Source organism: Halobacillus salinarum, assembly GCF_022919095.1.
Taxonomy (GTDB): Bacteria; Bacillota; Bacilli; order Bacillales; family Halobacillaceae; genus Halobacillus_B; species Halobacillus_B salinarum.
In genome coordinates this window covers 3219622-3275911 of record NZ_CP095073.1, presented here as the reverse complement: position 1 = coordinate 3275911, position 56290 = coordinate 3219622, and the positions used below count along the sequence as shown (strand labels likewise).

Here is a 56290-nt window from a genome sequence, read left to right as displayed (position 1 = left end):
TATTTGATCCTGTGTTGACCTTTCAAATTATGAACGGATTTACAGTCATGAGAATTAACCCTAATTATCTTCCGGATGATAAGATGTCATTGAAATTTGCCACATTAATGGAATGGAATAATATTGATTACAGAGCCAGGACAAAACGGCATTTTAAAACGAGCTACCCTGTCCGAATTATGGTCATTCAATATATGATGAAAAGAATCGACTCGTTTGAGGAATTTTATACTCAGTGTGAATATTATGTCGACGTTGCTGCAGATTATGGGTCGGATTTTGCCGTCTTTCCTGAAATTTTTACTACTCAACTGATGTCGTTCCTGGAAGAAAAAGTTCCTTCAAAGGCAGTTCGGCGTTTATCTGAATATACAGAGGATTATATTGAAATGTTTACTCATTTAGCAGTGAAGTACAATGTGAACATCGTAGGCGGTTCTCACTTCGTAGAAGAAGATGAGCATATTTATAATATCTCATATTTGTTCCGTCGAGATGGAACGATTGAAAAACAATACAAAATCCACGTTACCCCAAATGAACGAACTTGGTGGGGCATCCAGCCAGGAGATGCAGTGAAAGTGTTCGATACGGATTGCGGAAAAATTGCCATCCAAATCTGTTACGATATTCAGTTTCCTGAGCTGGCTCGTTATGCGGTGGATCAAGGGGCAAATATCATCTTTGTTCCTTTCTGTACCGATGATCGTCAAGGGTACCTGCGTGTCCGCTACTGCGCCCAGGCCCGTGCTGTAGAAAACCAGGTTTATACGGTGATTGCCGGAACAGTGGGGAACTTAACTCACGTAGAAAATATGGACATCCAATATGCCCAGTCCGGCATATTTACTCCATCGGACTTTGAGTTTGCGCGTGATGGTATTATCGGTGAATGTAATCCGAACGTAGAGACAGTTGTCGTTGGGGATGTAGATTTGGAAATTCTGCGCCGGCAGAGAAAGTCAGGGACTGTCCGACAGCTCCGCGACCGACGAAGAGACTTATTTCAGCTTGATTACAAAGTAACGACAGAAGTAAAACCTGAACGAACCTAAGGAGGCAGATGCATGCTGCAAGATAAAACTGTAATCATTACGGGGGCATCCAGAGGTATTGGCAAACAAATCGCCATTCAAATGGCTGAACAGGGAGCTAATCTTGCCTTAATGGGAAGTACAGAAGAAGTGCACGATACGAAAGAAGAAATCATAGCGAAGGGCTGCTCTCATGTGCTGGCTTTCACAGCGGATGTAGCTAAAGAAAATGAAGTTGATCATGTCGTGCAAGCTGCAACAAATGCCTATGGTACGATTGATGTTCTCATTAACAACGCTGGAATAGGAAAATTCAAGAAGGTGGAAGATGTAACGGTTGAGGAATGGAAGAAAACCTATGATGTTAATGTACAAGGGGTTTTTCTAGCAACTAAATCCGTGCTTCCCCAAATGAAAAAACAGCAGTCAGGAACGATTATAACGGTAGCGTCCGACTTATCCAGATATGCTGTTCCTGAAGGGGATCCCTCTATACATCAACTAAATATGCTGTTCAAGGCTTTATGGGCTCGGTGGCTCAGGAAGTCAGAGCTTTTGGAATTAGAGTCGGAACGATTAATCCAGGAAAAGTGGATACTTCCTTTGGAGGAAGAACGCAAGGAGACGGGAAGCAATCGAAGTGGCTGAAAGTAGAAGATATTGCTGAAGCCATCGTTTATATGGCGAATGCTCCCAAGCATGTAGTCATTGATGAACTTCAACTCCATTCTTTAAGCCAGGAATACCCGAGATTTTAAAGGTCACAAGCGAGCCAAGCGTCAGGCTCGCTTGTGACGTGTTATACTATTTTTACTTTATACATAAAAGAAAGGAGGGGGAGGATGGCTCCTTCTTCTTCACAATTAGAGACGTTAAAAAATATTGCCGAGCTTCTTAATCAATCGACAGATAAGAAAGTAATGAAAGATGTATTAGCTGCTTTTATTTCCATGACTCACTTTGAAACGGGATGGGTCTTTCTTGAACGTGAAGACGGAGTTCACCTGGAAGCAGATGTAGGCCTTCCTCCCGCCTTAAGCAAAAACGATAAAGAATTAATGTGCGGGGAAGATTGCTACTGTGTGTCAAGGTATAAAAAGGGAAAGCTGACCCAAGCTACGAGCATTATTGCCTGCAAACGAATTGAAAAAGCATTGCGTAAAGGTAGTAAGGAAACATGCGGAATCACTCACCATGCCACTGTACCACTGCAGACACCAAATAAGCTTTATGGACTTTTTAACGTAGCTGCAAGAAATCGGCAAAATTATTCAGAAGAATTAGAACTGCTGGAATCCATTGCCTTGCAATTAGGAACGGCGCTGGAAAGAATGGAGCGATTTGAAAAAGAGGAAATACGCAGTAATTTATTGACGAAAGCCCACTTATTTACTAAGGAAATTCAACAGTCCCGCGACTCCGTTTCGCTGAGAGAGAACGTAGCCAAGTATATGAAAGTGGTATTTGGCGAAGTGAGTGTTCAATACACTCCACACGAAGAGCAGGAACAATACAGCTTAGGAAGGTGGCTGAATGACAAATACTATTTGAAAATGGTAAGGAATTTCTCTTTTTCATCCCAGGAAAAAGAAATATTCAATTTGCTCATGGATTACAGTAACATTGCCTGGAAGCAGCTTCTCCTTAGTAAAAAGGAAAAAGACCTTGCCCGCCGCGAAGAACGCTCACAGCTTGCACAGGATTTGCATGACTCGGTCAACCAGCTGTTGTTTTCGATCGTCTTAACTTCAAAGGGCGCAGGTGGACTGATTTCAGCTGAATCCCCTGCCTACGAGCAAATTCAATACATTCATCAGATGTCTTCGCGTGCTCTTAAAGAAATGAGGTCTTTGATAGCTAATGAAAAAGAAGACAGCATGGAAGGTGGTGTCTTTGTTGAACTTTATCGGTATGCACAAACCATCGGAGTTACTTTAAAAGGTCACTCAGAGGGGACACAGACCATTCCTTATTTTATAGAAGAAGCTTTACTGAGAATTGGACAGGAAGCTCTAAATAATGTTTATAAGCATTCAGGCTCGCAGGAAGCCCGCCTTGAAATTAAAAAGTTTTCTGATAAAGTCCAGTTAATCATTTCCGATCAGGGACGTGGTTTCAATCAAAAGGAGGCTTCCCAAAAGCCTTCTTATGGTCTGTCTGGAATGGAAGACCGTGCGTACAGCTACAATGGAACGATTAAGATAACCAGTGACCTTGGAAAAGGTACAGTAATAGTAGTAGAGCTGCCAATTGAGGTGAAAAAAAATGACCATTAAGATTATGATTGCTGATGACCACCAAGTCGTTAGAAAAGGATTGGTTTTTTTCTTCCAATCACAAGCTGATATTGAAGTGGTAGAAGAAGCAGGAGACGGGTTAGAGATTTTAGAAAAATTAGGTAAATATAAGGCGGACGTTGTGTTGCTCGATATTCAAATGCCTAATATGGATGGAGTGGAAACAGCAAAGAAAATGCGTACGCATTATCCGGAAGTGAAGATTATTATGCTTACAAGCTTTTCGGATTATGATACGGTCATCCCGGCGGTTCAAGCAGGCGCGAACGGTTACCAGCTGAAGGATATTGAGCCTGACCGCTTAGCAGATGTGATTCGCCGGGTACATAAAGGAGAAACTATGATTGACTCAAAAGCAGCTTCTCAGTTGATGACCCATGTCACTGGTGCCAACCAGAAGGAAGAACAAAAAAGACTGGAGGAGCTGACACTAAGAGAAAAAGACGTGCTGAAACAAATTATGAAAGGGCATAGCAATAAAGAAATTGCCCGGAATTTGTTCATTACAGAAAAAACAGTTAAAACGCATTTATCGAATATCTTCTCTAAGCTTGAAGTACATGACCGCACTCAGGCTGCATTATTTGGTGTCAAGTATGTAAAGGAAGAAAAATAAAGCCTCAGGAATTTCCTGAGGCTTTTTATATGAACACATCTTGCTCTGTCGCAGCTTGAGCGTGGTCAATATATTGCAGTAATTCATCATGAGATTCCAAAACACTGCTTTCATAACCCGGGTAATAGCTGGCATGCAGGAACGCTTCGATTTTTTTCGATAAAAAGTTATCGCGTGTGCGCACCATGAGAACAAGTAAGTCATCCCATTGTCCCCAGATCATGAAATGCAGGGCCTTATCGTAATCCAGTTGATTCATTCGGCCACATCCTTCTGGTAAAGGATAGTGTTATTATGCCCGTACTTAAAAAAGTTGAACCTGAAAGTTCGTCACAAGAATGGATAGTTCGTCAAAAATTGCAAATCTTTACCTCTCCACCCATAATTTTTGTTATGATAATATGGGAATCATTTACTTTGATTGTTCTGGAACATGGAAGGAGAATGGGGATTGCTGACTGAAAGAAAGCTGCTTTTGGGGAATTTAGGAATGATTATTACCTTTGGCGTATGTTTATTATTAAGTCTTCTCCTCAGAGGTTCGGGTCAAAACGCTATGGTAATCATAAGTGAAGTTATTGGAGCATTAACCTTTATAACAGCCATTATTGCCGTCATTTACATAAAGAGCATCCAAAAGTGGGTGCCGATATCTGTGATCGCCTTTTTAAGTGTCTGGCTTGTATTTATGATTGGCTATGAAGCCGGAATTCATGCTTCAACGCCATATCAATGGATATGGTTTTTAGTTTTTTATTTAGTTACAGTCACAAGCATTGTTTATTTAAGATTAGGGTATGAAAAAGTGGAAGGCAATTATAAACTGCTCCCTGCTTTTTTTCTGTTTTTTAACAGCATGCTTACCGTCTCAATGATTTTTATACATATTTGGTGGAACCTTCCTTTTTGGGGAAAGGGATGAGAAGTCTTCTGATACAGAAGGCTTTTTTTACTTCTGTAATCCCTTCCTGCTTCATCGCATATTTGCTATTTTATAACGCATACTATGCATAAGCTGCGAAGGAGGTATGAAATCATGAAATTAAAAGCTTTTGCCGTCGGTCTAGTTGCGGTTTCCTCGCTTGTAGCTTGTCAAGCCGAGCAAGGACAAGGTACACGGGATAATGATAATAATAACGGAGTTCAAAACACACGTTTTGAACGAACGGCCGACGATATGTATGGGCAAAGAAATAATGCGAATCGTTATGACAATGACATGAACATGGTGCATAATACCAATTACCAAGTTGCAAAAGAAGCTGCCAATAACATCGAGCAAAATGTTAAAGGTGTCGACAGAGCGTATGTGTTAAAAACCCGGGACAATGCTTATGTGGCAGCAGTAATGGATAACCCAAATGGAGAAGCATCTGAATTAACCGATAAAGTGGAAAGTCAAATTACTAAAGCAGTGAAAAAAGCCGATAACGACATCGATAACGTATATGTGTCAACGAATCCTGATTTCGTGGACTTAGTCAATAATTACGTAGGCGATGTTAAAAACGGAAAACCTGTTCAAGGTTTTTTCCAGGAATTTGGCCAAATGGTTGAACGTATCTTCCCTAATGCAAAATAAGGAAAAGCCAGAAGCCTTCTCAGGTTTCTGGCTTTTTTGTTTAACAAGAATAAGGTATACTGGCTTGCAAAATCAATGAAATGATGTATAATCAATTTTAGACGAAATGACTAAAATGTCCAAATGGTCAGGTGATGGAAATGAGCGTTCAACGTAAGGAAGAAATATTGCAGGCAGCCAGGCATTCTTTTGAAGCTTTTGGCTACAAGGCAACCACGATGGATCATGTAGCAAAAGCTGCGAATGTAGGAAAAGGAACCATATATAATTTTTTTAAAAATAAAGAAGAATTATTTCATGAGATCATTACTGACTTATTAAAAGAAATGAAATGGAAAGCTGAGTCAGTGATGGATGACCAACGCTCTTTTAAGGAAAACGTCCACTTAGCTTTATATGAACTATTGGAATACAGGCGAACGAATCAGTTGATGGTCAAACTGATTCAGGAAGGGAAAGAAATTGGGACAGGTACTGTCAAGAAGGCCCTCATCCATGAAGAAGGTTTAATTATTAATTATTTACAGGATCAGGTATCTAAAGCCGTGAAAAAAGGCGATATCCGTTCTTGTGATCCTGAAATGACGGCATTTATCATGTATAAATTATACACGGCCTTTACGATCGAATGGGAAGCGCTTCATGAGCCGCTGCCGAAAGAAAAAGTGGCAAAATATTTTGATGAATATTTGTTTAAAGGATTGTCACCTTCATGATAATCCTTTTCTCTTGCAATAAATTGACTAAATGAACATTATAGTCATATGTTATTAGGAGGTAATAAAATGAATGGAATTAAATTATGGTTTGAAGAATTCAAACATATGTTTACAAATAGAAAACGCCTTATTCCTTTTTTAGCTGTGCTGCTCATTCCTTTAATTTACAGCGGTGTGTTTTTATGGGCGTTTTGGAATCCATACGGGAATTTGGATGAACTTCCAGTTGCTGTTGTAAATTCAGATAAAGGAGCCGATTATAACGAAGAACATCTGGAAGTAGGAAAAGAATTTGTTGACCAGTTAGAAGAAGATGGTGAATTTGATTATCATTTTGTATCTAAGGAAAAAGGGTATGAGGGAATAGAAAAGAATGATTATTATATGCTCGTGGAAATTCCGGAGAATTTTTCCTCGAGAGCAGCAACCATCTTAGATGAAAAGCCTAAGAAATTACAATTGAAATATGTTGTAAATGAGGGCGAAAATTATATATCCTCAAGAATCAGTGACTCTGCATTGGATCAAATGAAAGCGAAGTTATCTGATGAAATGACGGAGACTTACGCAGATGCGATGTTTGCTCAATTTAATGATTTGAAATCAGGCCTTGCTGATGCAAGTTCGAAAGCAGAAGATTTAAATCAGGGAGCCGAAGAAGTGGATAACGGCGCTGCGACGCTGAGGGATAAATTGAAAACCTTCTCCAGCAAACAGTTGCAGCTCGCCAATGGAACGGAAACCATAAAAAAAGGAACAGCTGATATAGCGGATAGCTCCCAGCAATTAAGCCAGGGATTAACAGCTATGAATGATAAGTATGGCGAAATAGTAAATGGTGCGGAAGCCCTTCATAATAAAACGGAGGAAGTACAAACACACATAAAAGCATCAAAACAAGGTGCAGATCAATTAAGTCAAGGGTTGTCAGAATTGTCGAAGCAATCTCAAGGTCTCCCTGACGCTGCAAAAGGATTGAATGATTCACTAGCTAGTTTAAGTCAGCAGGCTGGACAGATCAGTAGTGCTTCCTCCGCTCTGTCTAATGAAACTCATAAGGTGAAGCAGCAGCTTGCTCCGATCATCAGTCAACTGCCAGAAGAGGAGCAGCAGAAGGTTCTTGAAGAACTTACTAAATTAGAGCAGGGAACCGGTCAATTGTCCCAAAATACGGGAAAGCTCGCAGAAGGCTCCCATGCTATTTTTGAAAAATCACAGCAGCTGCCAGAGAAGATGAAGGTGTTGGTATCCTCCGAGCAAAAGCTTAAGCAGGGGGCTTTAAATTTATCATCGGGGCAAACGCAATTGTATGACGGTTTTACACAGTTTTCCGATAAACAAGGTGAGCTTGTCACAGGGATGGACACCTTTGGAGGAAAATTACAGCAAGCAGCCCAAGGAGCAGAAAAATTAGCTGGGGGAGCGAGCCAGCTAAATGACGGGGCAAATGAATTATTTGCAAGCACGAATAAGCTTGCCGATGGTTCACAGCAATTACAAAAAGGAGCTAGTGATTTATCGGAAGGCACAAACCGGCTTTCTTCCGGAGCAAACGATTTTAAAACAAACTTGTCAGAGGCCAGCTCTGAAGCAAATGATGTGAAGACTTCTGACAAAACAGAAGATATGATGGCTAAACCAGTAGAAGTAAATAAGAACAGTTTAAGTGAAGTGCCTAATTACGGAACAGGATTTACTCCATATTTTCTATCGCTCGGATTGTTTGTAGGGGCGCTCCTAATTACAATCGTATTTCCAGTCAGAGAACCTGTGGCAGCACCTAAAAACGCGTTCAGCTGGTTTATTTCGAAATTCGGTATGCTCATGCTTGCAGGCATTGTACAGGCTCTTATTGTAGCGAGTGTTATTCTATTCGGACTTGATTTGGAAGTGGGTAATGTTCTGGATTTTTATCTGCTAAGTATGATTACGAGCCTTACGTTTATGGCATTGATTCAAATGCTTGTCACTCCGCTTGGTGATCCGGGGCGTTTTATCGGAATTATGATCTTAATCTTACAGTTAACGACGAGTGCGGGTACATTCCCACTTGAATTGATACCTCAGCCACTTCAGCTGTTTCATTCGTTTTTGCCGATGACTTATTCAATCGATGCTTTCAGATCAGTAATCTCTGAAGGGAACGTTGATGTCATGTGGCAGGATGCAGGTACTTTAGGACTGTTCTTTGCAGGATTTGTTGCTGTTACAATTCTTTACCTTGTATGGAACTTTCGAAAGAAATACTATTATCTAAAAGAACAAACTATTTAAGAGAGAGTGCATCCACTCTCTCCCAGCCTGTAGAGAGACCCCGTGTTTTTTACAAGCTTTTTTCTTACCAAAAGGAGCGATTGCCCCTTCCTTTTCCGAGGACGAGCGTCTGAGCTTCCTCTAGAAACCCACACTCGGCTCACTCGTTTTTCCGCAGGAGTGGAAGGGACCTCGCTCCTTGGTATGCTTTAAAGACAGAAAAAGACTCTCCTTCACCTAGCTAGATGGAGGAGAGTCTTCTTCATGTTCTGACAGGCAGCTGTCATCAGCGCCTGTTCCTTTACATTTTCTTTTCCACGCAAACGCCAATAACGCAGCCCATGCCGTTCTTTTGAATCGGTGAAGCTGCGCTCCACTTTCTCTTTTCTCATTCTATAAATCCATTTTCCCGGTATAAATAATCACTCTCCGGATCGGTCTCACTCCTTTTTACTTCTTTGGTTTTCTGGCACAAGTTCTTCCATCGTTACCATTTCATCTTGTCGTGCTTTTCTTGATTGAAACCAAAAATCAGGATACCGAGACTTTCTCGACAGCCTAAAGTGCATCCGCACTTCCTTTTTGTGAATTTTCACAAAAAAGGATAGATTAATTTGTGAAATCACACATGATATCCTCCTTACGACATGAAGTACAATGAATTTACAGTATTTTTTTAATAAACTGAAAACTTCAAAGGAGGAAATCAGTTGAAGAAAAGTTTGCTATTTTTCTTACTATGCTCATTTATTCTTTTACTGGCTGCTTGTACAGACCCGACTGCTTCTGAAGGAGGTTCAGAAGGTTCAGGAAATGAAGACCAAGGATCAGGGGAGGAAGCTTCGTCTGGGGGAGAATTGACTATTTCAGACCTCACAGATGCGCAAAGCTTAGATCCACATGTAGTTACTGGAGCTGCATCGATGAGGTATATTGAAAACATGTATAACACGTTGTTTCGTTACAAAAAAGGTACATATGGAGAAATTGAAGGGGATTTAGTAAAGGATTACGACATTTCAGATGACGGCAAGGTTTATACATTTACCCTTCATGATGGAGTGAAGTTTCATAACGGGGATCCATTAACTTCTGAGGATGTAAAATATTCGATCGAGAGGATTCAGAAAAAAGAGGTGCGTGCTGCACAATTTGAGGCCATTAAGTCAATTGAAACCCCGTCCAAGACAAAAGTTGTTATTAATCTTAAACAACCAGTGGCTCCGTTTTTAACCTTTCTGGCAAATCCTATGAATGTTGTAGTCAACAAAAAAGTGGTGGAAGAAAATGATAATGATCTATCGAATGCTGATGCTGGAAGCGGACCGTTTAAGCTTGTGAAATGGCAGAAAGACCAGCAGATGGTACTTGAAAAATTCGACGATTACTTTAAGGAAGGAAAGCCCTATTTAGATAAAGTCATTTGGCGTGCAATTCCGGATGAAACAGCTCGTACAACGGCTATTCGCAATGGTGAAATTGACATTATCCTTCAAGTTCAGCCAAAAAATGTCCAAGCCTTAAAGCAGGCGGAGAACGTCAATGTTAAATCCGTCACAGGCTCCTACTGGGAATATTTAGGGCTGAATACGGAAAAAGGTCCGCTGGCTAAAAAGAAAGTTAGACAAGCGGTCGCCTGGGCGGTTGATCGCGAGGCAATCAACAAGGTCGTGAAGTTCGGCAAAGCTGACGTCCTTAAGAGTGGTCCGATTCCAGAAGGACACTGGGCTCATTTGGATGAAGAAATTTATCCTGATCGTGACTTAGACAAGGCGGAGAGTTTATTGAAAGAGGCCGGCTATGGAGATGGATTTGATATTACGCTGAAGGTAAGCACCAATAAACACCAAATTGATGCCGCACAGATTATTAAACAACAGCTGAAAGAAGTAGGGATCAATGTAAAAGTTGTATCTCAGGAAAGCAGTGTGTTCTTTGAGGCACTGGGTAAACATGAATTCGATATGACTGTCGTCGGGTGGGTTGGATTTGTAGACCCTGATGAATTCCTGTATAACATCTTCCATACAGGCGGCATGTACAACCAGCAGGGCTATTCAAATAAAGAAGTAGATAAACTGCTTGAGCAAGGCCGTAAAGAATTAGATAAGGAAAAACGCAAGGAAATCTATGACAAAGCTCAAAAAATCATTGCTGAAGATGCACCGATGGTATTTCTTTACGCAAATTCCCAAACTTCTGCGATTAGAGATCGAGTGGAAGGCTTTGATGTGAACCCTACGGTCACGACCATTTCTTTAGAGGACACGAAAGTAAAGAAATAAAGTAAATCATATAAAACCGACCGTAACTGGTCGGTTTTGTATTAAGTATCTAATTATATTTCGAGAGGTGATCTCGGTGGTTAAGTATGTAGTAAAAAGATTGGCCGTTTCTATTCCCGTCTTGTTTGGCATCTCGGTCGTTGCGTTTTTTATGGTCAGGCTTGTTCCGGGGATACCGTTACGGCGATGCTTGGATCTAATTACAATGAAGCACAGGCAGAAGTTATTAGAGCAAACCTTGGGTTGGATAAGCCTTTAGTGAGTCAATATTTTATTTGGCTCGGGAATCTTTTTCAAGGTGACTTCGGCTATTCTCATTTTACGAGCATGCCCGTACTTAAAACGATTATGGGACGTCTGCCTATAACGATTGAATTAACGATTTTAAGCGTATTGATTGCTATTCTGCTGGCTATTCCTTTAGGCACGATTTCTGCTTTGAAACGAAACAGCCGTTTTGACTATAGTGCAAGCATTTTTGGCATGCTGGGTATTTCCATTCCTAACTTTTGGCTGGGAACCTTAATGATTCTCTTTTTATCTTTGTATGCAGGAATTTTTCCTTCTGGAGGTTTTGTAGGCTTGAGTACCAGTTTTACAGGCAATTTACAAAGCATGCTGCTTCCAGCGATCGCTCTAGGGACCGCTGTTGGGGCTGTTGCCATGCGGATGACAAGGTCTTCTATGCTTGAAGTAACTGGTCAGGAATATATTAAGATGGCACGGGCCAAAGGGGTTTCCAACAGGAGGCTTATTTGGCGCCATGCAATTAAGAATGCTTTGATTCCTGTTGTTACGGTCCTGGGGATTCAAACGGGATATCTATTAGGGGGCTCGGTCGTTGTGGAGCAGATTTTCGGACTTCCGGGAGTAGGGCAGCTGGCCCTTGAAGCTATTACCAACCGTGATTATGCACTCTTACAAGGAACCATCCTCTTTATTGCGAGCGGTTTTGTCATTGTAAACTTAATTGTTGATGTCATTTACGGATTCTTAAATCCTCAAATCAGGTATTAGGAAAGGGAGTGAAGACATGGGAGATGTTTGGTATCAATTTCGAAAAAATAAGATTGCCCTCGTTGGTTTTTTAATAACACTTTCCTATATCATCATGGCGATAGGAGCTCCTATTATCGCTCCTTATGACCCATTTCAAATGAGTCCGGATATCATGCTGTCCGGACCTAGTATTCATCATTGGCTGGGTACGGACCAATTTGGACGTGATATTCTCAGCAGAATTATTTTTGGTACACGTATTTCTCTGCAAGTCGGGATTATTTCTGTCGGGATCTCTCTCGTTATTGGGACAATCATTGGAGTGGTGGCAGGCTATTACGGCAGGTGGGTAGATGGTTTGCTTTCACGTTTCACTGATGTCTTGTTTGCTTTCCCTGATATTCTGCTGGCACTTGTGATCATGGCTATTCTTGGACCAAGCCTGACAAATTTAATGATTGCCATTGGAATTGTATATACGCCAATCTTTGCACGAATCGCAAGAAGTGCTGTCTTGTCTATTAAAAACTCCCTTTATATTGAAGCTGCCCAGTCCATGGGTGTCAATAACGTAAAAATTATGTGGAGACATATTATTCCTAACAGTATGGCTCCTATTATTGTGCAAATCACTCTATCCTTTGCATTCGCTATATTAGCCGAGGCTGCCCTCAGTTTCTTAGGACTTGGTGTTTCACCCGATACGCCATCGTGGGGCATAATGCTAAGTGAAGGAAAAGACTGGATGGAGTCAGCCTGGTGGATCGCAGTCTTTCCGGGGGTAGCCATTACATTAGCCGTATTCAGCTTCAATGTGATGGGGGACGGGCTTCGCGATGCTCTTGATCCCCGGTTGAAAAACGAGTCTGCTTAAAACCAGTAACTAAGGAGAGATTGTATGGCAGAATACGTCATGGAAGTGAATGATTTACGAACTCATTTCCAAACTCAAAAAGGTGTAGTAAAAGCTGTGGACGGCGTAGATTTTAAAGTGAAACAAGGAGAAATACTTGCTATTGTAGGGGAGTCGGGATGTGGAAAGAGTGTGACTTCCCAGTCGATTATGCGGCTGATTGGAAATAAGAAAAATGAACATATTTCTGGAGAGGTTCTCTATCACGGGGAAAACCTGCTGGATAAGTCCGAGTTTGCGATGAGAAATATCAGAGGCAGGGATATTTCTATGGTATTTCAAGATCCAATGACCTCGTTAAATCCTGCTTATAACGTAGGAACCCAAATCGCAGAAATGCCGGTTATTCACGAAAAGGCCAATAAAAAAACAGCATGGAATAGAGCTGTTGATATGTTGACAAGAGTAGGAATCCCTTCTCCTAAAGAGCGTGCGACCCAATACCCCCACCAATTCAGCGGGGGAATGAGACAGCGCGGCGTCATTGCTATGTCTCTCGCTTGTGATCCAGACCTGATTATTGCAGATGAACCTACTACAGCCCTTGATGTCACGATTCAAGCCCAAGTGTTAAATCTCTTTAGAAAACTCCGTGATGAAACTGGAGCAGCCATTATTTTAATTACTCACGATTTAGGAGTTGTGGCTGAGCTTTGTGACAAAGTAGCCGTTATGTATGCAGGCAGAATCGTCGAGCAGGGGACGGTAGAGGATATCTTTGACCGCCCCAGGCACCCTTATACGGTAGGTCTATTGAACTCAGTGCCTGTTCCTGGAAGCCGAGATCGACTGCAGCCGATCGATGGACAACCACCAAATCTTCATGATCTGCCTGAAGGATGCCGGTTCGCTGACCGTTGTCCATTTGTGATGGAGAAATGCTTAAATCACCAGCCGGAGCTTGAGCCTGCTGGTTCACCATCCCATACTGCTGCATGCTGGATTGAGGATAAGGAGGATTTGTATGAACAGTACAGAAGAGCTCGTGAGAGTCGAAGGCCTGAAAAAGTACTTTAATTTATCTAACGGGATATTTTCTAAAAGCTCGCTCGTAAAAGCAGTCGATGATCTCAGTTTTACCGTTCATAAAGGGGAAACGCTTGGGATTGTAGGGGAGTCCGGCTGTGGAAAATCTACTACCGGGAGACTATTGCTCCGGCTGTTAGAGGCGACTGAAGGAAAGGTTTATTTCGAGGGGCAGGACCTGATGGAAATGAGCAAAAAGCAATTGAAGCAGAATAGACGGCATTTTCAAATGATTTTTCAAGATCCATTTGCTTCCTTAAACCCGAGAATGAAAGTAGAAGATATTATTGAAGAACCGATGCAAACCATTGGTATGGATAAAGATAAGAGGAAACAGCGGGTGCTTAAGCTGTTAAAAGACGTAGGGATTCCTGAGAGTTACCGGGACCGTTATCCTCATGAATTTTCAGGTGGACAGCGGCAGCGCATAGGAATCGCACGAGCGCTTGCTTTAGAACCGAAGTTTATCGTTGCTGATGAACCTGTAGCAGCATTGGATGTTTCCATCCAGGCTCAAATCATTAATCTGCTCGTTGACCTGCAGGAAAAGTATCATTTTACGTACCTGTTTATTGCTCATGACTTAAGTGTGGTTCAATACATTAGTGATCGTGTTGGGGTGATGTACTTAGGGCAGATGATGGAACTGGCGGAGAGTGACGAGCTTTATGAGAATCCGCTTCATCCTTATACACAAGCTTTATTATCAGCAATTCCTATTCCAGATTTACACACGAAGCGGGAACAAATCCCATTAGAAGGGAGATACCAAGCCCTGTAAATCCCCTTCAGGATGCAGGTTCCATACAAGATGTCCAATTGCGACAGAACGGTGCAAAGTGGAGGTGCCAAAATTCAGAGAAATAAAAACAGGTCATTATGCGGCCTGCCATGAGGTGTGAAGCAGATGAAGTTAAATACATTTTCAATCATTGCAAGGTGCAAGCAAACGGGCTACTTTGGAGCAGCTGTAGCCACTTGCTTTCCTGGGGTGGGAGCACATTCCCCACATATTGAACCGAATGTCGGTGCAGTAGTGACTCAGGGCTGGGTGAACCCTGAACTTGGTCAGGACGGTCTTGACAGCTTAAAAGAAGGAAGAACGGCCAATGATACGCTGAATTATGTGCTGTTAAATGATCCCGGCAAGGAACTACGCCAGGTGGCTATCGTTGACCAGTATGGAAATTGCAGCGCGTATACCGGAGTAGAAAATGATGATTATAAATCCCATATTATCGGAGATCAATGGTCGGTGCAGGGAAACTTGCTTACCGGTCCAGAAGTATTGGAAGTCATGGCTGAAACCTTTGAAAAATCCAAAGGCGCACTGGCTGATCGTCTGCTTCTTGCTATGGAGGCAGCTGATCATGTTGGAGGAGATGTCAGGGGCAAACAATCAGCGGTCATCAAAGTGGCTGCCGTTGATCATTTCCCTTTTGTTGACTTTCGAGTCGATGACCATCCTGAGCCAGTAAAAGAATTACGCAGAGTTTATCAAAAGAATAAACCCGTGTTAATTGATAGATATTATGAATGGATTAATGCAGTAAAAGAGGGCTCGATGCTGTGAGAAAGTTGCATTTTTTTAACCTGGGGTTATAGTGAATCTGAGGTGTACTAATGAAAGAGACGATATTAAATAAAATTAGAGACCAGTTTAAACAGAGAAATATTATTATAGTGAATAGAGATGATTCAGCCGTTGCTGGATCTCTCGAGCCTTTTAATTCTTTAGAGATTCAGGCTTGGATAAAAGAATGTGACCGCTCTCAGCAGGAGATCTGGGAGCTGAATAAAGAATGCCAGGCGTTTATACAGGAGGAATTTATCGTTTTTCTTATCGGTGATGAAAATTACTCCAAAAATCAAGCGCTGGATTACTTTAAATTCCATAAAGAATGGCTGCAGCTGTTTGTCCAATATGGAAAGTATGAATCAACTAATAAATCTCTGGATTTATTAATGAAGGTGGCGCATACGATTGCTTCTCATATGCATGAAGAACATATTCTGGACATCATTATTGAAGCAGTCGTAGAGGCAATTAATGAAGCAGATACCGGATTTTTATTTCTATATGACGAAAAAATTGAAAAACTGTTAATTGAGTCGGCTGTTGGGTTTCGTGAACAAAGCTATCGAAAAACACGTTTGGAAATTGGGGAAGGAGTCAGCGGACGAGTCTTTCAAGAGGAAAGGTCTGTCATGATTCACGGCGCAAAGAGAATTGAAGCAGCCATGGCTGACATGACAAAAGAAAATTATAAGCATTACATAAATTCAACCTTCCACAGGAACTTCCCGGATAGCATGATTTCTGTTCCTCTAAGAGTCCATTACAAGACAATAGGAGTGCTGACTATTGACAGCTTTAAACAGGGAGCACGTTTTAAGCATGAAGATTTGGCTCTGTTGGAAGCTTTGGCAGACCACGTAGCTGTTGTTATTACGCACGCTCAGCTCTATAAGCAGGAAAAAGAACAGCGGGAAGAACTTCAAAAAACACACCTTGCTTTACGTAAAGAGCATGAAACGATGCAAAGAACGACGGATTTTCACCACCGGCTCACGAATATCGCAGCTGGCGGCGGCGGGACAATGGCCATTGTTGATACACTGCGAAAAATGGTCCGCGCCCCTTTTGCTATTTATGATTCATTATTAAAGCCTTATTTTATTGAGTCAGGAGCTGAAGATAAAAAGCTGCCGGAAAAATTCTTAACTCATACCCGTGTCAAGAAAGTGATGCGTACTAAAAAGTGGCAGCAAATTCAGCTTGACAACAAAGAGCGCTTAGTGGTGATTCCTATAGTTGGAGCTGAATCTCTCTTAGGCTTTCTTTGCTACTGGTCGGATTCCATAAAGTATTTAGAAGCGGATATCGTACTTTTTGAATACGGAGCGACAGTTTTGGCTTTGGAATGGACGAAGGAGGAAGCGATTAAAGAAGCGAGAGACCGGATCAAAGGAGAGTTTGTGGAAGATGTACTTGCCGGGAAATCCAATCCAACTATCGAAAATCAAGCTCATAATTTAGGTCTGAATCCGAATGATTACTATGCTGTACTCCTCTGTAAAATTGACCAATCTGCTCCAGCGATTAATCAAATGCCTGAAAATGTCCGCAGGTATAAAGAGGAATGGCGGAAGCGAATTGAATACTTGCTGGGGCAGCAAAAGATATCGGGAATTGTCATCGTAACAAATACGTATGTGTTTGCTTTAATGAGTTTCCCTGAAAAAGATCAAAACCACAAGGCAAGATCACGAGTCAAGCAGCTCGTAAGCCGGATGGAAGAAGAAAATACACATGTATTAATGGGAATCGGCCGTGTTCATAAAAATCTGCATCACCTTAACAAATCATTTGCAGATGCAGAAAAATGCATTCAGCTGCTGGAAAGCCATCCTGAGAAAAAAGTCATGAGCTTTGTAGAAGTGGGGGTTTACCGTTTTTTTCTTCAGCATAGCACAGAAGAGCTTGAGCTGTATCTAACTGACATTCTAGGTCCTTTATTAAGATATGACCTTGAGAAGAACAGGGACTTTATGAAAACATTGCTCTATTACGTTAAGTTTGATAAAGAACTGAACCTTCTAACGAAAAAATTGAATATTCATTCCAATACACTTTATTACCGTATCAGCAGAATTCAGGAAATACTGGATATCCATTTTGACCAGCCAGAAGAATGGTTTAATATTCAGCTTGCCTGCCAGGTTTATGAATATTTAAATAAACTGAAGGAGGGAAAGTGAATGGAAACAGCTTTTAAAAATGTATTGATTAAACCGATTTCGTCAGATGATATACAACAAGGCGCACTTTTAATAAGGGATGGAAAGATCGTTGCATTCGGCCAGGAGGAGGAGATTGATTTAACTTCCTGCACGAATGTAATAGATGGACAAGGCTGCCTTTTAACACCTGGATTAATCGATGCTCATACGCACCTTGGGGTGGATGAAGAAGGGATCGGCTGGGAAGGGGCCGATTTCAATGAAACGTCAGACCCCGTGACCCCTCACGTAAGGGCACTTGATGGAATTAACCCTTTTGAACAAGGATTCTTTGACGCTGCAAAAGCCGGCGTAACGACCGTCCAAGTCCTGCCGGGAAGTGCAAACGTAATTGGAGGATTAACTGCAGTGGTAAAAGTTAAACCTGGGGGTATAGTGCAGGAGATTACGTTGAGAGAAACGGCGGGATTAAAGATGGCATTGGGAGAAAACCCCAAAAAATTCCATGGCAAAGAAGGGCGTCCTCCAAAAACTCGAATGGGAACGGCAGCCATTATTCGCCGAGAATTTGCCAATGCCTTGAGAAGCAAAAGAGAACCACATGACTTAAAATTATCTGCCTATCACTTAGTTCTGGATAAACAAATTCCTGTCAGAGTACATGCTCATCGTGCGGATGATATTATGACGGCATTAAGAATTGCAGATGAATTTGACTTAGATATAACTATTGAACACGTTACAGAAGGTCACCTTATCGCTTCACACCTTGCAGAGAGCAGGGCTCGATTTTCAGTAGGACCGACTTTATCGAATCGAAGCAAAGTGGAATTAAACCATCTTTCCTGGGATGTATATTCTGAGCTTGATGCAAACGGAATCCGTTTCGCGATGATCACCGACCATCCAGTTCTGCCAATCAGCCAGATTGCTACATCTGCCCAGCAGGCGGTAAAAGCAGGATTAAAGGAAGAAAAAGCCTGGAGAAGCTTAACGATTCATCCAGCAGAGAACCTCTGTATTCAACACCGCACAGGGAGTATAGAAACGGGGAAGGATGCCGATTTGACACTTTGGGATAAAAACCCGATTACAGATCACGGTCAGCCATTAGTCACAATGGTCGAAGGCAACATCACATACCAAAAGTAGTGTTCGTTATAATAAAAGCAGAAAGTGCGTTCGCATTTTCTGCTTTTTTGGTATAATTAAAGAAAAATATGGAAGAGGTGGAAGGATGAAAGCGACCTGTATGACTTGCCGTAAAACATACGAGATTGATCGTACTGACAGCCAGTACACCAAATTGAAGCAGGGGAAAACAAAGCTTTACGTATGTACAAATTGCAATACTTCCATCCAGCAAAGTGCGAATACGACTACTGGAACCTCTGCATCAGATCTCGATCCATACACGGAGATTCTTGAGAAGCGAAAGTCCTGAACAGCTTTTTGAATGGAGGTGAGGGTATGCGAAAGCATCCCAAAGTATTTATAAGCTACAGTCAGGATTCAAAAGCACATGCGGATAAAGTGCTGCAATTTTCTAATCGACTAAGGATGGAAGGTATTGATACGATCCTCGATCAATATGAAGCCTTTCCAAAAGAGGGATGGACACGTTGGATGGACCGAAATATAACAGATTCGGACTTCTGTCTTCTCATTTGTACAGAACTCTACTATAAAAGAGTTATGGGAATAGAAGAAGAGGGGAGGGGACTCGGAGTCCGCTGGGAGGGTCATTTAATCTATCAGCACCTCTATCAGTCAGGGACGAAATCTGCTAAATTCATCCCCGTCGTATTTGAAGAAAAAGATCTTGAATATATCCCTGCTCCCATACGTTCGTATTCTCATTATGTACTTACATCTGAAGAAGAGTATGATCAGTTGTACTGGCTGTTAAGAAGTCAGCCTCAAACGGTTAAACCGGAACTGGGTCGTTTGCGGCCACTGCCTGAAAAACAAAGAAAATCACTATTTATTGCAGGATTCATTGATATAGAACTTTGGAACAAAGCCATCTGGAAAGGAACCGCCTTTACACACAATACGGTGATGAAAGAGCCGCCCGGGCTTGCACTGTTGTTTGAAAATGAAGCGGCAGCCATCGATATATTCAGTGGATGGCAGGATCGTCTAGGGGATTTTGACCGCCACAATGAGCTGAGAATCTCCATTATTGAAGGCAATATTCCAAGAGAAGGGGAGGGATACACGGTCCATATTTCGGCCAATGTTCATCACATCCTCCAGCATGCCTCTAAGAATGAATATGAAGCCAGCCGCGATTTGCTGATGGTTATGACACGCTTTAACAGGATGAAGCCTGAGAAAGGCTCCAATCATCTTAACTGTTTTAAAGAAAGCTATCGAAAATTCGGTTCGTATTTACTACTGCCCGGTATCATTAACGAACAAGAAGTCACGATGCTCCACCATTTAGCTATTTTAAAGAAAGAACTTGAATTAAGGACAGTCTCCGACATTCAATCAAGAAATGATTTAGATGCAGTCGTTCTTCCGCAATATCGTGATCTGCAAAGTTGAATTAACGTCAAGCAAAGGAGTGAGGGTATGGACCATAAAGTGAATCACTTGCAAATGATTCAAGGGATTATTTCCAGAATGGGACAGAATTCTTTCTTGTTAAAAGGCTGGGCAATCACTCTCGTTGCCGCTTTGTTTGCTTTGTCCGGACAAGGAGCACGGGAGGAATTTCTCCTCTTTGCTTACGTGCCAATCTTGATCTTCTGGGTGCTCGATGCCTATTATCTTCGTCAGGAAAGAATGTATATCCACTTATATGATTATGTAAGAAAAAAAGATGACAAGGATATTGATTACAATATGAATCTCGATCAGCTTCCGGTGGAGTCGTCAAAACTTTTCGTAGTTTTTTTATCGAAAACGATACTTGTCTTTTATCTGCCTATTACGATACTTATCGTTCTCGCCATGTTATTTCTTCCATAGTTAAGCTTTCATGTTCCTATCGGTCTCTTCATATAGTAAGATAAGTGAACTTGAAGGAGGGGCCACCTTGAAACCAGATGACCATAAAAAACTTGAGACAGCAATCCGTGAGATTACGGAAATTGCAAAGGGCTTCGGGCTTGATTTTTATCCGATGAGATATGAAGTATGTCCTGACGATATTATCTATACATTTGGTGCTTATGGTATGCCAACGCGGTTTTCTCACTGGAGCTTTGGGAAGCAGTATTACAAGATGAAGCTGCAGTATGATCTTGGATTGAGCAAAATCTATGAATTAGTAATTAACTCAAATCCCTGCTACGCCTTTTTGTTGAATTCCAATAGTCTCATTCAGAATAAGTTGATTGTCGCTCACGTCCTTGCCCACTGTGACTTTTTTAAGAACAATGCCAGATTCCAAAATACTAAACGGGATATGGTTGAAAGCATGGCTGCAACCGCGGAACGAATCGCGAGCTATGAAAAAATACACGGAAAAGAAGAAGTAGAATCATTTCTTGACGCGGTCCTGTCGGTTCAGGAACACATTGATCCATCACTGGTCCGTCCGAAGCTTTCCTGGACGATCGCCGATGCTTATGAAGAAAGTGGAGATAAACCATTGTCCACTCCATATGATGATATTTGGAAAATTGGAGAAGAAGACACAGGAAAGCCGAAGAAGAAGAAAAAAAGAAAATTTCCTCCAAGACCGGAAAAAGATCTTTTATTATTTATCGAACAGCACAGCAGGGAGCTTGAAGACTGGCAAAGGGATATTTTAACAATGATGCGCGAAGAGATGCTTTATTTCTGGCCGCAGCTGGAAACCAAAATAATGAACGAAGGATGGGCATCCTACTGGCATGCAAGAATATTAAGGGAAATGGACCTGACTAGTGATGAGGTTGTAGATTTTGCCAAACTCAATGCAAGCGTAGTGCAGCCTTCTAAAACTCAGTTGAATCCTTATTACTTAGGCTTGAAAATTTTTGAAGACATTGAAGAACGTTATGATAATCCAACCGATGAAATGAAAAAGCACGGCGTGGAACCTAATTCAGGACGGGAAAAAATATTTGAAGTCAGGGAGATTGAATCGGATCAAAGCTTTATCCGCAATTATTTAACGAAGGAATTAGTGCGGAGAGAAGACTTATACCTTTTCCAAAAGCAAGGACAAAAATACAAGATTACCGATAAAGATCACGAAGCGGTAAGAGACCAGCTTGTAACGATGCGCGTAAACGGAGGCTTTCCTTACATTACCGTCCAGGATGGAGATTATATGAAGAGTGGGGAGTTATATTTAAAGCACCACTTTGAAGAAGTGGAGCTTGATCTCGGTTATTTGGAAAAAACTCTTCCTTATCTTTATCAGTTATGGGGACGTCCTGTTCATATTGAAACCGTAGTGGAAGAACGAAATGTGGTTTTCAATTACGGCGGCCAAAAGGTTCAGAAAAAGTATATCTAATAAAAAAAGCTGTCGAGCACCTGATCTCGACAGCTTCAACTTGCCAGGAAACACGAGGGTTTTCCTGTGATGTCACTGAAAAACTAAAGCTCTTTAATAGATAGAATTAAAAAAAGCGGTCTGCGTGGAATTTAATTTCCATACAGACCGCTTTTCTTCACAATTTCAGACGGGCTTCCAAAATATTGAAACTTTTTTGATTCCTTATTCGTCCATGTAAATGAAAGGAGGAGAAGACTATGAAAAAATGGGGAAGCTTAATTGGTGCTTCTATGATCACAATTTGTGCTTTTGTATTTTACCAAGCAGGTATTGAACTCCATCTATTTCCTAATGTCCTTCCCCTCGAACAAGTAGAGGGTTCCTTTCGCCCGTATTTAACAGTTATGATTATATGGCTTGCTTCTGGTCTATCTCTCGTGATTTTCTGTCTGCTTCGGATATTTGAAGAACCTCGGGATTAACTTGATCCGTATTAAACTTCTGAATAGTCAACTGAAGATCTTCTGCCATAGAAGATAGAGTTTCTGAGGCAGAGGCTATTTCTTGAACTACCGCCGTTTGTTCTTCACTGGTCTCAGAAATTCCTTTAATTCTCTCGAACATTTCGTTCGTTGTAGCGGTAACCTCTTTAATAGTAGATGCATTCGTTTGAATTTTTTTATTCATTTCCTCAAGCGGTTCCTGTATAGAAGCCAGTTTTTCACGTGACTGCTCTGTGGTGCTTAAAATGTTTGTAAACGCATCATTGGCTTCATTTATCGCTGTTAAACCGCTTTTTGTAGCTGTATAACCAACGGTCATCACTTCTACAGAATTCTCAGCCTGGCTTTGAATCTGAAGCGTTTTGGATTGAATTTCACTGGCGGCTTTAGATGATTCTTCAGCAAGCTTTCTGACTTCTTCAGCTACTACTGCAAAACCTTGTCCTTCCGCGCCGGCTCGTGCTGCTTCAATGGATGCATTCAAAGCCAATAAGTTCGTCTGCTCTGCAATAGCTGAAATCGTCATAACGATATCCGCAATTTCTTTCGACTCAGTATGAAGCTTTGCTACTACATCTGCAGATTTACTTACATTTTCATCGATAATCGTCATCTGGTCGATTGCCGTACGAATAGAGTCCGTTCCTTGATTTGCCACATCAGCTGCGTCTTCTGACAATTGGGAAGTTGCTGCTGTCTCTTTCGTAAGTTCCTGCATGTGTGTTGAAAGAAGTTCAGAACTATCCTCTAATTCAACTAAGCGCTGCTGCTGGTCACTGGAAGCCATAGAGATCTGCTGGACCATATGGCTCGCTTCACTTATTGACTGGCTCGTTTCTTCTGCGCTTGCAGAAAGTTCCTCAGAAGTAGAAGCGACGTGATCTGACTGGCTGCCTACCTCTAGAATCATGGTCCTTAAATCAGCAACCATTTGGTTGAAGTGAGCAGCCAAGTCCCCTAATTCGTCATTTCTGTTCTGATTAAGCTCTGCAACTGAGAGGTTGCCGGCAGCGACTACTTCCGCATGGGCTGATATAGTTTTGATAGGCTTTGAAATCATTTTTGAAATAATCCACGCCATGGCTATCCCGGCAAGAAGCATTAATCCTCCCAAGATAAGCGTCAGGATGAGGTTGTAATTTTTCAGCTGATTGATAAAACCAGCATCTTTATCAAGCCCAAAAATCGCATTTACGCCATCAATGGGTGCAAAGTAAGATTTGTACGTCCCGTATTCATCACTGTAAATATCACTCAACGCACTCTCTCCGCCGATAGCGGCTGTCATTTCCGGTACAAAATCGTAATCCACCATTGTGTCTTCCATGTCACTAATGGCTACAATAAAGGTTTGATCCTGTTTCTTTCCTAAAATGTAAGCATTGGCGACGTCATTTTCTTTTTTATATTGATTTAAGTACTGCTGTAAACTGCTCAGTGCTTGAGAATCTCCGTTATAGGCTTTAGTGATCATCTCTTTATCTATCCCGTGCGTGAAATCCTGCATTTGAATTTTCAAGGAATCTTCAAAACTTGGCTGAAGGTATTCTTTCACGATATAACCTGAAAACAGGTAAATTGCACTGCTGAATAACGCAGCGAATACAAGCATAGGGAGTACTATTCTTAAAGCTATTTTTTTAAATAAGGACGACTTCTTTTTCATAAGTATAATTCGCTCTCCTTTATTACTTCCTGGATGGTCGATTCAATGAAAGCAACGACATTGTCTAAATGGGCCACTTCTGTATAAGGGGAAATGCAAAATAGTTTAGAAACATAGATGGGTACTTCTACCGGATGATCTTTAGCGGCAACCATATCGAACTTTTTCGTATCTCCAAGAAAGATCTCATCTTTTCTTTTTCCGAGAGCCTCAAATAAAGACTCGTTCAACTTATTGACCTCTTGAATTTCCCTGAGAGTAGACTGCCCTTGCTGTTCTTCCTCCCATTTAGGTTTACCGGTATATAGGCGGAAGGCCGTCAGCGGTCCTGGGTTGTTCGGATTAGTCACCGCAATGGAAGGCAGCTGCTTTTGTAATTTCGTTCTGAAAGCCAAATTCACCCGTACGTAGTTGGCAAGCAGCTGTTGATATCCTTCGACACCAAACATATTAAGGGCAGTAAGAATTGAAATGGAGCTTGCCATTCTAGAACATTCCAACGTATAGCTTGTGTGATAGCTTCCGTAAGCACGGTCTCCTACATAAGGAGATTCTTTGGCATCGAGGTCGATTTTATCTAAATCCTGTTTCTGCTTCACTAAGAAAAGGCTGGTTACATAGGGGGTCTGACCTAATTTTTGGAAATCGAAACAGAGGCTGTCTGCTAAATGCAGGTACTGCATCCTTTCAGTGATTTGTTTTAGGCCTTGTAGAACAGCTGGTTCAAAATCGAGCGGGTTAGACTCAAAGTCATAGGAATTAAATAAACAATAAAAGCCTCCCAAAGCAGAATCAGCATGAATATGTATTGGTGGGAGCTGATGCTCGATGCGAACTTGCTCGACGGTTTCTTTAATGGCTTTAAGATTGTCAATGCCAAAGTTATCCGTAGTTCCGGTTGTTCCTACTACATATACAGGAATACCACCGCGTTCAATCACTGTTTTCATTTTTAAATACAGGTCATTTTCATCCAATGAATGATCTTGCTTGGTCCGGACTTTAATCACTTTATTTCTGCCAAGCCCTGTAGCTTCTGCTGATTTAATAAGACTGTAGTGGGCCTGTTCAGAAGAAAAGCAGTACAGGTTATTAGGCACACCTTCATAAAGTGCATCCTCCACTTGCTTAGTGATGGCAATGCGCAGACCAGTAAAAACCGCCCCCTGGCCACCCCAAGTTGTATATCCCCAGCTTTGTTCCGGTTCATAGCCGGCAAGCCTGGACATAATAGAAATGACCTTCGTTTCTGCTTCAGCTCCTGCAGGGCCGTAAACATCCCAAAGGTTATTGCCGTTCAAAAGTGAGGCGGTGAATTGACCGATCAGTCCCGGAATACTTGCCATTGGAAGGACGTTAGTAAGAAAGTTTTTCGTATGATAAGGGTGGCCTTCCATAAGATTAGATAATTCCGATAAGACCTCTTCAAAACTTTTTCCTCTTTGAGGTATATCGGCAGTTTTTACAATTTGTTGATAATAATCTCCAGAGCGGTCCTTCGATTTTCCTAAAATCGACTGTTCAGCATTTTTTTTACTATCTAATTCCTCGAGAAGTTGAGAGATCATACCAACGAAAACGTCCCGATCATGCTTATTACCGTCTTCGCTAGGAAATAAGGCTTGGATTTTCTTTAATTCCATAGTTTCATTTCTCCCTTATCGTTTGTATACATAAAAAAGTATCCTTGCAAAGAAAGGATACGTTGTACGAATAGTGCCTGGTGCAGCTCAGCCATCGTGACGGGATTCCGTTTTAGACCTGGAGCTTTGCGTCCTTATCTTTCAATAAGTTTGCCAACTATTCTTTTTTTACCATGAAAAAAGTATCACTTATTCGGCGAGTTGTCAATTTGATTTATTTACTTTCATAAAACCCTTAACAAAGAATTAAGAAAAACGTTGACTATATTTAGCGGAAAAAGCAAGGTTACAACTTAATAGGCCTATGGTAAAATAAACGTAGTTTGATGGGATAATAAAGGAGGCGGGAAATAATGAGTCGTTCAGTAATTAGGAGTTTAATCGCTGTTGTCAGCCAATCCATTTCCCGTTTTAATTAGGCAAGCATGGACCGGGATGTCTATGCTTGTTTTTTATCTCTTCAGAGGAGGGCAGCATGAGGTATAAAAGAATATTGTTAAAAATCAGTGGAGGGGCATTAAGCGGCCAAGGAATGGAGAACTTTGACCACACCTGTCTAGATCATATTTCCAATGAAGTCATTTCACTTGTCGAATCAGGTGTTGAGGTTGCCATAGTCGTAGGAGGAGGCAACATTTTTCGCGGGAGGACGGCAGAAACCTGGGGGATTGATCGAGTAGAAGCAGATAACATAGGGACTGTCGGTACGGTTATTAACAGTTTAATGATGAGAGGAGTTTTGAGGAATAAGACTGCTCAGGAAGTGAGAGTGATGACTTCCATTCCGATGCCCTCTGTTGCCGAGCCGTACATTCGTTTGAAAGCAATGCATCATTTGAGGAAAGGTTACGTAATCATTCTTGCTGGAGGCAATGGCCAGCCGCTTGTGACAACAGATTATCCGGCAGTTCAGCGTGCCGTTGAATTGGAATGTGATGCCATTTTGGCAGCTAAACAAGGAATCAATGGTGTTTATTCTGCTGACCCTTTAAAAGAAAAAAATGCACGCTTGTACAGAACGCTGAATTATGATGATATTCTTTTGAAAAACATTCAAGTCATGGACCAATCTGCATTGCTGCTTGCACGTGACCATAATAAACCCGTCCATATCTTTAATTTCGACCAACCCGGAGTAATGAAGGAATTGTGTAATGGACATAATTTAGGGACGTTAGTCAGCCGAAAGGCATCAACATTTTTTGAAGATGAATAGGCCTTTTGTTTTATATTCAGAACATTTAGCAAATTGCACACAAACCTAGGTTATTTTTGGTAAACTAATCGTTGACTATGGTAGATGATTAAAGGAGGCTTTACCATGAGTGTTTATGATTATGTTTTGACTGAACAAGAATTTGTTAATAAAAATGAGCTTAAGTATCCCTTTGAAGAAAGAGGACTGCAATTTGGAGACGGCATTTATGAAGTCATCCGTGTTTATGACGGAGAGTATTACTTGATCGACGAACATGTGGAGCGCTTATACCGATCTGCAGAGGCTGTGAAATTGCAGATTCCATTAGAAAAACAGGAAATGTATCAACGGCTAAGTGATCTATTAACAAAAAATAAAGTAGAAACCAATGCCAAAGTATACATGCAGATCACTAGAGGCTCTGCACCACGGGAGCATGCTTTTCCAATTGATACCACGGCTAACTTATATGCGTATGTGCAGGATCTACCAAGAAAAACAAAATTGATGAAAGAAGGCATATCGGCCATTTCCTATCCAGATGTACGCTGGGAATGGTGTTACATTAAGAGTTTAAATTTGCTGCCCAACGTAATAGCCAAACAGGAAGCAGAAGAAAAGGGAAGTTTTGAAGCCATCCTGCATAAGGACGGCGAAGTTACTGAGTGCAGCTCTTCAAATATTTACTTAGTTCGTGAAGGGAAAGTGTACACCCATCCTGCAAAGAAGAATATTCTTCATGGGTGCGTGCGTTCACGTGTTCATAAGTTTTGTGAAGATGAGGAAATCCCCTTTATTGAAGAAGCCTTTCGATTAGAAGATCTGCAGTATGCTGAGGAACTCTTTCTGACCAGCAGTACAGCAGAAGTGATGCCCGTCACTAAGGTGGATGACCTGGTGATTGGGGAAGGAAAACCCGGCCCGCTTACTCGTAATTTACAACGGACTTATGAGAAAGACGCCGGTCTTGCAGGGTCACGTTCTATTTTTAAAGAGACAACAGCATAATGAAACGAGTAAGGGGGGAGCAGCATGATTCACTTTATGGGGTTAAACGAAAACCCGTTTCAGTTAATTAGACAGGGAGACAAACTCTACGAAATTCGCTTAAATGATACGAAGCGGAAGCGGTTAAGAAAAGGCGATCAAATTGAATTTACCTGTCTCCCGGACAAAAGGGAAACGCTGTTGGTCGATATTTTGGACCTCAGAACGTTTGTCAGTTTTGATCAATTATTTAAAACGATCCCTAAAGAAGATCTTGCGAAAGAAAATTGCAGTCACGAAGAGCTGTTAAACAGTACGTATCAAATCTATACGAAAGAACAGGAGAATAAATGGGGAGCTCTTGCTATTCAGATCAGCTTGAGCAGCCGTTTTTTCCCTTTACGAACGATTTTTTCATCATAATAAAGACAACAGTTCCTCCCTATTACAGGGAGGAACATTCAGAAAGGAGACTATTTATGGATAAAATAAAAATAGAATTCAGCCGGGATCAATATGAAAAGTTAGTGGAAACCATTTTTCTAGGAAGCTGGGTAGTTAATTCTATCCGTCTCGATGATTTAGACGAAGATGTAGAGGAGATCCGGGAGATTATTCTATCTAAATATAAGGAAGCAGGACTTGAAGATAAAATTATCCATCAGGAAGAACTCGGCGTATACGACTTAGATATCGATTTCGAATCGTCACTTCTTGATCAATATGTCGAAGAATATGATGAATTCAGCTTTTGGGATAAACTTGTTGAAAAACTGACAGAGAAAGAAATGATTGATAAATACGGTGCTTCTGTAACCTCAGGTGAATTAAGTGAAGAAATGATGAAAACCCAGCTGGAGCTGGAAGAACGAATTGGAAGAGAGCTTGAGGAAAAAGGGGTTACGAATTTAACTTTAAACAGAGAATAAAAAAGTGTGCTGAGGATCTTTCCTGCAGCACACTTTTATAGTTTGTTAAGAACTTTCTCTAACATGCTCCGGAGAGGCCCAGAGTTTAGCAATAGGCCGCGACCATTGGTAGGAAAACTGGATAATGGGGCCGAGAAGAAGGGCCACAATGAGCGTTCCTAAGCCGACAGGAGCACCTAATAAATAACCGATAAGGGCCATTCCTGATTCAGCAAAAATACGGACTGAGCTTTTTGACTGGTTCGTTTTTTCGTTTACGATCATCATAAAATGATCGAGGGGGATCCGGGGAAAGGGCGTCCTTAAATAAACGGCAACTCCGACGGCTGTAGCCACCAGACCAAGCGAAAAAATTCCCCACTGGGACCACCAAACTTCATAACTGGCATTTTCCAGTAAACCATATAAGAAAAAATCCACGGTTCTGCCGCGAATAATTATTGGAATGAGCGACTCAAACTGCGGCCGTTTACGTTCAAGCCACGTATTGATGCCAAGCAGGATGACGAAGGCTATGATCATTACATTTCCCACAGTAATTGGAAAGTGCATGGATACACCAACAGCTACGCTGTCGCCAGGACCTACGCCCAGACCAGAACGTATAATCAGCGCAAGACCTAAGCTTGAAACAGTCAGGCCGGCGAGATAGATTAGAAATAAGTATACATATTTCATGGTAGTCTCCTTCGGTCGCTCAGAATTCTGCTTTACTTATCATATATGTTGGGCAAAAAGATGTAAAGATATTTAAAGTATCCAAGTTTTTTGAAGCGTGGACAGGGAACATGTAGTATAGAAAAATTAAGGAGGTCAATTAAATGCACTATGCCATTGTTACAGGAGATTCAAGAGGAATAGGCGAAGCTTTTGCCAAGAAGTTTATTGAGAAAAATGTCAATATAGTCGGGATTTCGCGAACAAAAAATCAAGAACTTGAACAATTAGCTGCAGCCCAAAACGTAGAATACAAGCACTTCAGTTGTGATTTAAGTGAGCAGAACCTGGTAGAAAACTGCTTAGAGCAAGTAGTAAAACACGTATTTCATGAGCAAACCCATTATGTTTATTTGATCAATAACGCAGGAGTCATTGAACCAGTTGAGAAAGTGGGGCGTCTTCAGCCGGATAAACTCTTGAAGCATTTACAAATTAATGTGGCAGTTCCTATGCTTTTATTTAATCGCTGCCTTTATGAGGCAAATCAACACGGAATTTCCTCTATGCTGATTAACATTACTTCGGGGGCAGCGGAAAAATCTGTCCATGGCTGGAGTGTATATAGCAGCGGGAAGGCAGCGATTAACAAATTTACTGAGACAGCGGCAATGGAGCAGCGAGACGATGACCATATTATTTTTGCGTTCAGCCCCGGAGTGGTGGATACAGATATGCAAAGCGAAATTCGTGCCAGTTCTAAAGAAGCCTTTCAGGATGTGGAAGATTTTAGACAGTTGAAGGAAGAAGGGAAGCTGCGCTCTCCAGATACGGTAGCGGCTGTATTCATTGATCTCGTCAATGATCCTAAGTCGATAAAAAATGGAAAAGTATACAGGCTGTATGATCTAATCTAAGCATAAATAAGAGTTTAAAAGGTGAGGATTGAGCGTGCCCGAACTGTTGAGAACACGTTCGGGCACGTTGCACTTAATGTTCAATGATCTTAATAAAAGCTCCTTCACGATCTGCCTCTAATGTCACTCTTCCTCCAATTGGAAAGGTAAACTGAGGTGTCGTATGCCCAAAGCTTGCATTTACGATGACTGGAAGGTGATCAAGCTCTTTTTTGGTACGAATAATTTCTTCCAGCAGTTCCATAGTCATGCCGGACTTTTCTTGAAATCTCCCTACTACTAATCCTTTGGCTTCCTGAAAGGATGGTTGATGGATAAGGGATTGAAGATCTCGATCAAACGTTTCCGGGATGGACATGTAATCATCTTCTACGAATACCACTGCCTCCTTTAAGGAGGGCATGTATTCAGTTCCCTGCAGGAGATTAAGGGAGCAGAGGTTTCCGCCTATTGTCCTGCCTGTGGTTTTTCCTTCATTGATTACTTTATACCCGTGATTTTTATGAAAGGTACGCTTTTCCTGGTCGATAAACCATGAATCATCGCTCCATGTTTCCGCCTGTGGAATGGTATATGAGTCGTCAGTAAAAAAAGCTTTTTCAAAGTACTCTAACGTGTACTCAAGGCCTTTCTCCATCCCAAATGTAGAAAAATGCGGGCCGGAGTATGTGACAAGTCCAGCTTTTTGGTAGAAGGCGTTGGAAAGTACAGTGATATCTGAATAGCCGCAAAAAATCTTTGGATTCTTTCTTATGATATCGTAGTTTATGTAACGGAGAAGCTGGTTACTTTCAAATCCACCAATCGTGGTAAGGACGGCTTTCACTGCTGGGTCAAGAAAGGCATCGTGAATGTCCTGCACCCTATGGTCGATACTCGTTGCGAGCAGTGGTGCTTTATCACTGACATGCTTACTAAACGATACCTCAAGGCCTGACTTTCTCAGTCGTGTTACGGCCAGTTTTTGTTGGTCAGGAGCAATAATTTCCATGCTTTCTGCCGGGGAAATGATCCTCACTTCATCGCCGGGCTGTAGTTTTGCAGGGATCATATTTTTTCTCCTTTCTTCGCAGACTTTCTTAAAAGCAGCCCTTGAAAGTGATGGTTGCCATCTCCTATATCTTCTTTAGGGATATCATGAAAGTCGACTAACTCAAAGTAGGATTTTGCGATTTGGAGAATCTGTGCGTTCGTATAAAAGGAAAAAAAGCGTTTAGGTTCATGAAAATCCTGTTCCCAAATGCCTTCGTGATCGATTCCTCCATAAACCCCCATATAAAATAGCCCCTCTTCTTTTAAGACTCGTCTAATTTCGAGCAATACGTAGTGGAGCTGTGATTTTGGCACATGCAGTAAGCAGTTTAGTGCCCATACACTGTCAAAAGTGGCAGAGGGAAACGAGAGCTCATCAAAACTCATCTGGGCGGATTTTAATCCTTTATTTCTGCACAGCTTGATCATTTCATGAGATAGATCGGTTGCAAAGACATCCAGTCCGGCTTTCTGGAAATACAGACTATCCTTGCCCGGTCCTGCCCCTACTTCAAGCAAGGTCCTCTTATTTTCTTTTAATAAATTTTGGAGAAAAAAATGTCTTTCTCTTATTTTCCACTGCTGGATGGTACTCCGGTCTCTTTGGGCAGCCTGCTGGTCATACGCAATTCCGAGATGAGTTTTAAGTTCGTTTGGAATCATTCTTATAGAACCTCCAATATTTTTCTTTCGTTTTCCTCTTCCTCTTCCTCTTTGTAAGAGAATCGTAATTGTTTTTGAATCCATCATATAATAGTTTAACAATAAAAAGAAGAGCAGCTTGTAGAGAAACCCCATGGTTTTTTCTATAAGCTGTTTTATATGCCACGTGGGGAGTTACTTTGAATAAGCGGAAGAGATGGAACTTTCAAGATGAATACAGGGCTATATACGTGAAGAGCATGTTAGAAGAAGCGTAGAAAAATAAACAGTAAAAAAGACAGCAGGACGTTTATGTAACTCCTGCTGTCAAATTATTTGGCGAGACGATTGTTTTTTACAAACATATAGTAGGAAGCTCCAAAAATTGTGAGATAACCGAATATGCTCCACATGTCTGGAACTTTACCAAAGAGTAAAACACTTAATAGCGCAGAATAGACCACTGTTGAGTAAAAGAAGATGGAAATTTCTCTTGCCGGCGCAAATTTATAAGCAATCGTGAGTCCAAACTGCCCCAATGTAGCAAAAACTCCGGCTGAAAGTAAGTAAATCCATTGTTTAACGGACATCGGTTCATAATAAATGATTGTAAATGGAAGAAGAAAGACCGTAGTAAAAAATGAGAAATAGAAGACGACTGTATAATATTTTTCTCTGCTCCCAAGTACTCTTAATAAAGTGTAGGCGGCTGCCGCAAAGATGGCCGAAAAAACGCCTGATAAGTAAGGGATGATTTCTAAAGAAAACTGGGGCTTAATGATAAACAAAGTCCCAATGAATGCAATCATCACTGCTATGATTTGGTATGTCTGTGCCTTTTCTTTAAGAAATACAGCTGAAAAAATAATCAACAGAAATGGACTGAGTTTGTTCAGCATATCAGCATCCGAAAGTACGAGGTGATCGATCGCATAAAAAAACAATACAATGCCTATGCAGCCAAAGGCTGATCGTGACAATAACAACAGTTGGTTTTCTTTTTTTCCAAACAATCGTTCTTTATTATATTTTACAAAAACAAACGCAATCATTGCGGAAACTAAATTCCTAAACAAGGTTTTTTGCACAGTTGGAAGGTCACCTGATAGTTTAACGAGAGCGGCCATCATCGAAAAACCAAAAGCCGAGATAAGTAATAGTATGATTCCTTTGTTCCGGTTACTCATGGGGGTTCCTCCAATATTCATTAGCTTTTACAAAAATACCTTTCTCATCCTAATACAAATGCAAAAATAAAGAAAGTCATAGAGCTTTTTCTGCTAGATTGCTGAAGTTGATTAACAGCAGAGGGATAGGAAATGGGATATACTTAAATTAGAAATGTTTTATAAAATAAAACGCGCACAATGTCACATTCTTTAACATTTTTAACTTCATCAAATAATTGTATAAGAGTGGGGGCTCAGCATGGAAATCCTGGAAGAAAGCAAACGACTCCTGCTCAGGGAAATTGTTCCTGATGATTGGAAGCCTATGCATGAATATTCTTCTCTTAAAGAAGCTTGCAAATTTCAACCATGGGACCAAATACAGAAGACGATTCTCATTTCTTTGTTACTCAAGCCATACGAGATAGAAAAAAGAGATACCGAAGAAGATTTGTTTTTGTCATTTTTGAAAAGCGAGTAAAGAAAGTTATTGGAAACATTGAAATGAACATTCATGACTGGGATGGTGTAGGAGAAATCGGTTTTATTATCCATCCTCGTTACTGGGGCAGTGGTTATGCTACAGAGGCAGCACTGTTGATGTTAAAGTACAGTTTTGAAACGTGCGAGCTTCACCGCGTATATGCAACTTGTGATCCTGCTAATGAGGCTTCTGCAAGAGTGTTGGATAAAATTGGGATGGTCAAAGAAGGAGTGCTGAGGAAAGATCTATTAATCAAGGGAAAATGGAGAGATTCTGCTATTTACAGTATGCTTATATGTGAATGGGAAAAAAACAAGGCTTTGTGAAATGACGAGCACTGAAGAACTGCTAACTTTTTGATTGATGCATAAAAAAAGAAGCCAAATTGAAAGATCTTCCAATCCGCCTTCTTTTATACGATTGATAAGACGATTTGGAGCGCGAGCTGAAGATCCGCTTGGTCAAATAATTCTCTTGATCAAGTTTTGCTACGGCTGCGCGAATTTTTTCCGTGTACTTTATACATAAAGCGTCCTTTTTTATAACCGCAAGCAACTGAAAACAAAAAATCGGCTTCTTAAAAGAAGCCGATCGTACTTAATAGTCGGTAAATGAGGCATTGGCTTTATGGTGTACGCCAAGCTTTGTTACGAGTTTTGAACTATCCTTGTTTAAGCCTGCGATTTTTACATCCGTATTATTTTCACGAAATTTTAGTAATAGTTTTTCAATTGCAGCAACTGCCGAGTCATCCCAGACGTGTGCATGTGTAAAGTCAATTTCGACCTGGTCAATATCTTCGTTACATTCGATTTGATTCATTAAACTTTCTATAGAAGCGAAAAATACTTGACCACGAACGATATATTTAACTTTCCGAGTGGTTTTATCCCATTCTTTATCGATATGAAGTTTTGAAATTTTTGCAACAAAGAACACCGCACTCAATAGAACTCCAGCAAAAACCCCTTTGGATAAATCGTGAGTGGTGACAACGGTAGCTACTGTAGATACCATTACAACCGAATCAGTTACCGGCACTTTATGAAGCCTTGTCAGCGAACTCCAGTCGAAGGTATTAATGGAAACCATAAACATGACTCCGACGAGAACCCCCATTGGAATTTGTACAAGAACGTCATTAAACAGGATGATCAGCATCATGAGAAAGACTCCTGCGACTAAAGTCGATAACCTTCCACGGCCTCCTGAAGACACATTTACGACTGACTGGCCGATCATTGCGCATCCAGCCATTCCTCCAAAAAATCCGGAAATAATATTAGCGATTCCCTGTCCACGCGCTTCTTTATTCTTATCGCTCATTGTATCTGTCATGTCATCCACGATTTGAGACGTGAGCAGGGATTCAAGAAGACCAACGAATGCCAAAGCCAAGGAAACAGGGAAAATAATTTGCAACGTTTCAAAGGACAAAGGGAGGTCTGGAATTAAAAAGAGGGGAAGAGTACTTGATAGGTTTCCGATATCTCCCACTGTTTTTAACGAGGCACCTGTTGTCATTGTTAAAATCGTCATAAAAATAATAGCGATTAATGGAGAAGGTACTGCTTTTGTAAATCTTGGAAGAATGTAAATAATAGCTAAAGATCCAGCAACCATAGCATACATCTGCCAGCCTTCTCCAGTGAAATGAGGAAGCTGGGCGCTGAAAATAAGAATAGCAAGAGCATTGACGAACCCTACCATGACAGATCTTGGCACAAATTTCATTAGCTGCCCAATTCGTAAGGAGCCTAAAATAAACTGCAGGATCCCTGTCAAAATGGTGGCCGCCAATAAATATTGCAGCCCATAATCTTTCACTAATGTAACCATAACTAGAGCCATAGCACCCGTTGCAGCCGAAATCATGGCTGGCCGTCCGCCCATAAAAGAAATGACTACAGCGATACAGAAGGAAGCGTACAAACCTACCATGGGGTCGACTCCAGCTATGATAGAGAAAGCGATTGCCTCAGGTATAAGTGCCATAGCTACAACCATCCCTGAGAGCACATCGTTTTTTACGTTTCCAAACCATTGTTGTTTAATTGTTTGTGTGTTCAAATCCGCACCTCTTTCTATTTTATAGTTGTACTGTCCAGAACAGCACGAAACGGCAAGAACGACACAAAGTATATCATCCTTCTATAAAAAAACATAATCGCATGTAAGCGTATGCTTTGAGTTTATTCTTTAAAATTCTCCTTTTTTCTCTCATATAGGTATTCATCGTTCGGTAGGCTGAATTTTTATTTTTCAAGATGGAATGATAGCATGATAGAAGGATGAAAAGCAGTTTGGAGGGAAGGTATGTATAAGAGTATTTTAGTAGCGGCAGATGGATCGGACCATTCGATAAGAACGGCTGAACAAGCGGCAGAACTTGCCCGTTTACAGCAAGAAGCGTTTATTACCATTATGTATGTCGTCGATGGAGATCGTTCAAAATATGATGCCATAAACGAAGGGAATAAGGAAAGTATCCAACGAAAAAGGCATGAACGTCTTGCACCGGTTGAACAAGTCTTTAAACAGGAAGGACTCGATTATAAATTGGAAATTCAAAGAGGAGATCCTGGACCTTCCATAGTTAAGTTTGCCAACGATGAAAAATTTGATATTGTCATCATTGGAAGCAGAGGCTTAAATACGCTTCAAGAAATGGTACTTGGAAGTGTCAGTCATAAGGTAGCCAAACGTGCTCATTGTCCTGTGATGATAGTGAAATAGTGAAGTAGGGAAGACCTGGGCTGATTTTTCACAATTGAGGGTTAATAAGAGAGTAGTAATGCCTGCAAAACCACCGGATAACGGAGCTTTTGCAGGCATTTTATAGTTTAGATTCTTATTAAAAAGAAATGGAATCTGATGAAAAGAGTTACTGCAGCAAGTTGAAGAATTTTTCCTTTGTCAATTTTTTTAATAGCTTAAAGCATATCATTGAGATCGCAAGCAGCACCAATAACAGCAATAGTGCCGTTGACGAAGGGCTTTTCACTGCACTTATATTCCATAAGAGTAAAAGGGATAAACCTAATGTCATGCCTTCCACACCGAGCACAATCAGGCCAATGAATCTGCCCTTAAATATTTCTCTTTCATCCGTCCACATCAATTTAGGATCATACAAGTCTACTACAGTACCGAGGAGACTAGTTGCAAGGCTGATGAAGAGGGAAAGGATGAACCACAGGACCCACGTATAAAATGGCACATGAAAGATCACTAAGCTAATGACACCGATAATCACTATGGAAAGTGCATTTAATAAAAAAGCAGCTAACACTTTGCTGAACATAATAGCTTCCGCAGACACAGGCAGATATAAATGAGTGAACCAGCTTTTTCCATCACGGGAAACGGACGTAATAGCTGCAGGGTTTACCCCGACTACCAGGCTCGTAAAACCAACCATTATGAGGAGCAGTGACTTTGCATCATAATTACTTACCATCGATCCCAATTGGTTGAAGGTACTGGAGGATTCCATAAAAAAGACCACAATTAAGAAGAACGGAAATAGAAGACTTTGAATGACAATTTGAGTAAAGAAGGTAGGGGTCCGAAAAATAACCTTCAATTCCTTTATTAATGCAGCGAATACGATCGGACGCTGTTTGCCTTCTCCTTTTAGGGATAGGTCTTTGCTTTTTTGTCTGCTTCCTCCGGAAAGCCCCAGCACTCCTTTGAAGTACAAAGATTGGCCGAGCGTCATAAAAATAAGAATACATACAATAGATAAACATACGTAAATCAGCAAATGAATCAATCCCACCCAATTTGAAGCTTCAGACAGCCCCATTGAGCCGAAATAGGCGTTTGGAAAGAATTGAGTAATCATAGTAAGCATTCCATTTTTTTCGTGAATCATCGAAGCTACATTCTCACTCATTTTACCAGCATCCATGTTCATTCGAATGATTACATTGAAGACAATAAGAAAGACAAAAGAAAAAATACCTGCTAAAACTTTCGTACGGTCTTTGTTTTTAGAAATATTCGCGAATCTCATAAAAAACATGAGCAGGATGGCAGCAATGACGAAAGGCAGCACAGGAAGGAAAAGCCATACGATGAAAGCATACACGTAGTATGCTGCTTCGGAACCGCTCGCGTTTCCGTACATGAATAAACTTGGAAGGACGATCGCAGTATTGACTCCATACAATTGGATGAAAGGAACAGCTGACTTCCCGGCAATGATTTGGTAAGGTTGAAGCGGCAAGGCAATGAATGCCTCCACATCTTCAGCAAAGTAAAAAGAACTTAATATTGAGGTAAAACTTACCAATATGTAGACCATACTCATAAATACAAATAACAGTGCTAATACGACATTTTCATTACCGGATGGAGCAAGTGCGTTGTAAAGGCTGCTAATCATTCCATTTAATAAATAAAGTAAAGCAATTCCCATAGGAAGACCGATGAGGACTACCAGAAAGAGACCGAGTTTTTCACTTGCTCTCTTTCCCGCCATTGAAAATTGCATTTTAACCATCGTTTTGATAAGTTTCCACGTTTTAACCATGCTGAGTAAGCTCCAAAAACATTTTCTCTAAATTCTCGTTTTCTTTAAATTGTTTTTTCATCTCAGGCATATTTCCTTTAAATTGCAATCTTCCATGATTAATGATTGCTACTTCATCGCACACTTGTTCAACGACTTCAAGCACATGCGTTGAAAAAAAGACGATTTTCCCTTTTTCTGCGTGTTCCCGCATCATTTCTTTTAATGTGTATGCGGATTTTGGATCTAATCCTGTCAATGGTTCATCCAGAATCCAGACATCCGGATCATGTAGGAGGACACCCGAGACGACAATCTTCTGTCTCATGCCATGAGAATATGTTTGAATGTGGTCTTTAAGCGCATCATAAATCCCAAAGGTCTTTGTTAAGTATTCGATTTTGGTTTCCCTTTCCTCTGCAGGCACTCCGTACATATCACCGATGAAATTTAAATATTCGATTCCTTTTAAACGCAGGAAGATATCCGATCGATCAGGAACATACCCCATTTGTTTTTTTACCTTCAGTGGATTTTTTGAGAAGTCCACTCCATTAAAGGTGATGGTCCCTTTATCAATAGGCAGTATCCCTGTCAGCATTTTTATCGTAGTTGACTTTCCAGCCCCATTTGGGCCAAGAAAACCAAAAATTTTCCCATCTGGAATGTCAAGACTTAAGTTGCTTACAGCTATTTTCCCTGGGAATTCTTTGGATATGTTGTTAATTGAGATCATGAATTTCCTCCTTGTGGAATTAATTTCCTTATTTTATTCTACGGAAAGAAGGAGAAAAACGTTTCAGAGATCCTATAAAAATTTATACATATGTATTTCGTCCAAGTAACGCTCCTTAAGTTTAATGGCTTTTTTTTCAAGTCCGTATTCTTCAAAACCCATTCTTTTATACAAAGCTTTTGCGGCCGCGTTTTCACTTACAACTGATAGTTGAATGATTTCGATGTTTTGGGTGCGTGCATAGTGCATAGCGGTTTCCATTAATTTTGCTCCAGCTCCGTGCATCCTCTGCTGGGGACTGACATACATCCCTACGATCATAGCTTTATGAGCAAATTTAGGGTGAGTCTCTTTAACCAAGGTGACGACCCCTGTAAGAATTTCTCCTTCAAACACACCAAAGGTTCGTGTCAATTCAGATTCAAGCCGTTCTTCATATGTCTGGATGGGGTTTGAACGTGACTTTTCCTGCTCATAAGTAGTGATAAAGGCATCAGGATTTGTGAATAATGCTTCTAAGCGTAATTCATAACACTTTTGGGCATCTAGTTTAGTGAGTGTTCTCGCAATCATGTGAGTTTCCCTCCTTTATTGTTCTTAGACTAGCGAAAAGGTATAGTAAAGTAAAGAATAATTTTGCGGGGTGCTGAGATGACTGAAAAAGAGAAAATGCTTAAAGGAATGCTTTACCAATCATGGGATCCTGAGCTGTTAAATGAGCGGGCACGGGCAAGAAAATTGGTGGATTCTCTTAACCGTTCTAAAAGTACAGAGTCCCATTTTCGTGAGCAGTTAATTTCGGATTTATTTGGTACAATTGACGGAGATATTTTCATTGAACCGCCGTTCTATTGTGATTACGGATATAATATTCACGTGGGAGATGGTTTTTTTGCCAATTTCAATTGCGTCTTCCTTGATGTGTGTGAAATCCGTATTGGAAAAAGAGCGTTATTGGGCCCTAACGTACAGTTGTATACAGCAACCCATCCAATGGAGAGGAAGACTAGAGCGAGTGGTGTAGAAGCGGGGAAACCGATAATCATGGGAGACGATGTCTGGATCGGAGGAGGGGCTATTATTAACCCAGGGGTAACCATCGGTGATAACGTCGTAATAGGGGCTGGTTCCGTGGTTACAAAAGATGTTCCTTCACATACATTTACTGCTGGCAACCCTGCACAAATGATTAAGCAATTATCTTAATTCTTTTGACTGGTCGAAGAATGGAATTTTCGTTATCATACTATAGGATACGTGCATATATGTTAATGATATCAAGTACAGAGAGGGTTTTTTTACAGATGATAAAGAGAAAAAGCGAACGTGAAATAGAATTAATGCATAAAGCAGGAAAGCTGCTGGCAAACGTTCATAAAGAATTGAGATCATTTATTAAGCCGGGAATCACTACGATGGAGATTGAAAAGTTTGTAGAAGGCTATTTAGCTGAAAGAGGTGCCACAGGAGAACAAAAAGGATACCAGGGATATGAGTACACCACTTGTGCTTCCATTAACGATGAAATCTGCCATGGTTTTCCAAGGGATGAGAAACTAAAAGAGGGTGACATTGTCACCGTGGATATGGTAGTGAATTTAAATGGTGCTTTAGCCGATTCTGCTTGGACACATGCAGTTGGAAGCATTAGTGAAGAAGCAAAAAAATTGATGGAAGTAACAAAAACTTCTTTATATAAAGGAATTGAGCAGGCGGTATCAGGGAATCGCATCGGTGATATCGGGCACGCCATCCAATCTTTTGCAGAAGGTGAAGGCTATTCTGTCGTAAGGGATTTCACAGGTCATGGCATCGGTGAAACCATCCATGAAGATCCTTATATTCCCCACTTTGGGCAGGCTGGTAAAGGTGCCCGGCTTAAGGAGGGAATGGTCGTAACGATTGAACCAATGATTAATATTGGAAGCTGGGGAAGCAAAATGGATACTAATAATTGGACGGCAAGAACCGTCGATGGTACATTATCCGCTCAGTATGAACATACAGTTGCCATTACAAAGGATGGTCCACTCATACTCACAGCCCAGGATGAAGAAGAATAACATCATATTTCCCCATAAAAAAAGACTCCTTTCTCATGAGAAAGGAGTCTTTTTAAATCAATTATTTTTGAACGTTAGCTGCTTGTGGTCCGCGTTGACCTTCTTGAATTTCGAAAGTTACAACTTGACCTTCTTCAAGAGATTTGAAACCTTCTTCTTGAATAGCAGAGAAGTGAACGAAGACGTCGTCTTGACCTTCTACTTCGATGAAACCGAAACCTTTTTCTGCATTAAACCATTTTACTGTACCTTCTACCATGTACATAAACCTCCTGCGTGGATAAATGATCCACATTGTATTACTATTCTTGCTCTTTAAATTCAATCAAGACGACAATCATTCTTATTCATCTCTCTTGCCATGAATCTTATCGAACAACAATAATTAAATTAAGTATAACAGATTGTTTATTAAAAAGATAGGCCATTCCTGTAAGAAGAACGATTTTGTAAGAAAATTGTAATGAAGGGGATGATTTTACTCCGAACGATGTGATAGAAGAGGACAGAATAAGTGCTCGATTATTTATCGTCCATCTTCAAAAAATACGTGTCAGTACCAAATGGAACATCGAGTAAATGAGTAAATAAAAAAGCTCCCATCACAGGGAGCTTTTCAATTCACTTATTTTTTTTGAACGTTAGCCGCTTGTGGCCCACGTTGACCTTCTTGAATTTCGAAAGTAACTGCTTGACCTTCTTCAAGAGATTTGAAACCTTCTTCTTGAATAGCAGAGAAGTGAACGAAGACGTCGTCTTGACCTTCTACTTCGATGAAACCGAAACCTTTTTCTGCATTAAACCATTTTACTGTACCTTCTACCATGTACATAAACCTCCTGCGTGGATAAATGATCCACATTGTATTACTATTCCTGCTCTTTAAATTCAATCAAGACGACATCATTGTGATCCATCTTTCTCTTCCATGAATCTTATCGAACAACAATAATTAACCTAAGTATAGCAGATAGGCACAGAAAAAGATAGCTTTGTCTGCAAAAAGATTACATTTATTCTTGAGCCTGAATAAGAAAAGCATGATCCAGAAGTGAAAATAGAGATTGTTCCACAAATTTATTGATGCCTTTTTGCGGAATACTGGCTAACTCTTCTAGTCGATAGCCTTTATTGAGAAGGTGTTTGACGAGCAGCCATCCAGTAAAATTAGCTTCGCGCTCATAACCTGAAGCTCCGGTTCCTTTAGTAAAGGAATAAATAGCTTCATAATCACTTCTGCTTAAGTATGGAATTAAATTCATCATAATTCTATTTGGTTCCTGGCTGCATTTATCATGGCCCCAGAGAAGTTCAGTATCTCGATCCGCATCGACAGTCATTACCTGCTGAGTCGTGTGAAGAGCGATTCCCTCCTGGAAAATGACTTGGGCGAGCGTACGTCCATAATTCGGTGATAATCCTGATTTCAAGCAATGCACAGCATTGGCAATTTCCTGGGATAATCGGAAATCGCTCCAATCTGATTCAACGGGGAAGCAGATAGAAAGAGATTGATCCTCATTTCTCTTAATAAAAGGTTCTGATTCAAAAGTTCCTACAAAAAATAGGATTTCAATATTAAGAAATGCCGAATAGTGAAGCTTTTCTTTAACGAGCAGTGTCAGTTCATGGATTCGTAAAAAATCCGGTTCCCAATACTTAATTCGATCGTAAACCAAAGAATATTTATCCCAGGCGTAATCAAGCATTTCTTTAACGAGCTGTTCGCCAATATCGCCTGGAGGGACGCTCGCAAACCCATAGTATTTTTTCCAAAGTTGAAAGCGGCGGTCTGATGATGCACATTCGATTGTAGCTTTGTCATAGAACCTTAGGAATTGTTCCAAATTATTTGTGATCTTAACATCTTCCAATTTGATCCTCCTCACTTATTCAATGACTCAAGAATTGCAAGCGTTTCTCCCAAACCTGGCGGGCATCTTTGCCAATCCAGATAAGGTGGCTGTCTGCATTAACTTCGTAAAGTTCGCAATTTGGAGCGTGAGACTTTAATAACAGGGCATTGGAAAACTCTACTGTTTTGTCTTTTGATGAATACATTCCGAGAACAGGTACATGAACCTTCTCAAGGTCCAGGATGCTGCTGTTACTGTCCTCTTTATATTCTTTTCGGGACTGAGAAGTAGCTAACATATTATAAACAAAGTGACGGTCATTAGGAGATAAGCGTTCAAAAAATTCATCAGCGTTTTCTGTAGTGAGTTCAGTCAACTTCTGTTTCATAATAATCTCAGGGAAGAATTTGAGCATGGCTTTAATGCTCACCCAAACGACTCTATCAGCCGTACTGAACAGCCACTTTCCTCGCTGTCCACCATCCTTTCCGGAGGATATACAGGCGGCCTCCATAACTAGTTTCGTGACTCTGGATGGATAGGCTGACGCCAATGCCAGGCCTGTTGGACCAGCGCCTGCAATTGCAATTACGGCAGCTTTGGCTATAGATAAATGATCTAAGACTTCAATGATGGTCTTCGCAAATTCCTCAGGGGTTCTGCCTGTTGAAACTTCCGTGTAGTCATATCCGGGCCTGGAAATGGTTAATAAGGAGTACCCTTCGTAGACAAGACTATTGTGAGATAAATCCGTGTTCCTTGTGGAATGGCCACCTTTCAAAAGCAGGATAGCGGGTCCGCTTCCCAGGTATGTATATTCCACAATCCCCCTTGAAGTATCATATAAAGTCGTGGTCACTTGGGTTCATCCCTTTCTAACTTTTTTCTTAAATTAAATATAAGCTATAATGGAAGAAAATGAAACATCAGAGGATTCTGAAAAAAGAGGTGAAGAAATGAGAATTGTGTCGATTTGCCCTAGTAATACTGAGATTATCGCTTATTTGGAAAAGATAGAGTTGTTGGTTGGTGTCGACAATTATTCTGATTTTCCTTTAGAAATAAACGAACTTCCAAGACTCGGTCCAGATCTATCCATTGATATCGAAAAGACGGCGCAATTAAAGCCAGATCTCGTACTCGCTTCTTTAAGCGTGCCGGGGATGGAAAAGAATATCGAAGGATTGAAGGAATACGGGCTGCCATATATGGTATTAAATCCAAATTCCCTTTCAGAAATTGCAGAAGACATTCGCAGCGTAGGGAAAGCGATTGGTAACGAAGAAGAAGCGGATAAGAAAGCCGATCAATTTCTTGACCAAATAAATGGTTACAAAAGAAAAGCCGCTGAGATTGCTGCGAAGCCTTCTATCTATTGGGAATGGTGGCCAAAGCCGATTTTCACTCCAGGAGGATTGAACTGGCTTACTGAAATTAGTGAACTCGCTGGCGGCTATAATGTTTTTAGAGATGTGCGGCAAGCAAGTATAAAAACCGACTGGGAATCTGTCCTTACTAGAGAACCTGATCATATATGTATGGTGTGGGTAGGGGTTAAAGAAGAAAAAATGAATCCCGATCTATTAAGGAAACGGACGGGAGCTTTGAGCCTGCATGCTGTAACAAAAGACCGCATCCACATAATGGAAGAATCTTTATACTGCCGTCCAAGTCCTCGCCTATTAGAGGGGCTGGAAAAACTTAGTGCAATTCTTGAAAAATCGCGAAAAGAAGAAATGTAATGCCCGGACCGTCTAATGTAAGTAAAGCGATGTTCTCCGGCTCTGCTTTATTCTGCGAATTATATCCGGAGAACACTTCAATTTTTACGAAGCCTTATTTAATCAACGTCGTCCTCGTTTTCATCAATGTAATTTATCCTTATGCTTTGGAATAGCCAGCTCTTTGAAATTTTGAGCAAGCTCGTTTAACTGTTTCTTGAACAATTCCCCAGTCATCGGCAGTCCATGTCCAGTTACAGCAGTTTCCGGACCTAAGGAAGCTATTTTTTTAACCGACTTTTCCGCTTCTGACCAGTTCGGAGTAAAATAGGCAGGCGGTCCATGAACATGTTGATGCTGAATAAAAACCGCCATACTCGATTCCTGCTTAACTGTTATGATAGCATCACCGGCAATTAATGTGCGGTCCTTATCTCTAAACAATGAAATATGACCTGGAGTGTGGCCGGGGTGTGAATCACTCTCCAATCCCTAAGTATTGGAAGCGTTCCATTTTCCGGGAGAGGCTCTACCCATTTACTTAAATCCTTCGGTTCAGTAGGAAAAAAAGGAGACATTAATGAAAACAAACCGCCGCCGACGGTCGAATTTCCTACAGGGTATTCTCTTTTTCCGGTTAAATAATCCATTTCCATAGGGTGGGCATAGATCTTAACATCCCAATGTTCTGCCAGCTTTTTGGCAGATCCAACGTGGTCAAAGTGACCGTGAGTCAAAAGAATGGCTTTAGGGGGACGTCACCAAACCTTTTATGTGCTGCCTCAATAATTCTTTTCCCGTAATGGGCAATCCCGCAGTCGACGAGGATCCACTCTTTTGAGTCAGGAGATCCAATGAAGGCAGTATTAGCAATCATTGTTCTGTAGAAAGCTACATCATTTAAAACTTCCTCAGCTTCCGCATGGGCCATGTGCCACGTTTCATCTATAGGAAGTTGTTCTTTAGAGTCATTGTGTTCCATAAGTTTTCACACCTCTTTTTATTTAGTTTGTTTGCTAAGTTTAGATCTATACATCACCGCTTTCGTAAGAAGAAAAGGAGGAAGCGAAATGAAGATAATTCCAGCTGAACTGGAGCATGCAGAAGGATTGGCCGAGGTCAGTGTTAAGGTATGGTGGTCCACCTATAAGGAGATCATGCCGCGTACCTATCTGGATAAAATGACAGTGGAAAAACGAACGAAAGGATGGAAGGAAAAAATAAAGGCGAACGAAATGTGGATCTTCGTAGCTTTGGAAGATGAAAAAGTGATTGGCTACATTAGTGGAGGTCCTAACAGGAACCAGCCACTCGAGTTTGATGGAGAGCTTTATGCCATTTACATATTGCGTGAATACCAGAGAAAAGGAGTAGGTATCCTGCTAACCAGACGCTTAATGGAGTGTATGGAGCAGGCAGGGTATAAAAACCTAATTGTATGGCTGTTAAATAACAATCATGCTTGGAGGTTTTATGAAGCTTTAGGAGGAGAAAAAGTCGCAGAAGACAGCCTCGAGATTGAAGGGGTAAGGCTTCCTTTAGCTGGATTTGGCTGGAACTCACTGCCTAAACTTGTTGAAACCTTGACCTTAAATAAAGAATAACCCTCTGGAGGTACTCCAGAGGGTTAAGTTATCATTTCGCCTCACCTATGGTGCTCGCGCCTTTATCTGTCCGCGATTGGGTCAGTGTTTTGCCGGTCCAGCCAAAAATAATGGTCATGACGGGGCAGAGGTAACAGAAAATGGCGAAAGGCAGGTAATGAATTACAGAGACTCCAAGCACATCGGATAAGAAAACGCCGCATACACTCCAGGGAACGAGAGGGTTTATGACTGTACCTGCATCCTCTAACGTTCTTGAAAGATTTTTTTTGGCGAGGTGCGTTTTTTCATAAATATCCTGATAGGCTTCGCCGGTTAAAAGAATGGACAAATACTGCTCGCCAATGGCCACATTGATACCGATTGCGGTTAATGCCGCTGAAATCGTCACTGCTCGGACGGTCCTTAAAGTATTTTGAATTTTTTCAAGAACTGAAGGAATTACACCGGTCACGAAAAACAAGCCGCCAAGTGCTAAGGCAAGAATCACGAGTGAAATAGTAAACAGCATTCCGTTTATTCCGCCTCTCGTAAGAAGCTCATTAACGGCATCACTTTTTGTGTCGCCTGTAAATCCATTAAACCACGTAGCCCATAAGGAATTCCATGAGATAACTCCTCTGGAACCGGCAATTATGGTCGCAGCCACGCTGCTTAATGCTAAAGAGATAAAAGCCGGCCTCTTGAACAGTGTCATGACAATTAGAACGATTAATGGAATCCAGGATGTCCAATGAATTAATCCAGAATCGTTAATGACTGATTGAAATGAGTTCAATTGTGACCCATCTGATCTGTTAGAGGATAATAAAATAAATGCGATGAATGTAATGATAAAGGCTGGGATTGTAGTCCAGGCCATATTTTTGATGTGATCAAATAAATCAACTTTTACGACGGTAGAGGCAAGGTTGGTTGTATCTGATAAAGGAGACATTTTATCCCCAAAGAATGCGCCGGACACCACAGCACCTGCAGTCATGGCTAAAGATATATCCATTGATTGAGCAACTCCAATAAAAGCGACTCCAACTGTAGCAGCGGTTGTAAACGAGCTTCCTAAGGCTACGCCTGTTATTGCAGTTATGGCAAATGTAACGGCTAGAAACCAAGGTCCACCCGAAAGGGAAAAGGCAGCATTCATAAGGACTGGAATCGTACCACTTGCCATCCAGCTGGAAATAAGAATGCCGATCAAGAAAAACAATAATACAGCGCCCATTCCAGTCTGTGCTCCTTGAATCATCCCATATTGAAGCGTTTGAAATGGTATTTTTTTAACAAATCCATAGCTAGTCATCAAAAGGATAGCAATAAGGATAGGGACGTGTGGGGGGCTTTGAATGTTAATAATAAAATAGCTGATTATGAAAATGATGACAGTTAAAATCGAACAGGCCTCCATAAGATGAGGCAGCTTTTTTGGCTGTAAATGAAGCATTGCATTATTCCTCCTGTTGCTGATCTATTTAAATTCATGGCTGTGTAAGCCTTTAGGCCAGCCCTTAATTAACTAATAAAAGCTTCCTCCCAATAAGGGACGAAGCCTGAATTCTGTTGTTCCACTCAGGTATTCAACGTGCGCACTCTAGTTTTACAAGCTTTTTCTGCGCGAAAGCTTCCAATGCATTCGTGCTTAAACGCTTTTAAGTGTTGAAGTGCATAGAAATAATATAAAATAAAGGATAATTCCTGTCAACACTTTTAATTTTCATCTGCCCAACAGGATGGAATTTGTGTATAATAGGGGCACTTTAGCAAATGGGGGGAACGAAAATGAGGGTGCAGGCTGTAAGGAAATTAGAGCCTTCAAATCGATTACATATGGTAAGACGCGGAATGATGGCAGGTCTGCCCATTATGCTTGGTTATCTGCCTATTGCAATTACATATGGTGTACTGGCCAGCCAATCAGGTATGAATCTCTTGGAACTGACACTGATGAGTATGCTTGTATTCGCTGGAGCAGCCCAGTTTCTTGCCGTTAGTATGGTGGCAGCAAGTACTGGAGCAGTAGAAATTATTATTGCTACATTTGTGTTGAATTTTCGCCATTTTGTCATGAGCTTATCGTTCGTTAACCGGTTAAAACAAATCGCTCTAAAAGCAAAGCTTCCATTAACCTTGGGGCTGACTGATGAAACCTTCACTGTATCCTCTTTATACCGAAAAGAAGCAAAAGAAGATTATGGAGCTTGGTTTTACGCATCGTTGATGATCACTGCCTATTCTTCCTGGGTGGTTGGTTCCTTTTTAGGAGGAATACTTGGGGATGTTATGCCACAGAGATTAAGTGAGAGCATGGGGATTGCTTTGTATGCGATGTTTATCGGGTTATTAGTTCCTGCAATAAAAAAACATTATAGAATTAGTTTCGTTGCTATTACAGCTATGCTGGTTAATTTCATAGGCCAGCAGTGGGGATTAAATCAGGGTTGGGCCATAGTCCTTGGCACCCTCATTGGTGGCCTATCTGGTGTATTCATTTTAAAGGATGAGGAGGAAGAGGAGGTATGATCATTTGGATTATCATAGGAATGGCTGTAGTAACAGCAGTGCCTCGTATACTTCCGGCTTTTATTATGAATCAACTGAAATTTCCCAAATGGATAGACAGATGGCTGAACGCAATTCCTTATGCTGCACTTGGGGCACTGATTTTCCCGGGAATTATGAGTGCGAAACCAGATGCTCCCCAAATAGGGATCATTGCAGGACTGGCTGCCGTTTTACTCGCTTGGGTAAACGTAAATATTATCGTTGTCGTGCTTGGGGCTATTAGTGCTGTTTTTTTGATGACCTTATAATCACAGAAGCCTAATGGGTGCATATCTTATAAAGATACTTCCGAGAAAGGAATTGATCGTTATGTACCGACAACAAGGGTTTCCGTGGGGGCAAATGTTCCCGGGCTTTGGCGGCGGCCAAGGCGGCGGACCTGGGCAAGGAGGTTCTAGTTCATCTCCAGATGGCCAAGGAGGTTTTCCGTTTCCGGGCGGTCAGGGAGGAATGCCGGGTCAAGGAGGCTTCCCATTCCCCGGAGGTCAGGGAGGAATGCCGGGTCAAGGAGGCTTCCCATTCCCCGGAGGTCAGGGAGGAATGCCGGGTCAAGGAGGCTTTCCGTTTCCGGGCGGCCAGGGAGGAATGCCGGGCCAAGGAGGCTATCCATTCCCCGGAGGTCAGGGAGGAATGCCGGGCCAAGGAGGCTATCCATTCCCCGGAGGCCAGGGAGGAATGCCGGGTCAAGGAGGCTTTCCATTCCCCGGAGGCCAGGGAGGAATGCCGGGCCAAGGAGGCTTTCCGTTTCCGGGCGGCCAGGGAGGAATGCCAGGTCAAGGAGGCTTTCCATTCCCTGGAGGTCAAGGCGGGGGAGATGGGGGATCTACAGATGGAAGATTCCCTCCGTTCGGTGTTCCAGGTCAACCGCCTCAAGGACCTCCGTTCAGCGGCGGCCAGGGAGGACAATTACCTCCACCACCACCTGAGTCCCCGCCAGGAAGTGAAAGTCCCAGTTTAAAGGCAGTGGATCCGGGATCTTTTTGGGGATGTTTATACCGATATACGTGGGTTAGATTAAATAATGGTCGTGCCTTTTGGTTTTACCCTACCTTTATCGGACGGACCTCTGTAGCAGGTTACAGGTGGAATCGCAGACAAAGACAATGGTTTTATACAGGTCTTGATACCAGGCAGATTTCAAGCTTTCAATGTCATTAACTATAAGTGGTGCCATAAGCGTGGCGCCACTTTTTCTGATAAACTAATAGTAGAGATTTATTAGGAAGGGACGAGGTAAGAATGGCTTTTATTAGAGAGGCCCGGTTTGAAGATGCAGAAACAATTGCTAATATCCATGTAGCTAGCTGGAAATCTACATATAAAGATCTAATAGATGAAAGAGACTTAAGCAATATCACGGTTGAAAATCGTATTGCCTTGTGGGAGACCGTTTTGAGGACGCCGGTAAACGGGCAAATCGCTTATGTTATTGAAAATGACAACGGAGAAGTAGTAGGTTTCGTCTCGGGAGGACGAGAGAGAACAAAAAATTACGGTTATGACGGCGAAATTTATTCCATTTATCTTCTTGATCAATATCAACGAAAAGGATATGGAAGCAAGCTCCTCCAAGCTGTTGCTGCCTCAATGGCAAAAGAAGGGTATCAATCCCTGCTTGTGTGGGTGCTCACTCATAACCCGTCAAGCGCTTTTTACACGAATCTCGGGGCACACCCTGTCGAAGCGGAAAGAGTGACGATCGGTCAGGGCACATATGAAGAAACCGCATTTGGTTGGAAGGACATCCATCAGTTGCTTCATGCTTTTTCTAAATAACTCAAACAAAAAACCAGCCTGTTTAAGGCTGGTTTTTCGCTGAAAAAAATCTGTTTTCGCTGAAAAAAATCTGTTTTCGCTGAAAAAAATCTGTTTTCGCTGAAAAAAATCTGTTTTCGCTGAAAAAAATCCTCGCTACGCTAAATTACCCATACCCCTAATGAAAAAACTCATTTCACCCGGGTCCTCCGCAGAAATATTTAACACTCCGCTGCGTCACTTCGTTCGAAAGCGGTGAAGCCACGAATTTATCAATCATTATCTTCATAGGGTTCAATATGAATATGGGCGTAGCGGATATTCATTTTCTTTTCCAGCTGGTCTTCTACTTCATCCGTAATCTCATGACCTTGCTGAATTGTAAACTCGGGATTGATATGAATCGTAGCTTCAACAAGGGTCTGGTTTCCTTGAAGACGACCTTTTACATCTTTTACTACCCAAACATCAGGGTGTTGAGAAATAAGATTTCTTATTGATTCTATCTCTTCTTCATCGAATCCATCGGATAGACTGTGGCTTGCATCTCTGAAAATTTCCCAGGCAGTTTTACATATAATAAAGCCGACGACCGTACCCGCAAGAGGATCTAACCAGTAAAGACCGAATTGTGATCCAAATATCCCTAAGGCTGCACCAATACTTACTAAGGCGTCTGAACGATTATCCTGAGCTGCGGCAAATAAGGCCTGGCTGTCGACCTTTCTGGATAAATTCAAGTTGTAGCGATATACAAAAAGCATAACAATAGCAGCACCAATAGCTGTCCAAGCTGTCATTAGTGAAGGCTGGGTTTGGGTCTGGTGAAAAATATCTTGAACGGTTCCAATCAGTACTTCCAATCCAACAGTCATCATGATAAAGGCTGCAACAAGAGAGGCAATGGTTTCAGCCCTGAAATGTCCATAGTGGTGATCTTCGTCAGGGGGTTTTCTAGATATTTTTAAACCAATGAGTACGGCAATGGAAGCAATCACATCGGTTGTATTATTTAATCCATCCGCACGGAGAGCTTCTGAATTACCAATGGAGGCCACTAAAATTTTTATAGCAGCTAGCAGGACGTAAGCAACAATGCTTACCCAAGCACCTTTCTCTCCCATTTTTAAGTTTTCATATTCACTCATTATAAGCTCCTCCGAATCTTACTTTAAAGCCTGTTTTAGCTTAACAGAGACGCCTTCAGTGGGTCTAGAGAAAAAATGCTTTCCTGATACACATAGCTTGGATTTGGTAATCATCTTTGCCTCAGGCAAACTTATCGAGGGTTACTTTTTATGATAACGGGTATGTATTAATAACTAGTTTTTTCTATCATGGCCGGAGAGGGGATCTTTATGAGGCAGGAAAAGATAATTATTGAAGGTAATGTAGAAGGAATGAAGTTTTCTAAATCCATAGATCTTGCTTACGACCCTCATGACAGCTCAGTGGAAGAAGCTATTCTTTCTTTTTACGAAAGTCACGCCTGCTCATTTGAAGAACTTGCATCAGAACGGGGCTGGATGGATTGCTATTGGACGTTTGCACAGCCCCTTAAAAGCGTTATTTAACCAGCCCTGACAAAATTGTCGGGCTTTTTTTGTGTATGAATCTTTATACTTCGATGCTTCACTGGGGTACTATAGTTGCTTCTCCAGGATCTTCTGCTTTATCTTGGGGAGTCCGTACGGAACTAGTGCAAGTGTGGATAAGGATGGTGTGATGCAGGCGGATGTAGAGGATGAGGTGAGAAACCAAGTCAACCGCACCTTGGAAATCGCTGGGAAACGCGCGTCTTAATGGCTTGATCGCCGTATTTCACACTGATGTACGTTGAAAGCAGGCAATCTTATTTATGGAGTATAGGTTTAAATTTTCATAATAAGGGAAATATAATACTAAATATTCAGAAAATTATTGCTAAATTGATAGAAATCCTGCATAATGGAAAAAAGCATGAAGGGGGTATTCTCATGAGAAAGCAAAAGATGATATACGTTTTACGCCGCGATCCTGATTACAGAGGTCGAGAGATTACAGCAAAACGAGAATTGTCCTTTGGGATCCGCTTAGCCTCAAGATTAATGCTGGACGAACTGACTTTTGAGTTAAATAAAGAACGCTTAGATAGAGAGATTAACACGGCAATCGATAATAACGATCGTGAAGAGTTTCAACGTTTAAGCATTGCCTACCAACCCTATACTTGGGAATAAACTGTCATAGACTGCTGTTCAATCAGTAGTCTATTTTTTGATTTTTGTTTATTAACAAATTTTGTACATCCTTCCTGAGATAATGTTATATTAGTTATAATGATTTTCACGATAGGAAGGTTTTCAACATGAACAAAAAGTTACTGATTCTAGCCGCAGTTTTAAGTATAGGCTTAAGCGGCTGTTCTTTGGATCAATTTACAGGGGAAGATGAAAGTAGTTCCGCCAATCCTTCCTCAAGTGAATCTAAAGGAAAAGAAGAAAAAGAAGCACCTGATACGAAAAACGGCCAGCATTCCACAACTAATGACGGAGAAGGGAAATCTGCTGGATCCGGCAAGGAAAACAACACCAGCCAAAATGAAGGTTCCAGTGAAAAGGATAACGAAAAAAATCAGTCTCAGCCCACCTCTAAGGACGAAGTGATTACCGTAAATAATCCAACGAGTATGGAAGTCGTCGTAAATAAAAAGAGAAAACTTCCTGATGGCTATACTCCTCCTGATTTAACTGTACCGAATGTTCCTTTTTACTTTAAAGAGTATCTACCTAAGAAACAAATGAGAAAAGTAGCTGCTCGCGCTCTTGAAGATTTGTTTGCCGGTGCGAAACAATCGGGTATTGATTTAGTTGCTGCTTCCGGGTACAGATCTTATGAAAGGCAGAAAAGCATTTACCAAAGCAATGTAAAAGCGTATGGAAAAGAACATGCGGATAAATTTTCCGCGCGGCCGGGAACGAGTGAACACCAAACCGGCTTAGCCATGGATTTAACTTCGGCTCAAATGTCATTTAAATTGGAACAATCCTTTAGGCAGACAGACGAAGGAGAATGGCTTGCCAAGCATGCTCACGAGTATGGGTTTATTATCCGTTATCAAAAAGGAAAAAGTGATATAACGGGCTATTCCTATGAGCCGTGGCATGTCCGTTACGTAGGGAAAGACCTGGCTACCCAGATTTATCAGCAGGATGATACGCTTGAGGAATTTTTTGGCTTCCGGCCATATAAACAATAAAAACACTGGATTCGTCCAGGTGCAAAGGCTGTCGAGCAAGGCTCGTCAGCTTTTTTTAATGAGAGCATGAATAGCCATTTTATTAATAGCTGATTCCTACTCTTGAATGAAGAAAACGAGATTCGATCAGTTCGCGATAGGCAAAGAAGGCGGTATCCGCTACGCCTATTTTCTTCCCGTCTTTTGGTAAATATTCCCGTTCAGATCTAACCTTTCCGATCCGCTTCCCATCGGGAAGATGTGTCGGGCATACGATGGTCCATTGAAGCTGGGAATTTTTTAAGGAGATAAAGGCTTTCAAATGTTCTTCAGCAGCAAATGACTTCGTCCGTTTCGATTCTTTTGTCTCATATCGATACTTTCCCTGTTCGTAACGGCTATTTAAAATTCCGGCTGTACCAATCGTTAAAATCCGATCGACTCCTGCTTCTTCCATTTCCTTAATGATCTTTGGCATGGCTGTTGAAAGTGTTGTTGTTTTGTCTGTGTTTAAGGCGCTGAATACAACATCACAGCCTTTAATTAGTTCGGATAGATCTTCTCTATTAAGTGCATTACCCTCCAGGATTTCTGCTTGAGGGAACAGGCGCAAAGCTTTTTCTTTATCTCTTACAAGTGCTCGAATTTGAACATCCTGTTCAGTGGCATATTTGATAAAGCTGCTTCCAACTCTTCCTGTTCCTCCTAAAACAGCTACTTTCATTCACTCACCTCATCGTTTTGTAAAATTTATATAAATTCAGCTTTTTTAGAATATTATTTGCTAAGCTAGAAAATAAACAGGTTCTTTTATGGGGGACAATAATGAAAAAGAAGCCGGTACTGAGTTGGATGCTGTATGATTTTGGAAATTCAGCTTTTGCAACAACGATCATGGCAGCTGTTCTTCCTGTTTTTTATTATGATGTGGCTGCCAAAGGACTAAAGGAATCTTTAGCTGCCAGCTACTGGGGCTATTCCCAAACGATTGCTGTCTTAATCGTCGCAATCATTGCGCCAATTCTGGGAGCAGTGAGTGATTATACAGCTGCTAAAAAACGATTCCTTATGTTTTTTGCCTTTATGGGGATGATTGCCAGTGTCATGCTTGCTTTTGTAGGTGAGGGCGATTATTTGCTTGCTTCCTTGTTAATGATTATAGGGACCATAGGTTTCTCAGGAGCAAACACCTTTTATGATGCTTTCTTGCCTGAAGTCACAAATGAGGACAGTATAGATAAAGTGTCAGCAGGAGGCTATGCACTCGGTTATATCGGTGGAGGAGTGCTTCTGGCGATAAATCTTTTGATGATTTTAAAGTATGAATGGTTTGGTCTTTCTTCAAGCTTAGCGGGTACTCACATGGCCTTTATATCTGTAGGAATATGGTGGCTGATCTTCTCAATTCCATTATTTAAAAACATCATAGAAGAAAAGAAATTAAAACATAAACGAACTCAGTCCTATGTAAAAATCGGGTTTACACGAGTTTCACGTACACTGAAGGAAATGAAACAGTATAAGCAGCTCCTTCTGTTTTTATGTGCATTCTGGCTCTACAATGACGGAATTTCCACTATTATTAAAATGGCTACCATTTATGGAAGAGATATAGGGATAGACAGCAATTCTCTTATTATTGCCTTATTAATTACCCAGTTTGTCGGGATTCCTTTTGCCTTTTTATTTGGATGGCTCGCGAAAAAAATTACCGCAAAGCGTGCTCTCCTCCTATCATTATTGATTTATTTAGTGATTATAGCCTTAGGTTATTTTATGCAAACGGCCCTGCATTTCTATATTCTTGCCATTTGTGTTGGATTTGTGCAAGGCGGTGCTCAGTCGTTAAGCAGATCCATTTTCGGTCGGATGGTTCCCAATGACCGTCATGCTGAATTTTATGGTTTTTATGGAATATCCTCCAAATTTGCTGCCATGTTTGGCCCTTTTGCTTTTGCCATTGTTGGACAGCTGACAGGCTCAAGCAGGTACGGAATTCTTTCCTTGGTTGTTTTCTTTGTAGCAGGCATTCTATTGTTGTATTTTGTTAATGTAGAAAAAGGTGTAAAGGATGCAAAAGAGCAATCCAATTCAGAAGAAGAAGTGGTAGTACACAGTTAATTATGGGTATTGCTAAGTTAACAATGCCGAGTTCTAGTACACAAAGAAAAAGTCTCACCTTTGCTTTAAAGCAAGCCGGGTAAAGGAGAGGCTTTTTCGAACTAACACGGATTTAACACACCGCGGCTTCAAAAATCTGTGGCAAATTGTCAGCTGCCGGAGATTATACGATTGGCTCACTAAATTGATTGACTTTCTCTTCCCGTAAAGGAAGTCCAGTGTCATAAGAAATATCTCCCAGATGATCAGTAATCGATGCATGAATGACTTTAGAACTGGTCTGCCAATAATTTAATATGGATCTCCACAAAGCAGCGGTTTCCGAAAATGCTTTCTCATATAATTCAATAAAGGACTGGTTTGATTCTTGAAGCGTAGCAGAGTGCTTCCACGTCCTTTTCGTGTC

General features: G+C 41.2%; 58 protein-coding genes, 4 pseudogenes and 1 riboswitch (2 of these 63 running past the window's edge). Of the genes and pseudogenes, 40 read left to right on the top strand and 22 right to left on the bottom strand.

The genetic code is table 11. From position 1 onward, the window contains the following. From MUN89_RS16985 to MUN89_RS16970, 5 genes and pseudogenes are all read left to right on the top strand, one after another. Window positions 1–1055 carry the 3' portion of a bifunctional GNAT family N-acetyltransferase/carbon-nitrogen hydrolase family protein gene (locus tag MUN89_RS16985; protein ID WP_244708947.1) on the top strand. Its footprint begins 508 nt before the window's first position, so only the last 1055 of its 1563 coding nucleotides appear in the window; its start codon lies beyond the left edge, outside the window; the stop codon is at window positions 1053–1055. Window positions 1056–1067: 12 nt separating this feature from the next. Then, window positions 1068–1454: pseudogene (locus MUN89_RS22015) on the top strand (SDR family NAD(P)-dependent oxidoreductase); the annotation flags it as partial. A 104-nt stretch (window positions 1455–1558) separates the two neighbouring features. Next, window positions 1559–1792, top strand: a complete 234-nt coding sequence (locus tag MUN89_RS22010; protein ID WP_318036092.1) for an SDR family oxidoreductase — start codon at window positions 1559–1561, stop codon at window positions 1790–1792. A gap of 84 nt (window positions 1793–1876) precedes the next feature. Next, window positions 1877–3310, top strand: a complete 1434-nt coding sequence (locus MUN89_RS16975) for a GAF domain-containing sensor histidine kinase (RefSeq protein ID WP_244708946.1) — start codon at window positions 1877–1879, stop codon at window positions 3308–3310. Next, window positions 3300–3947 carry a response regulator gene (locus tag MUN89_RS16970; RefSeq protein WP_305852426.1) on the top strand — a complete coding sequence of 216 codons (648 nt, stop codon included), beginning with the start codon at window positions 3300–3302 and terminating at the stop codon, window positions 3945–3947. Before MUN89_RS16975 ends, MUN89_RS16970 begins: the two co-directional genes overlap by 11 nt. Window positions 3948–3972: 25 nt before the next feature. On the opposite strand, the gene MUN89_RS16965 is transcribed toward MUN89_RS16970, so the two are convergent. Beyond that, window positions 3973–4206 (bottom strand): YhdB family protein, encoded by a 234-nt coding sequence (locus MUN89_RS16965; RefSeq protein WP_244708945.1) that lies wholly within the window; start codon window positions 4204–4206, stop codon window positions 3973–3975. 174 nt (window positions 4207–4380) lie between these two features. Between MUN89_RS16965 and MUN89_RS16960 the strand changes: the two genes are divergently transcribed. The 4 genes from MUN89_RS16960 to MUN89_RS16945 all read left to right on the top strand — a co-directional run bounded on the left by MUN89_RS16960 (window position 4381) and on the right by MUN89_RS16945 (window position 8522). Beyond that, entirely contained in the window at window positions 4381–4869 is a 489-nt protein-coding gene (locus MUN89_RS16960) for a hypothetical protein (protein ID WP_244708944.1), read from the top strand. Window positions 4870–4983: 114 nt separating this feature from the next. Beyond that, window positions 4984–5529, top strand: a complete 546-nt coding sequence (locus tag MUN89_RS16955) for a YhcN/YlaJ family sporulation lipoprotein (protein ID WP_244708943.1) — start codon at window positions 4984–4986, stop codon at window positions 5527–5529. A 140-nt stretch (window positions 5530–5669) separates the two neighbouring features. Continuing rightward, a complete protein-coding gene (locus MUN89_RS16950; protein WP_244708942.1) occupies window positions 5670–6245 on the top strand; it encodes a TetR/AcrR family transcriptional regulator in 576 nt (191 codons plus the stop codon). 69 nt (window positions 6246–6314) lie between these two features. Continuing rightward, complete coding sequence (locus tag MUN89_RS16945) at window positions 6315–8522, top strand: YhgE/Pip domain-containing protein (protein WP_244708941.1); 2208 nt, start codon at window positions 6315–6317, stop codon at window positions 8520–8522. A gap of 212 nt (window positions 8523–8734) precedes the next feature. On the opposite strand, the pseudogene MUN89_RS16940 reads toward MUN89_RS16945, so the two are convergent. Continuing rightward, window positions 8735–8911, bottom strand: a pseudogene (locus tag MUN89_RS16940) (transposase); the annotation flags it as partial. Window positions 8912–9211: 300 nt separating this feature from the next. Here MUN89_RS16940 and MUN89_RS16935 point away from each other — a divergent pair. From MUN89_RS16935 to MUN89_RS16880, 12 genes and pseudogenes are all read left to right on the top strand, one after another. Further along, window positions 9212–10786, top strand: a complete 1575-nt coding sequence (locus MUN89_RS16935) for an ABC transporter substrate-binding protein (RefSeq protein ID WP_244708940.1) — start codon at window positions 9212–9214, stop codon at window positions 10784–10786. A gap of 186 nt (window positions 10787–10972) precedes the next feature. After that, the gene (locus tag MUN89_RS16930; RefSeq protein WP_244708939.1) at window positions 10973–11803 is read left to right on the top strand and encodes an ABC transporter permease; all 831 of its coding nucleotides are present in this window, start codon (window positions 10973–10975) and stop codon (window positions 11801–11803) included. 16 nt (window positions 11804–11819) lie between these two features. Continuing rightward, complete coding sequence (locus tag MUN89_RS16925) at window positions 11820–12659, top strand: ABC transporter permease (protein ID WP_244708938.1); 840 nt, start codon at window positions 11820–11822, stop codon at window positions 12657–12659. A 24-nt stretch (window positions 12660–12683) separates the two neighbouring features. Further along, window positions 12684–13715, top strand: a complete 1032-nt coding sequence (locus MUN89_RS16920) for an ABC transporter ATP-binding protein (RefSeq protein WP_244708937.1) — start codon at window positions 12684–12686, stop codon at window positions 13713–13715. Beyond that, window positions 13663–14626: pseudogene (locus MUN89_RS16915) on the top strand (ABC transporter ATP-binding protein). Before MUN89_RS16920 ends, MUN89_RS16915 begins: the two are co-directional and overlap by 53 nt. A gap of 5 nt (window positions 14627–14631) precedes the next feature. After that, complete coding sequence (locus tag MUN89_RS16910; RefSeq protein WP_244708936.1) at window positions 14632–15297, top strand: DUF1028 domain-containing protein; 666 nt, start codon at window positions 14632–14634, stop codon at window positions 15295–15297. A 50-nt stretch (window positions 15298–15347) separates the two neighbouring features. Then, a complete protein-coding gene (locus tag MUN89_RS16905) occupies window positions 15348–17486 on the top strand; it encodes a helix-turn-helix domain-containing protein (protein ID WP_244708935.1) in 2139 nt (712 codons plus the stop codon). Next, on the top strand, window positions 17487–18620 hold the full coding sequence (locus MUN89_RS16900) for an amidohydrolase (protein ID WP_244708934.1): 1134 nt from the start codon (window positions 17487–17489) through the stop codon (window positions 18618–18620). A gap of 85 nt (window positions 18621–18705) precedes the next feature. Further along, entirely contained in the window at window positions 18706–18912 is a 207-nt protein-coding gene (locus tag MUN89_RS16895) for a DUF2197 domain-containing protein (protein WP_256463999.1), read from the top strand. 26 nt (window positions 18913–18938) lie between these two features. Further along, a complete protein-coding gene (locus tag MUN89_RS16890) occupies window positions 18939–20021 on the top strand; it encodes an SEFIR domain-containing protein (protein WP_244708932.1) in 1083 nt (360 codons plus the stop codon). A 27-nt stretch (window positions 20022–20048) separates the two neighbouring features. Next, the gene (locus MUN89_RS16885; protein ID WP_244708931.1) at window positions 20049–20447 is read left to right on the top strand and encodes a hypothetical protein; all 399 of its coding nucleotides are present in this window, start codon (window positions 20049–20051) and stop codon (window positions 20445–20447) included. 67 nt (window positions 20448–20514) lie between these two features. Further along, window positions 20515–21927: a SpoVR family protein gene (locus MUN89_RS16880; RefSeq protein ID WP_244708930.1), complete on the top strand. Its 1413-nt coding sequence runs from the start codon at window positions 20515–20517 to the stop codon at window positions 21925–21927. 390 nt (window positions 21928–22317) lie between these two features. Here the strand turns inward: MUN89_RS16880 and MUN89_RS16875 are convergent, their stop codons facing one another. Together MUN89_RS16875 and MUN89_RS16870 are read right to left on the bottom strand one after the other, a co-directional pair. Continuing rightward, window positions 22318–24024, bottom strand: a complete 1707-nt coding sequence (locus MUN89_RS16875) for a methyl-accepting chemotaxis protein (protein ID WP_244708929.1) — start codon at window positions 24022–24024, stop codon at window positions 22318–22320. Between the two features lie 50 nt (window positions 24025–24074). After that, entirely contained in the window at window positions 24075–25721 is a 1647-nt protein-coding gene (locus MUN89_RS16870; RefSeq protein WP_244708928.1) for a pyridoxal phosphate-dependent decarboxylase family protein, read from the bottom strand. Between the two features lie 78 nt (window positions 25722–25799). Next, window positions 25800–25886, bottom strand: a riboswitch (cyclic di-GMP riboswitch). A gap of 310 nt (window positions 25887–26196) precedes the next feature. Here MUN89_RS16870 and pyrH point away from each other — a divergent pair. From pyrH to MUN89_RS16850, 4 genes are all read left to right on the top strand, one after another. Further along, window positions 26197–26937, top strand: a complete 741-nt coding sequence (pyrH, locus tag MUN89_RS16865; RefSeq protein WP_244708927.1) for a UMP kinase — start codon at window positions 26197–26199, stop codon at window positions 26935–26937. A gap of 105 nt (window positions 26938–27042) precedes the next feature. Continuing rightward, window positions 27043–27927, top strand: a complete 885-nt coding sequence (gene dat / locus MUN89_RS16860) for a D-amino-acid transaminase (protein ID WP_244708926.1) — start codon at window positions 27043–27045, stop codon at window positions 27925–27927. 24 nt (window positions 27928–27951) lie between these two features. Next, window positions 27952–28329, top strand: a complete 378-nt coding sequence (locus MUN89_RS16855; RefSeq protein WP_244708925.1) for an ASCH domain-containing protein — start codon at window positions 27952–27954, stop codon at window positions 28327–28329. Window positions 28330–28385: 56 nt separating this feature from the next. Beyond that, window positions 28386–28835 carry a hypothetical protein gene (locus MUN89_RS16850; RefSeq protein ID WP_244708924.1) on the top strand — a complete coding sequence of 150 codons (450 nt, stop codon included), beginning with the start codon at window positions 28386–28388 and terminating at the stop codon, window positions 28833–28835. Window positions 28836–28880: 45 nt separating this feature from the next. Here the strand turns inward: MUN89_RS16850 and MUN89_RS16845 are convergent, their stop codons facing one another. After that, window positions 28881–29513 (bottom strand): YczE/YyaS/YitT family protein, encoded by a 633-nt coding sequence (locus tag MUN89_RS16845; RefSeq protein ID WP_244708923.1) that lies wholly within the window; start codon window positions 29511–29513, stop codon window positions 28881–28883. A gap of 143 nt (window positions 29514–29656) precedes the next feature. On the opposite strand from MUN89_RS16845, the gene MUN89_RS16840 reads away from it, so the two are divergent. After that, a complete protein-coding gene (locus tag MUN89_RS16840) occupies window positions 29657–30409 on the top strand; it encodes a (S)-benzoin forming benzil reductase (protein WP_244708922.1) in 753 nt (250 codons plus the stop codon). Window positions 30410–30482: 73 nt separating this feature from the next. Here MUN89_RS16840 and MUN89_RS16835 read toward each other — a convergent pair whose 3' ends face one another. The 3 genes from MUN89_RS16835 to MUN89_RS16825 form a co-directional block, all read right to left on the bottom strand. Continuing rightward, window positions 30483–31460, bottom strand: a complete 978-nt coding sequence (locus MUN89_RS16835) for a S66 family peptidase (RefSeq protein WP_244708921.1) — start codon at window positions 31458–31460, stop codon at window positions 30483–30485. Further along, entirely contained in the window at window positions 31457–32239 is a 783-nt protein-coding gene (locus MUN89_RS16830) for a class I SAM-dependent methyltransferase (protein ID WP_244708920.1), read from the bottom strand. The genes MUN89_RS16835 and MUN89_RS16830 overlap by 4 nt, the downstream gene beginning before the upstream one ends. 176 nt (window positions 32240–32415) lie before the next feature. After that, complete coding sequence (locus MUN89_RS16825) at window positions 32416–33270, bottom strand: DMT family transporter (RefSeq protein WP_244708919.1); 855 nt, start codon at window positions 33268–33270, stop codon at window positions 32416–32418. 351 nt (window positions 33271–33621) lie between these two features. Between MUN89_RS16825 and MUN89_RS16820 the strand changes: the two genes are divergently transcribed. Beyond that, a complete protein-coding gene (locus MUN89_RS16820) occupies window positions 33622–34062 on the top strand; it encodes a GNAT family N-acetyltransferase (RefSeq protein ID WP_244708918.1) in 441 nt (146 codons plus the stop codon). A gap of 271 nt (window positions 34063–34333) precedes the next feature. On the opposite strand, the gene MUN89_RS16815 is transcribed toward MUN89_RS16820, so the two are convergent. Then, window positions 34334–35806, bottom strand: a complete 1473-nt coding sequence (locus MUN89_RS16815; protein ID WP_244708917.1) for a SulP family inorganic anion transporter — start codon at window positions 35804–35806, stop codon at window positions 34334–34336. Between the two features lie 246 nt (window positions 35807–36052). On the opposite strand from MUN89_RS16815, the gene MUN89_RS16810 reads away from it, so the two are divergent. Beyond that, entirely contained in the window at window positions 36053–36472 is a 420-nt protein-coding gene (locus tag MUN89_RS16810; RefSeq protein ID WP_244708916.1) for a universal stress protein, read from the top strand. 148 nt (window positions 36473–36620) lie between these two features. Here MUN89_RS16810 and MUN89_RS16805 read toward each other — a convergent pair whose 3' ends face one another. From MUN89_RS16805 to MUN89_RS16795, 3 genes are all read right to left on the bottom strand, one after another. Then, a complete protein-coding gene (locus tag MUN89_RS16805; RefSeq protein WP_244708915.1) occupies window positions 36621–38273 on the bottom strand; it encodes a putative ABC transporter permease subunit in 1653 nt (550 codons plus the stop codon). Beyond that, on the bottom strand, window positions 38266–38988 hold the full coding sequence (locus MUN89_RS16800) for an ABC transporter ATP-binding protein (protein ID WP_244708914.1): 723 nt from the start codon (window positions 38986–38988) through the stop codon (window positions 38266–38268). Before MUN89_RS16800 ends, MUN89_RS16805 begins: the two co-directional genes overlap by 8 nt. A gap of 72 nt (window positions 38989–39060) precedes the next feature. After that, the gene (locus MUN89_RS16795; RefSeq protein WP_244708913.1) at window positions 39061–39561 is read right to left on the bottom strand and encodes a GNAT family N-acetyltransferase; all 501 of its coding nucleotides are present in this window, start codon (window positions 39559–39561) and stop codon (window positions 39061–39063) included. A 78-nt stretch (window positions 39562–39639) separates the two neighbouring features. Here MUN89_RS16795 and MUN89_RS16790 point away from each other — a divergent pair, with 78 nt between their 5' ends. Then, window positions 39640–40194, top strand: a complete 555-nt coding sequence (locus MUN89_RS16790) for a sugar O-acetyltransferase (protein WP_244708912.1) — start codon at window positions 39640–39642, stop codon at window positions 40192–40194. A 98-nt stretch (window positions 40195–40292) separates the two neighbouring features. Continuing rightward, window positions 40293–41051 carry a type I methionyl aminopeptidase gene (gene map, locus MUN89_RS16785; RefSeq protein WP_244708911.1) on the top strand — a complete coding sequence of 253 codons (759 nt, stop codon included), beginning with the start codon at window positions 40293–40295 and terminating at the stop codon, window positions 41049–41051. A 61-nt stretch (window positions 41052–41112) separates the two neighbouring features. Here map and MUN89_RS16780 read toward each other — a convergent pair whose 3' ends face one another. The 4 genes from MUN89_RS16780 to MUN89_RS16765 all read right to left on the bottom strand — a co-directional run bounded on the left by MUN89_RS16780 (window position 41113) and on the right by MUN89_RS16765 (window position 43766). Continuing rightward, on the bottom strand, window positions 41113–41310 hold the full coding sequence (locus MUN89_RS16780; RefSeq protein WP_244708910.1) for a cold-shock protein: 198 nt from the start codon (window positions 41308–41310) through the stop codon (window positions 41113–41115). Window positions 41311–41676: 366 nt separating this feature from the next. Further along, on the bottom strand, window positions 41677–41877 hold the full coding sequence (locus MUN89_RS16775) for a cold-shock protein (RefSeq protein WP_244708909.1): 201 nt from the start codon (window positions 41875–41877) through the stop codon (window positions 41677–41679). Window positions 41878–42064: 187 nt separating this feature from the next. Continuing rightward, window positions 42065–42925 (bottom strand): hypothetical protein, encoded by an 861-nt coding sequence (locus MUN89_RS16770; protein WP_244708908.1) that lies wholly within the window; start codon window positions 42923–42925, stop codon window positions 42065–42067. A gap of 19 nt (window positions 42926–42944) precedes the next feature. Further along, window positions 42945–43766, bottom strand: coding sequence for an alpha/beta hydrolase (locus MUN89_RS16765; RefSeq protein ID WP_244708907.1), 822 nt, complete (start codon window positions 43764–43766; stop codon window positions 42945–42947). Window positions 43767–43863: 97 nt separating this feature from the next. On the opposite strand from MUN89_RS16765, the gene MUN89_RS16760 reads away from it, so the two are divergent. Beyond that, window positions 43864–44649, top strand: a complete 786-nt coding sequence (locus MUN89_RS16760) for a cobalamin-binding protein (RefSeq protein ID WP_244708906.1) — start codon at window positions 43864–43866, stop codon at window positions 44647–44649. Window positions 44650–44772: 123 nt separating this feature from the next. On the opposite strand, the pseudogene MUN89_RS16755 reads toward MUN89_RS16760, so the two are convergent. Together MUN89_RS16755 and MUN89_RS16750 are read right to left on the bottom strand one after the other, a co-directional pair. After that, window positions 44773–45365 (bottom strand): annotated as a pseudogene (locus tag MUN89_RS16755) (MBL fold metallo-hydrolase). After that, window positions 45362–45610, bottom strand: coding sequence for a hypothetical protein (locus tag MUN89_RS16750; protein WP_244708905.1), 249 nt, complete (start codon window positions 45608–45610; stop codon window positions 45362–45364). The pseudogene MUN89_RS16755 and the gene MUN89_RS16750 overlap by 4 nt, the downstream one beginning before the upstream one ends. Before the next feature lie 88 nt (window positions 45611–45698). On the opposite strand from MUN89_RS16750, the gene MUN89_RS16745 reads away from it, so the two are divergent. Beyond that, the gene (locus tag MUN89_RS16745) at window positions 45699–46232 is read left to right on the top strand and encodes a GNAT family N-acetyltransferase (RefSeq protein WP_244708904.1); all 534 of its coding nucleotides are present in this window, start codon (window positions 45699–45701) and stop codon (window positions 46230–46232) included. A 31-nt stretch (window positions 46233–46263) separates the two neighbouring features. On the opposite strand, the gene nhaC is transcribed toward MUN89_RS16745, so the two are convergent. After that, on the bottom strand, window positions 46264–47673 hold the full coding sequence (gene nhaC, locus MUN89_RS16740) for a Na+/H+ antiporter NhaC (RefSeq protein ID WP_244708903.1): 1410 nt from the start codon (window positions 47671–47673) through the stop codon (window positions 46264–46266). Window positions 47674–48008: 335 nt separating this feature from the next. On the opposite strand from nhaC, the gene MUN89_RS16735 reads away from it, so the two are divergent. The 4 genes from MUN89_RS16735 to MUN89_RS16720 all read left to right on the top strand — a co-directional run bounded on the left by MUN89_RS16735 (window position 48009) and on the right by MUN89_RS16720 (window position 50567). Continuing rightward, window positions 48009–48749, top strand: a complete 741-nt coding sequence (locus MUN89_RS16735; RefSeq protein ID WP_244713889.1) for an AzlC family ABC transporter permease — start codon at window positions 48009–48011, stop codon at window positions 48747–48749. Continuing rightward, window positions 48746–49039, top strand: coding sequence for an AzlD domain-containing protein (locus tag MUN89_RS16730; protein ID WP_244708902.1), 294 nt, complete (start codon window positions 48746–48748; stop codon window positions 49037–49039). The genes MUN89_RS16735 and MUN89_RS16730 overlap by 4 nt, the downstream gene beginning before the upstream one ends. 61 nt (window positions 49040–49100) lie before the next feature. Then, window positions 49101–49949 (top strand): hypothetical protein, encoded by an 849-nt coding sequence (locus MUN89_RS16725; RefSeq protein WP_244708901.1) that lies wholly within the window; start codon window positions 49101–49103, stop codon window positions 49947–49949. Between the two features lie 81 nt (window positions 49950–50030). Continuing rightward, window positions 50031–50567: a GNAT family N-acetyltransferase gene (locus MUN89_RS16720; RefSeq protein WP_244708900.1), complete on the top strand. Its 537-nt coding sequence runs from the start codon at window positions 50031–50033 to the stop codon at window positions 50565–50567. A 251-nt stretch (window positions 50568–50818) separates the two neighbouring features. On the opposite strand, the gene MUN89_RS16715 is transcribed toward MUN89_RS16720, so the two are convergent. Continuing rightward, window positions 50819–51694, bottom strand: coding sequence for a cation diffusion facilitator family transporter (locus MUN89_RS16715; RefSeq protein WP_244708899.1), 876 nt, complete (start codon window positions 51692–51694; stop codon window positions 50819–50821). Window positions 51695–51904: 210 nt separating this feature from the next. On the opposite strand from MUN89_RS16715, the gene MUN89_RS16710 reads away from it, so the two are divergent. The 3 genes from MUN89_RS16710 to MUN89_RS16700 all read left to right on the top strand — a co-directional run bounded on the left by MUN89_RS16710 (window position 51905) and on the right by MUN89_RS16700 (window position 53784). Further along, window positions 51905–52120, top strand: a complete 216-nt coding sequence (locus MUN89_RS16710) for a hypothetical protein (RefSeq protein WP_244708898.1) — start codon at window positions 51905–51907, stop codon at window positions 52118–52120. Between the two features lie 402 nt (window positions 52121–52522). Continuing rightward, window positions 52523–52765, top strand: coding sequence for an IDEAL domain-containing protein (locus MUN89_RS16705; protein WP_244708897.1), 243 nt, complete (start codon window positions 52523–52525; stop codon window positions 52763–52765). Window positions 52766–52893: 128 nt separating this feature from the next. Beyond that, entirely contained in the window at window positions 52894–53784 is an 891-nt protein-coding gene (locus MUN89_RS16700) for a M15 family metallopeptidase (protein WP_244708896.1), read from the top strand. A gap of 82 nt (window positions 53785–53866) precedes the next feature. Here MUN89_RS16700 and MUN89_RS16695 read toward each other — a convergent pair whose 3' ends face one another. Continuing rightward, window positions 53867–54487, bottom strand: a complete 621-nt coding sequence (locus MUN89_RS16695; RefSeq protein WP_244708895.1) for an NAD(P)-dependent oxidoreductase — start codon at window positions 54485–54487, stop codon at window positions 53867–53869. A gap of 101 nt (window positions 54488–54588) precedes the next feature. Here MUN89_RS16695 and MUN89_RS16690 point away from each other — a divergent pair, with 101 nt between their 5' ends. Next, window positions 54589–55884 (top strand): MFS transporter, encoded by a 1296-nt coding sequence (locus tag MUN89_RS16690; RefSeq protein WP_244708894.1) that lies wholly within the window; start codon window positions 54589–54591, stop codon window positions 55882–55884. Between the two features lie 163 nt (window positions 55885–56047). Here MUN89_RS16690 and MUN89_RS16685 read toward each other — a convergent pair whose 3' ends face one another. Then, a protein-coding gene (locus MUN89_RS16685) for a zinc dependent phospholipase C family protein (protein WP_244713886.1) crosses the window boundary here: on the bottom strand, window positions 56048–56290 show its final stretch. It continues 681 nt past the right edge of the window; the window shows 243 of its 924 coding nt (coding positions 682–924); its start codon lies off the right edge, out of view — the gene reads right to left on this strand; the stop codon is at window positions 56048–56050.

Excerpts from the sequence above, each read along its gene's own strand:
- MUN89_RS16950 (WP_244708942.1), top strand. The coding sequence starts at position 5,670 with ATGAGCGTTCAACGTAAGGAAGAAATATTGCAGGCAGCCAGGCATTCT.
- MUN89_RS16840 (WP_244708922.1), top strand. The coding sequence starts at position 29,657 with ATGCACTATGCCATTGTTACAGGAGATTCAAGAGGAATAGGCGAAGCT.
- MUN89_RS16760 (WP_244708906.1), top strand. The coding sequence starts at position 43,864 with ATGAGAATTGTGTCGATTTGCCCTAGTAATACTGAGATTATCGCTTAT.
- MUN89_RS16720 (WP_244708900.1), top strand. The coding sequence starts at position 50,031 with ATGGCTTTTATTAGAGAGGCCCGGTTTGAAGATGCAGAAACAATTGCT.
- MUN89_RS16850 (WP_244708924.1), top strand. The coding sequence starts at position 28,386 with ATGGATAAAATAAAAATAGAATTCAGCCGGGATCAATATGAAAAGTTA.
- MUN89_RS16830 (WP_244708920.1), bottom strand. The coding sequence starts at position 32,239 with ATGGGGTTTCTCTACAAGCTGCTCTTCTTTTTATTGTTAAACTATTAT.
- MUN89_RS16795 (WP_244708913.1), bottom strand. The coding sequence starts at position 39,561 with ATGATTGCGAGAACACTCACTAAACTAGATGCCCAAAAGTGTTATGAA.
- MUN89_RS16805 (WP_244708915.1), bottom strand. The coding sequence starts at position 38,273 with ATGGTTAAAACGTGGAAACTTATCAAAACGATGGTTAAAATGCAATTT.
- MUN89_RS16905 (WP_244708935.1), top strand. The coding sequence starts at position 15,348 with ATGAAAGAGACGATATTAAATAAAATTAGAGACCAGTTTAAACAGAGA.
- nhaC (WP_244708903.1), bottom strand. The coding sequence starts at position 47,673 with ATGCTTCATTTACAGCCAAAAAAGCTGCCTCATCTTATGGAGGCCTGT.
- MUN89_RS16890 (WP_244708932.1), top strand. The coding sequence starts at position 18,939 with ATGCGAAAGCATCCCAAAGTATTTATAAGCTACAGTCAGGATTCAAAA.
- MUN89_RS16845 (WP_244708923.1), bottom strand. The coding sequence starts at position 29,513 with ATGAAATATGTATACTTATTTCTAATCTATCTCGCCGGCCTGACTGTT.
- MUN89_RS16695 (WP_244708895.1), bottom strand. The coding sequence starts at position 54,487 with ATGAAAGTAGCTGTTTTAGGAGGAACAGGAAGAGTTGGAAGCAGCTTT.
- MUN89_RS16885 (WP_244708931.1), top strand. The coding sequence starts at position 20,049 with ATGGACCATAAAGTGAATCACTTGCAAATGATTCAAGGGATTATTTCC.
- MUN89_RS16735 (WP_244713889.1), top strand. The coding sequence starts at position 48,009 with ATGAGGGTGCAGGCTGTAAGGAAATTAGAGCCTTCAAATCGATTACAT.
- MUN89_RS16910 (WP_244708936.1), top strand. The coding sequence starts at position 14,632 with ATGAAGTTAAATACATTTTCAATCATTGCAAGGTGCAAGCAAACGGGC.
- MUN89_RS16700 (WP_244708896.1), top strand. The coding sequence starts at position 52,894 with ATGAACAAAAAGTTACTGATTCTAGCCGCAGTTTTAAGTATAGGCTTA.
- MUN89_RS16810 (WP_244708916.1), top strand. The coding sequence starts at position 36,053 with ATGTATAAGAGTATTTTAGTAGCGGCAGATGGATCGGACCATTCGATA.
- MUN89_RS16775 (WP_244708909.1), bottom strand. The coding sequence starts at position 41,877 with ATGGTAGAAGGTACAGTAAAATGGTTTAATGCAGAAAAAGGTTTCGGT.
- MUN89_RS16870 (WP_244708928.1), bottom strand. The coding sequence starts at position 25,721 with ATGGAATTAAAGAAAATCCAAGCCTTATTTCCTAGCGAAGACGGTAAT.
- MUN89_RS16855 (WP_244708925.1), top strand. The coding sequence starts at position 27,952 with ATGATTCACTTTATGGGGTTAAACGAAAACCCGTTTCAGTTAATTAGA.
- MUN89_RS16790 (WP_244708912.1), top strand. The coding sequence starts at position 39,640 with ATGACTGAAAAAGAGAAAATGCTTAAAGGAATGCTTTACCAATCATGG.
- MUN89_RS16690 (WP_244708894.1), top strand. The coding sequence starts at position 54,589 with ATGAAAAAGAAGCCGGTACTGAGTTGGATGCTGTATGATTTTGGAAAT.
- MUN89_RS16895 (WP_256463999.1), top strand. The coding sequence starts at position 18,706 with ATGAAAGCGACCTGTATGACTTGCCGTAAAACATACGAGATTGATCGT.
- MUN89_RS16750 (WP_244708905.1), bottom strand. The coding sequence starts at position 45,610 with ATGGAACACAATGACTCTAAAGAACAACTTCCTATAGATGAAACGTGG.
- MUN89_RS16875 (WP_244708929.1), bottom strand. The coding sequence starts at position 24,024 with ATGCTTGTATTCGCTGCGTTATTCAGCAGTGCAATTTACCTGTTTTCA.
- MUN89_RS16800 (WP_244708914.1), bottom strand. The coding sequence starts at position 38,988 with ATGATCTCAATTAACAACATATCCAAAGAATTCCCAGGGAAAATAGCT.
- MUN89_RS16825 (WP_244708919.1), bottom strand. The coding sequence starts at position 33,270 with ATGAGTAACCGGAACAAAGGAATCATACTATTACTTATCTCGGCTTTT.
- MUN89_RS16975 (WP_244708946.1), top strand. The coding sequence starts at position 1,877 with ATGGCTCCTTCTTCTTCACAATTAGAGACGTTAAAAAATATTGCCGAG.
- MUN89_RS16725 (WP_244708901.1), top strand. The coding sequence starts at position 49,101 with ATGTACCGACAACAAGGGTTTCCGTGGGGGCAAATGTTCCCGGGCTTT.
- MUN89_RS16945 (WP_244708941.1), top strand. The coding sequence starts at position 6,315 with ATGAATGGAATTAAATTATGGTTTGAAGAATTCAAACATATGTTTACA.
- MUN89_RS16970 (WP_305852426.1), top strand. The coding sequence starts at position 3,300 with ATGACCATTAAGATTATGATTGCTGATGACCACCAAGTCGTTAGAAAA.
- MUN89_RS16900 (WP_244708934.1), top strand. The coding sequence starts at position 17,487 with ATGGAAACAGCTTTTAAAAATGTATTGATTAAACCGATTTCGTCAGAT.
- MUN89_RS16715 (WP_244708899.1), bottom strand. The coding sequence starts at position 51,694 with ATGAGTGAATATGAAAACTTAAAAATGGGAGAGAAAGGTGCTTGGGTA.
- MUN89_RS16920 (WP_244708937.1), top strand. The coding sequence starts at position 12,684 with ATGGCAGAATACGTCATGGAAGTGAATGATTTACGAACTCATTTCCAA.
- MUN89_RS16745 (WP_244708904.1), top strand. The coding sequence starts at position 45,699 with ATGAAGATAATTCCAGCTGAACTGGAGCATGCAGAAGGATTGGCCGAG.
- map (WP_244708911.1), top strand. The coding sequence starts at position 40,293 with ATGATAAAGAGAAAAAGCGAACGTGAAATAGAATTAATGCATAAAGCA.
- MUN89_RS16965 (WP_244708945.1), bottom strand. The coding sequence starts at position 4,206 with ATGAATCAACTGGATTACGATAAGGCCCTGCATTTCATGATCTGGGGA.
- MUN89_RS16955 (WP_244708943.1), top strand. The coding sequence starts at position 4,984 with ATGAAATTAAAAGCTTTTGCCGTCGGTCTAGTTGCGGTTTCCTCGCTT.
- MUN89_RS22010 (WP_318036092.1), top strand. The coding sequence starts at position 1,559 with ATGGGCTCGGTGGCTCAGGAAGTCAGAGCTTTTGGAATTAGAGTCGGA.
- pyrH (WP_244708927.1), top strand. The coding sequence starts at position 26,197 with ATGAGGTATAAAAGAATATTGTTAAAAATCAGTGGAGGGGCATTAAGC.
- MUN89_RS16835 (WP_244708921.1), bottom strand. The coding sequence starts at position 31,460 with ATGATCCCTGCAAAACTACAGCCCGGCGATGAAGTGAGGATCATTTCC.
- MUN89_RS16710 (WP_244708898.1), top strand. The coding sequence starts at position 51,905 with ATGAGGCAGGAAAAGATAATTATTGAAGGTAATGTAGAAGGAATGAAG.
- MUN89_RS16925 (WP_244708938.1), top strand. The coding sequence starts at position 11,820 with ATGGGAGATGTTTGGTATCAATTTCGAAAAAATAAGATTGCCCTCGTT.
- MUN89_RS16780 (WP_244708910.1), bottom strand. The coding sequence starts at position 41,310 with ATGGTAGAAGGTACAGTAAAATGGTTTAATGCAGAAAAAGGTTTCGGT.
- dat (WP_244708926.1), top strand. The coding sequence starts at position 27,043 with ATGAGTGTTTATGATTATGTTTTGACTGAACAAGAATTTGTTAATAAA.
- MUN89_RS16930 (WP_244708939.1), top strand. The coding sequence starts at position 10,973 with ATGCTTGGATCTAATTACAATGAAGCACAGGCAGAAGTTATTAGAGCA.
- MUN89_RS16705 (WP_244708897.1), top strand. The coding sequence starts at position 52,523 with ATGAGAAAGCAAAAGATGATATACGTTTTACGCCGCGATCCTGATTAC.
- MUN89_RS16960 (WP_244708944.1), top strand. The coding sequence starts at position 4,381 with ATGGAAGGAGAATGGGGATTGCTGACTGAAAGAAAGCTGCTTTTGGGG.
- MUN89_RS16820 (WP_244708918.1), top strand. The coding sequence starts at position 33,622 with ATGGGACCAAATACAGAAGACGATTCTCATTTCTTTGTTACTCAAGCC.
- MUN89_RS16730 (WP_244708902.1), top strand. The coding sequence starts at position 48,746 with ATGATCATTTGGATTATCATAGGAATGGCTGTAGTAACAGCAGTGCCT.